The organism is Pseudomonas graminis (assembly GCF_900111735.1).
Taxonomy (GTDB): Bacteria; Pseudomonadota; Gammaproteobacteria; order Pseudomonadales; family Pseudomonadaceae; genus Aquipseudomonas; species Aquipseudomonas graminis.
In genome coordinates this window covers 1-42,079 of the sequence record NZ_FOHW01000043.1, presented here as the reverse complement: position 1 = coordinate 42,079, position 42,079 = coordinate 1, and the positions used below count along the sequence as shown (strand labels likewise).

Here is a 42,079-nt window from a genome sequence, read left to right as displayed (position 1 = left end):
TGAAACACCGCTTTCGCGAGCAAGCTCACTCCTACAACTTCGTGTGCGCGCCCGACATCCGCGTTGCACGCGAATCACCTGTAGGAGCAATCGGAGGTTACGACGGTCGCGAACGCGATGGGTCTGTGACATGACGGTGACTGACACAATGCATTCCCGAGCAAGCACTGCCATTTCCACTGGACGAGCGCGATGCTTTTAGTGGGACCGGCTTTAGCCGGGAAGACTTCAGCCGTCACACCGCAAAGGTGAGGGTGTCGATACCGGCCTCTTCCCGGCTGAAGCCGGTCCTTCAAAACACCGCACGCATCCAATTAGATCGGCTGTTACTCAACTGTGGAGCGGGCTTTTGCCGAATCAGGCGCGATGCAAGGTGGCGAGGAACGCCGCGGCGCTGACGAACAATCCGGCAAAGGTGCGGTTCATCCGGCGTTGCTGCTTGGGGGTTTTGAGGGCGCGGAGCACTTTCGAGGCCAGGCCGGTGTAGCCCGCCATGACGATCAGATCCACGCAGACCATGGTCGCGGCGATGATCAGGTATTGCGGCAGGAGCGGCAGGTGCGTGTCGATGAACTGCGGCAGGATCGCCAGAATGAATACCATCGCCTTGGGGTTGCTGATGTTCACCAGAAAACCGCGAGCCATGAGCACAAGCGGCTTGCCCACCGGGCGAACAGCTGACTCATCTGCCAGATCGCCAGGCAGCGCGCGCCATTGCTTGATACCCAGATAGACCAGATAGGCAACGCCAAACCATTTGATCAGACTGAACGCCAGCGCCGAAGTGGCCAGCACCGCGCCAAGCCCGGCGGCGACCACGGCGATCTGCACGACGAGGGCGACCTGCAGGCCAAGGGCATTCCAATAGCCGCGCCAGAACCCGTATTGCAGACCGCTGGACATCGAGGCAATGGCGCCCGCACCCGGAGACAGACTGATAACCCAGCAAGCGGCGAAAAACGCCAACCATGTTTCGAGCGACATCACGCACCTCAGGTAACGAAATCTTCGCCTAACCTAGTGTTTACGGGCCTTTAAAGGCCAGTCATTTCTGACTGTTGCGGTGACTTGTCAGACAGCTGTTCCGGTCGCCTGCGTCATACGGCTAACGCAGGTGACGCCATCAGGACAACGCTTCCAGCTCGGCCTGCATCGACTCCAGCAATTCCAGTGCTTCCATCCACGCTTCTTCAAGCTCGGATTCACGGGATTTGAGCTTGGCCTGATCGGCCAGCAGGTCGCGCAATTTATCTTTGTTGGCCGCCTCGTAGATGCCGCTGTCGCCCAGAGCCACTTCGATCTTCGCCAGTTTCTCGTGCAACGTGCCGAGCTCTTTTTCAAGCTTGTCGGCTTCGCGCTTGTGCGGCGCGAGTTGCTGGCGCAACGCGGCGGCCTGCTGACGCTGGGCTTTCTTGTCGGTCTTGTCGACATTGACCGGCGTATTGCTGGCCGGTGCATTGCGCAGGCGGTAGTCCACCAGCCAACGCGCATAGTCATCCAGATCGCCATCGAACTCCTGAACCAGGCCATCGGCAACAAGGAGGAATTTGTCAGTCGTGCTCTTGAGCAAATGCCGATCGTGGGAGACCACCAGCACCGCGCCACTGAACTCCTGAAGCGCCATGGTCAAGGCCAGGCGCATTTCCAGATCCAGGTGGTTGGTCGGTTCGTCGAGCAGCAGCAGGTTGGGTTTGTCCCATGCAATCAGGGCCAACGCCAGCCGAGCCTTCTCGCCACCGGAGAAATTCAGCACCGGCTCGTCGAGGCGCGCACCGCGGAAGTCAAAACCGCCCAGGAAATCCCGCAAGGCCTGTTCGCGCTCGGTGGGCGCGATACGCTGAAGGTGCAGCAGCGGACTGGCCTTGGCGTCCAGTGAATCGAGCTGATGCTGGGCGAAGTAGCCGACCACGGTGTTTTCGCCACGCACCATGCGTCCGCTCAACGGCTCGAGCTCGCCCGCCAGGTTTTTGATCAGCGTGGATTTACCGGCGCCGTTCGGGCCCAGCAGGCCGATGCGTGCGCCCGGCGTCAGTTGCAGCTTCACCTTTTGCAGGATGGCTTTGTCGCCATAGCCCAGTCGCGCGTCAGACAGATCCATCAGTGGGCTGGAGATCTTGGTCGATTCGCGGAAGGTGAAGTCGAACGGAGAGTCGACGTGGGCCGCCGACAGCTCTTCCATTCGCTCAAGCGCCTTGATCCGGCTCTGGGCCTGTTTGGCCTTGGTGGCCTGCGCCTTGAAGCGCGTAATGAATTTCTCCATGTGCGCGCGCTGGGCCTGTTGCTTGTCGTAGGCCTGCTGCTGCTGGGCCAGGCGTTCGGCACGGGCGCGTTCGAAAGCGCTGTAGCCGCCGCGATAAAGCGTGATCTTTTTCTGCTCGACATGGGCGACGTGATCGACCACCGCATCCAGAAAATCGCGGTCGTGGGAGATCAGCAGCAGCGTGCCCTGATAGCTCTTGAGCCAGTCTTCAAGCCAGAGAATGGCGTCGAGATCCAAGTGGTTGGTCGGCTCATCGAGCAGCAGCAGGTCCGAAGGACACATCAAAGCCTGCGCTAGGTTGAGACGCATTCGCCAGCCGCCAGAGAAGTCGCTGACCTGGCGCTCCATCTGCTCGTTGGTAAAGCCCAAACCCGCGAGCAGCTTGCGCGCCCGCGCATCGGCGGTATAGCCATCGGCGCTATCGAGCTCCGAATGCAGACGCGCCTGCGCGGCGCCGTCCTGGGCGGCCTCGGCAGCGGCGAGATCATGCTGCACCTGACGCAGGCGCAGATCGCCGTCGAGGACGTAGTCCACCGCCAGACGATCAAGGGTGTCGACCTCCTGTCGCATGTGGGCGATGCGCCAATCGGCGGGCAGCAGGCAATCGCCATTGTCGGGGGTCAACTCACCCCGAAGCAGCGCGAACAGGCTGGATTTACCGGCGCCGTTCGCGCCGATCAGGCCGGCTTTCTGGCCGGCGTGCAGAGTCAGCTCGGCGTCTTCTAGCAGACGTTGCGGACCACGCTGTAAGGTAAGGCTTTGAAGTCTGATCATAATGGCGGCGGAGTCTACCAGCTTCGCCCAAAACAGGTAGATGACGATGCTCTCGGACCTATGGAGTTTCACCCTAGATTTTTATGCTCGCCCAGGCGTCGAGCAGGCGTGCCTGAAGCTGCAAGCCGATGGCGCCAATGTCTGCGCGTTGCTGTGCGGCGTCTGGATGGACCGGCGTGGTGTGCAGTTCGACCCGGAGCGGGCGCGACAAATCGGACAATTGGCCGACCCGTGGCACGAGACGGTGGTGGGGCCATTGAGGGATGTTCGGACACGCTGGAAGGCCGACGCGATAGATGACGAAGAACTGAAGGCATTACGCGACAGGCTGAAAACCCTTGAGCTGGATGCCGAGCGTGAGCTGCTGGTGCGGCTGCAACGGCTGACCAGCGAGTGGCCTGAGCGAAAGGCTGAACCTACAGGAGTGTGGCTGGAAGCGCTGGCGGGTGGTGCTGCTCAAGGCAGTCCCGACGCGTTGCAGATTCTGCTTCGCGCCGGGACCGATATCGCTTAGGACGCGCTGTTGGGCGTCGAATCAGCAACTGGCGCAGGTGACGCTACCGGAGCAGCAGGCGCTGCGGCCGCTGGCTTGGCTGTTGCCGAGACAGCGGGCTTTGTGGCCGGTTTTGCTGCAGTCTTCGCTGCGACTGGCTTGGCAGCAGCAGGCTTGGATGCTGCGGGCTTGGCTGCGATTTTGCTCACAGCAGGCTTGGCGGCGGCACTGGTGGCTGGTTTTGCAGCAGGGGCTTTAGCCGTGGCAGGTTTGACAGCGGCCTTCGCGGCAGCCGGTTTGGCAGCGGTGGTCTTGGCAGCGGGCTTGGCGGCCGATTTCGCGGCAACAGCCGTTTTAGCGGCTGGCTTGCTCGCAGCACTGGCAGCTGGTTTGGCAACAGGTGCCTTGCTCGCAGCTGGCTTGGCGGCCACAGTTTTCGCAGTCACTTTGGCGACGGTTTTTTCTGCGACGGCTTTGACTGCGGTTTTAGCAGCAGGCTTTGCCGGACCCGCCTTGGGTGCAGGTTTTGCCGGTTTTGGAGGCATTTTCACAGGCGGCTTCGCCGCGACAGGCTTGGTGGCAGGTCGAGCCGGGTCTTTTGCAGCGCGATCGTTCAGCGCTTTGCCAACGGCTTCCTTCACGCGGCCAATGCCTTGGGCCAGCTTCAGGCTTTCCTGGGCATCACGCTTGAGGTTGAGGATGTAGCTGCGGGTTTCGGTCTGACGATCTTTCAAAGCGTCGAGCAACGACTCGAGTTCGGCCACGCTGTCCTTGGCCTTGCCTTGCGCCTTGGCTTTACCGGCGGCGGCAGCGTCCTGCAACTTGGTACGCGACTTGTGCAGTTTTTCCTGCGCCTTGCCACGTTGCTTCTCGAGTTTGGCGAGCAGTTTTTCAGCGTCAGCCAATGCTTGAGAGCAGGCATTTTCGAGATGTTCGAGCAGGCTGCCCGACAGCTGTTGAAGCAAATGCAACGGAGTGTTTACTGGCTTCTTGGTGGCCGACATGACTTACCTCCTGGCTGATTTGAGTGCGGCCATACTAGACCTCCGCCAGCACCGCCGCTAGGGCATCTTGACACTACAATCCCCGCTCTGTTGCAGGACGCCGAAAAACCCGGCAATACCCGTCACGCTCGGGCCTCAGCGCTGGCATAATCGCTCACTTCCCAGGCCGGAGAGCATTCATGTCGCGCTACCTGTTTATGTCGTTGTTCCTCTTGGTACCCCTTGCTCACGCGACCGATGCTCCGGCGTCCGATAATACCCACGACCTTTCCTATAGCCTCGGCGCAAGCCTGGGTGAGCGCCTGCGCCAGGAAGCACCCGATCTGCAGTTGCCCGCGCTGCTCGAAGGCCTGCAGTCGGCTTATCAAGGCAAGCCGCTGGCGATCAAGCAGGATCGCATGGAGCAGATTCTCAGCGACCACGATGCCGCCCTCGCCCAAGCTGAAAACTCCGGTCAGACCGAACCGCAGACCGAAGCGGCGCTGAAGGATGAGCGCAAGTTCATGGAGGCCGAGAAGGCCAAACCGGGCGTTCGCCAGCTCGCGGACGGCATCCTGATGACCGAGCTGACGCCGGGCAATGGCCCCAAACCCGACATCAATGGCCGTGTACAAGTGAAGTACGTGGGCCGGCTGCCTGACGGCACGATCTTCGATCAAAGCCAGCAGCCACAATGGTTCCGCCTGGACAGCGTCATTGCCGGGTGGACCACCGCCCTCGCCGACATGCCGGTGGGTGCCAAATGGCGGCTGGTGATCCCTTCGGCTCAAGCGTATGGCGCAGAAGGCGCGGGCGATCTGATCGATCCGTACACGCCACTGGTATTCGAAATTGAGCTGCTCGGAGTGTCACAGTAACGCCGACAGTGGCCGAGGCTGGCGGCGACAGAGCATAAAAAAAGGGTGCCCAGGGCACCCTTTTTTACATCAGCTTTTTACATCAGCGGCCTTCTCAGACCTCTTCCTCGACCTGTTCCTTGTGCGCGTTGTGCAGCACTTCGATCAGGCAGTCTTCCAGTTCAAAGCGCTCGTGCAGCAAGCCGCCCAATTCCTTGAATTTCTCGGCGACGCATTTGCCTTCGTCACAGAGATCGTTGAACGCCAGCAGCTTCTCGGTGATGACGTCGATCCGAGGATAGATCGTGTCAGCCAGGTCAAGGCCCCGCTGATTCTTGAACGCCTTGGCCTCGTTGGTGAGCTGCTCGTAAATTTCGAAATGACCAGCCGACACGTAATCGACCAGCGAGCCGCAGAATTCCTGCAACGGCACGCTTTTTTCGGAAAGCGCTCCCGGCTCTGCACTCAAGGCGTAATAAGCTGTGATCAACTCGTTGCGCGCCAGCAACCAGCGGTCAATCAGCTTGTGAACCCCACCCCAGCGTTCCTGAGCGTTCTGACAACTTTCCAGCATGATGTTCTCTCTTCCCTTCAGGGGCATGCTGCTTCAGGCGCTTTTCGATTCGGCCCGAGACTTGTCGGTACCAGCCAGGAGAAGCGTCGACAGCAGCATTGATCCGATGATGCGTGCGGCCCAGATTATGCCCGCATGACTAGCCCATCAAGGTACGCAGGACAGAAAGTTCATACAAGTGTTTAATCCGGAGTCCCCACATCCACTGATCTGAAGCGGCGGAACTCGATAAAAAGGTAGTACAGCGCAAACAGGCACAAGCCGGAAAATGCCAGAAGGCTCCACTCCGGCAAGCTGATGCCGAACAGCGACCAGTTGATCTCGGAGCACCCTGCACTTCCCGCCAGCACCATCACCATGACTTTTAAGTAGGTTTGCGTTTCCATCAGGTAGTGAAGGTTTTCAATGCACGCCGCCATGTTCTCGGGCGGAGAAGCCTGCAACCAGACCTGACGTGCCGCGACGCTCGCTCCCAAAGCGGAAAACAGTAAAAGCAAGCCCGCGTAGATACGCCAGCCAGCTTTGCCCGGCGCGTGCAGCGCGGCGAGCAAACACACACCCGCAGATACCGCCATGAGCACACGCTGAAGCAGACACATCGGGCATGGCGCTGCATCAACTACAGGGCCGAGATAAACCGTCGCTCCCACAATCGATGCGCAGGCCAGAAACGCCAGAGAGAACAAGGAGCGCGTACGAGCCAGCTGCATGGAAAATCCGTAACAAAAGACGAAGGCGGCTACGGTAGAGGAAAGCGCGAGTCGCTTTCAAGGCGCTCAACGGAGGATATTTCTTTGTTGATGTAGGTAAATCCCGACGCCGTGTTTAAGACGTTATACCGGTAGCCCAAAGATCCTCTCAACAAGCCACACGAAGCACGGAAATGCCCTACACAAATAAAAGACTCAGACACGGAAGAGGCCCGCAATCGGGCCTCTTCACGTTCAAGTCTGACGCCCGGCTAGACGCGTGTCAGTGCTGGCAACGGACGGGCGAGCAAACGCTCATCCAGCAAACCCAGACCTTCCTGAAACAGCTGATTGCTGCGATCAGTCTCGCCCAGCTGCGCAAGCAGACGAGCCAGTTCGGCACACGCTTCAGGGTTGCGCTGCAACCTCAAGCTCGACTCGAGGTAATCACGCGCTTTACCCCACAAGCTGCTTTGCAGGCACAGACGACCCAGCGTCAACAGCAAGCCTGGGTCATCGGTGTGACTTTTCAGCCAGCCCTCGGCAGTCTGCAGTTGTTTGGCAGGATCGGCGCCGCGCACCAGTCCATACAACCGCGCAAGGTGGGTGTTGTAGTCGCGCTTCATGGCCGTGCGCAGGACTTCCTCGGCCTGCACATCGGCGCCCAGCCGACGCAGTTGTTCGGCGTACGCCAACACCAGCGCGGGCTCCTGGCGCTGAGCCGAAGTCAGTTGTTGCCAGGCGCTTTCCAGCGACGGCAGGCCCGTGGCAACGGTATCGCTGCCGGATTCACGGTGGGCCGCCAGCGAGAGATTTTCGCCCCAGGCACGTCTCTCCAGTTCAGCCAGCTCTTGCGCCGGAAGCACCTTGTCTTTTCGCAACTCCGGCATCAGACGAACCAACTCCGCCCACTCACCGCGTTCGCGATACAAGCGTTGCAATTGACGCAATACCTGCGGGTTATGCGGATGGCGCTCCTGCATGGCCTGCAAGGTAACCAGCGCACCGTCGAGATCACCGCGGTCCACCTGCAACTGGGCGTGGCTCAACGCAATGGCGAGCTCCGCATGCGGCTGACGCTCAAGCGCGCGCTCAAGCAGATTGTCGCTTTCCTCGTAACGGCCCTGCTCATTCGCTGCCCGGGCGGCGCCGAGGTAATAGAGCAATGGCTGACGCTCCGCCTCGGCGGCGCGATGCAAGTTGCGTTCAGCGCTGGCCCAGCGCCCTTCGGCGAGGTCCATCTGCCCTTGCTCTATCGCGTTCTGCACGCGACGGCTGCGGTTGCGACGAGACCACGGATTGACGACCCCACCGGAGGTCGTCAGCAACGCAATAACCATCCGCACCAGCCACAGCATGAACAGAACGGCGACGAGTAACGCCAGCGCTGCCCAGATGCTCGATTCGTAGCGGAAGGTGTCGTAGGAAATAAGCACGTAACCCGCATGGCGGGAGATCGCGACGCCTATCAGCGCCGCAGCAACGACCAGCACGAAGAGGATGACGTAAGCGCGCTTCATGGCTGTTTCCCAGGCTGCGCCTCGTCAGTGCGTTTCTCCAGCGCACCGCCAACAGGCGTATGACGCTGTTCGAGGTAGGCCTGAACCGACGCCAGGCTTTGTGTCAGGTCAGGGGTCGCCACGGAAACCGGCTGTTTGCCGAGCTCCTCCAGACGCTGACCGAGCGCTTTGCTCTGCTGGCTATCACGATTGAAGTTGCTGTCCAGAACGCTCTTAGCTTCTGCCATGGCCTTCTCGTAAACCGGGGCCTGGCCGTTGAGCGCCGCCCATTGCGCCTGCTCGATCGCCAGACTCAATGCCAGACGAACCTGGGTCAGGCTCTGGCCTGCCAGCAACGGTCGGATATTTTTGTCAGCGTGAAAATCAATACGCACGAACTGGGAGATCCTGTCCCACCACTTGGCCCAATAGCTGTCCTCGCTGCCATCGGTCAAACCGAACAGCGAATCGCCCTTGTCCACGTATTCAGGCGCCAGCTCATTCAACTGCGCGACTTGCTCACGGACTGCCGCCAGTTGCAGGAACAAACCAGTGCGATCCGGTTGATCGACGCTGCGCAGCGCGGTCAGGCTTTTTGCCAATTGCTCGCGGGCCGCGAACGCACCGGGATCGTCCTGCTCGCGCAGAATCTCGTCAGCGCCCTGCACCAGCGCTGCAGCGCTGTTGATATCTTGCAGCGCTGACAGCCTCAGGCTCGCCAGGCGCAACAGATGCTCGGCCTCGGCGAGACGCCAATCCTTGCGACTGGCACCGAGCACGGTCTCTACACGCTGGCTCAGGCGCTGCTGATCACCCTGTAACTGCGTGACGAGGCGACGGCGATCTTCCAGCTCTTGAGCGGGTGGCAATTGCGCCAGCCGTGCAGCGATTTGCTGCTCGCTCTGCTTGAGGGCTTGAGTCTGAGAGCCGATGTCCTGTAACTGCCCCGACTGCTCCTGATGGCCGGCCTGCATGGCGCGCATTTGCCAGACGCTCCAGCCGCCAACGGCAACGCCCGCTGCGCCCAGCAACAGCGCCAGTATGGCGAGCCCGTTGCTGCGTCGGCGATTCGACGGTTCTTTGTACGCTGGATCCGGCAGCGGCTCAGGTTTGGCCAGTACCGGTTCAACGTCATCTTTTGGCAAGACTGTTTCGCTCACGTGTCCATCCTTTGCATTTTGGGCGTTGCGTAATCCGACTGATCGACCATTACGCCTGTGAGGCAGGCGCGGTGTGTTCGCGCAATGCTGCCAGCAAGGCCGGGGCGCTGGCGCCACGGCAGTCCACTACGATAAGAGCCCCGGCGGCACGCGCCATTTCGGCGACCCGGGGGCTCGGTACAAACAAAGGCATTTGTGCAAGCGCAGGCCAGGCATCACCCGCCAACTCGCGCAGATGCTCGAAACCCTGTCCACTGCTGACCACCAGCCCATTCAAGCGTTCCGCTTTAACCGTGTCGGGCAGCACGAAAGCCGGGTATTGCGGCAGGTGGCGACGATACAGCGGCAGGTAATCGACCACCACACCACGCTCACGCAACCGCTCGGCCAGCAGCTCGCGTCCTTCTTCGCCGCGCATAATCAGCACTTTGGGGTCGTATCCCGAGACGGCTTGTTGAAACTGCGGCAGGTCGAGCAACGCTTCGCTGTCGTCACCCTGCGCGGGGAAGAACACGTGCAGGCCATAGTCATCGAGGATTTGCGCGGTTGCAGCGCCGACGGTGAACCACTTCTGCATCGGCGGCTGCGGCCAGACTTCGTCAAGCATTGCCAGCCCAAGGCGCGCGGCCGGTTTGCTGACGACGATGACGGCGCAGTAGGCCGCTAGGTCGTAAATGATCGAACGGTTGGCTTCTGAAACCGGCAGCGGCTCAATCTCCAGCAAGGGGAGGCTGGCGCTGTAGACGCCGACTTCAGCCAGCGTCTGCGCCAGGGCCCGCGACTCTTCAGCAGGACGCGTGAGCAGCAAACGCCAGGTCTTCACTCGTCGCCTGCCTCGCCGTAGACCGCTTTGAGAATCTTCGCGGCACCTTGAGCCAGCAGCGCTTCTGCCACTTGTACGCCCAACGCTTGAGCGTCCACTTGTGGCGCACGCGCTTCGGCATGCAGCAGCACCGTGCCGGAGGGATCGCCCACCAGACCGCGCAACCAGAGTTGTTCGCCTTCCAGCACGGCATAACAGGCGATCGGCACTTGGCATCCGCCGTTGAGGTGCTTGTTGAGCGCACGCTCAGCGGTAACCCTCACGGCGGTGTCGTCATGGTGCAACGGGGCCAGCAAGGCATGCACTTCGATATCGACGCTGCGGCATTCGATGCCCACCGCGCCCTGCCCGCCAGCCGGCAAGCTGTGGTCGATGCTGATGGGCGCGGTAATGCGCTCTTCGAAACCCAGGCGGATCAGGCCGGCAGCGGCAAGGATGATCGCGTCGTACTCGCCTGCATCCAGCTTGGCGAGACGCGTATTGACGTTGCCGCGCAGAAACCGGATTTGCAGGTCTGGCCGACGCGCCAGCAACTGAGCCTGCCGACGCAGGCTCGACGTGCCCACCACAGCGCCGGCGGGCAGGTCATCGAGACTGGCGTAGGTATTGGAAACGAAGGCGTCGCGGGGGTCTTCGCGTTCGCAGATGCAGAACAGGCCGAGGCCCTGAGGGAAGTCCATCGGGACGTCTTTCATCGAGTGAACGGCGATGTCGGCGTTGTGCTCCATCAGGGCTGTTTCCAGCTCCTTGACGAACAGGCCTTTGCCACCGATTTTCGACAGCGGCGAGTCCAGCAGCTTGTCGCCGCGACTGACCATCGGCACCAGCGTCACGATCAGACCGGGATGAGCCTGCTCCAGACGCGCCTTGACGTATTCGGCTTGCCAGAGGGCCAGAGCGCTTTTGCGGGTGGCGATGCGGATTTCGCGAGAAGACATGAACCGGTCCGTGCTGAGTGAATGCGGCGAATAATAACAGCTCGGCCGGATCGGGCCGAATGGCTGTATTCAATCTGCGCGCATCATGATCTCAATCAACCTGCGTACGCCATGCGACGGCGTGTCGCCCGCATGACGGCATGCTCCTCGCGGCACTCCCTTACAACTGCTGCATCATCTTGCGCACACCGGCAACGTGCCGGCGGCTGACGATCAACGCATCGCCGTTGAGCCCCTTCAGAAACAACTGGAAGTGGCCCAATGGCGTGCGCTGCAGGCGTTCGATGCGCTCCCGGGCGACCAGCGCGTTTCGGTGGATGCGTACGAACCGGTCGCCGAACTCGTCTTCAAGGGCTTTAAGCGGTTCATCCAGCAGCACTTCGCCACCTTCGTGGCGCAGGGTCACGTACTTGTGATCCGCGATGAAGTAGATCACCTCGGCCAGCGGAATCAGCTCAATGCCCTTTCGGGTACGCGCGCTAATGTGGCTGCGCGGGCCGGTACCACTTTCAGCAGCAGGCCGGGTCATCGCCGCCAATTGCACACGATTCGGCCGCTCGGCCTTGCGCAACGCCTCAAGCAAGTGCTCGGGACGAACCGGTTTGACCAGATAACCCACGGCACTGACCTGGAAGGCCTCCAGCGCGAATTCATCGTGGGCCGTGCAGAACACGACGGCTGGCGGGGTGTCGCGCTCGCACAGTTTTGCCGCAACCTGAAGTCCATCCAGGCCGGGCATGCGGATATCCAGCAACACCACGTCAGGCTTCAAATTTTCAATCAGCTGCAATGCTTCTTCGCCATTTGTGGCGCTGGGTTCCAGAACCTTGTAACCCTCGAGCTCACTTACCATACGGCTCAGGCGGTCTCGGGCTAGGGGTTCGTCATCAACGATCAGGACATTCATATAGCTCTGGCTTCCTGCGTGAGTCTCGCACAAGGATAGCGTAGACAGGTGAAGTGACGACCGTCTCGGCGCTCCACGCTCAGACTGGCGAGGGGGCCGAAAAGTGCCGTGATTCGAGCGCCGATGTTTGCCAAGGCCTGCTGAGTGCCGCTTGGGTTTTGCCGTAAGACGACCTCATCGTAAGGATTACTGACGCGCAATATGAATACTCCCCGTTCGTAGTCCGCCTCAACTCTGACCACGCCGCCTTCAACACGGGGCGCGATACCGTAAATCAACGCGTTTTCCAGTAATGGCTGCAAGGTTAGCTGGGGAATTGGCAAGTCGTCAGGAATTGCACTTACGGCCCAGTCCAACTGTAGACGCTCGCCAAGTCGATATTGCTCAATCGATAAATAGCGTTTCGCCAATTCGAGCTCTTCGCGCCATGTTGTCAGGCTGCCGGGCTTGCCCAGACTGGCCCTGAACAGGTCGGACAGATCAAGCACCGCCTGCTCCGCTTTGACCGGGTCGCTGGTCACCAGGCTGGCGATGCTGTTGAGTGTATTAAACAGAAAGTGCGGACGGATACGCGCTTGCAGCGACTCGATCCTGGCCTGAAGCTCGGCCTGCTGTTGCTTGCGCCACTGACTCTGAAGGTAGAAGTAGCGCAGCATCAGCGCGGACATGATCAAGGCGATCAGCGCGTAGCGCAGGTACCGCTCGACAACCCCATCGAACGAGGTCGGGGGATTCACCTGGTAATAGTCAGTCACGGCAGTGCACATCAGCGTCACCGCCACCACCAGCAGACAACCTATGCAGCCGGCCACGCCAGCACGCAGGCGCGCCAGCCAGGGGCGCAAGCCGCACAGTAGCGCGGCGGACAGCAGCACGATCCACTGCACGAAAAGAGAAATCAGCGCCAGCCGCACCCAGTCGAAATCCGGCCGCATGGGTTCGATGAGCACAAGCACGAAGACCAGCAACTCTGCCAGCACTACCAGCATCAGCAACGCCTGGGGCAGACACAGTTCCGGGAGGAAAAACTCTTTACCGGGCGCACTGCTCTGGCCCGGATGTTTGCGCTCGTTCTGCATGGCCGACAGTCTCTTCGCTGATACCGTTGCGGGCAAGCCGTCGGGGATAAATAAACGGCAATGCTGTTATCATCGCCCGCGTCTTTAGAATCGGCCGGCGCCGGTTTTTCATCAGTTTCAGCCACCAGCACAGCAGCGAGCGAATCATGAGCACCGACAAGACCAACCAGTCCTGGGGCGGCCGCTTCAGTGAACCCGTCGACGCCTTCGTCGCACGCTTCACCGCCTCCGTTACCTTCGATCAACGTCTTTATCGCCACGACATCATGGGCTCCATTGCCCACGCCACGATGCTGGCCAAGGTCGGTGTGCTCACCGACGCCGAGCGCGACACCATCATCGACGGGCTGAAGGGCATTCAGGGCGAGATCGAAGCCGGCACGTTCGACTGGCGCGTGGACCTCGAAGACGTACACATGAACATCGAAGCGCGTCTGACCGACCGCATCGGCGTCACCGGTAAAAAATTGCACACCGGGCGCAGCCGGAACGATCAGGTCGCCACCGACATCCGCCTGTGGCTGCGTGACGAAATCGACCTTATTCTGGCTGAGATCACTCGCCTGCAAGCAGGTCTGCTAGGGCTGGCCGAGCGCGAAGCCGAGACCATCATGCCGGGCTTCACTCACCTGCAGACCGCGCAACCGGTGACATTCGGCCACCACATGCTCGCGTGGTTCGAAATGCTCAGCCGCGATTACGAGCGCCTGGTCGATTGCCGCAAACGCACCAACCGCATGCCACTGGGCAGCGCCGCGCTGGCCGGCACCACGTACCCGATCGACCGCGAACTGACCTGCCAGCTGCTGGGTTTCGAAGCAGTAGGCGGTAACTCGCTGGACAGCGTCTCCGATCGCGACTTCGCCATCGAATTCTGCTCCGCCGCGAGCATCGCGATGATGCATTTGTCGCGCTTCTCCGAAGAGCTGGTGCTCTGGACGAGCGCGCAATTTCAGTTCATCGACCTGCCTGATCGCTTCTGCACCGGCAGCTCGATCATGCCGCAAAAGAAAAACCCTGATGTGCCCGAGCTGGTCCGTGGCAAGAGCGGACGTGTGTTTGGCGCGTTGATGGGCCTGTTGACCTTGATGAAGGGCCAGCCGCTGGCCTACAACAAGGACAATCAGGAAGACAAGGAGCCACTGTTCGACGCCGCCGACACCTTGCGCGATTCGCTGCGTGCCTTCGCCGACATGATCCCGGCGATCAAGCCGAAGCACGCCATGATGCGCGAGGCCGCGCTGCGTGGATTCTCCACCGCCACCGACCTCGCCGACTATCTGGTCCGCCGTGGCCTTCCGTTCCGCGACTGCCACGAGATCGTCGGCCACGCGGTGAAGCACGGCGTTGAGACCGGCAAAGACCTGGCCGAGATGACGCTGGACGAGCTGCGTCAGTTCAGCGACCAAATCGAACAGGATGTGTTCGCGGTGCTGACGCTCGAAGGTTCGGTCAATGCCCGCAACCACATCGGCGGCACGGCGCCTGAGCAGGTCAAGGCAGCGGTCGTGCGTGGCCAGCACTTGCTCGCCAGCCGCTGAGCGCATCAAAGGGGTCGCCCCGTGGGGGCGATTCCATCTAATTGGCAAGACATCGAGAACGACATGAGCGACAACATCGAAAACGACGAAGAAGAATTCGCTGAAACGACGCTGATTCAGGCCATTGAAAATCAGATCGAAAGCGATAACCCGCCAGCGGCCAAGGCCACGTTCAACAAGCTGACGCTGGTGGGCTACGAGCGAGAAGAGATTCTGGTGATGATGGCCCATGTGCTTGCGGTAGAGATTGACGGGATCCTGGAAGATGACCGTCCGTTCAATACCGTCTGGTATGAAGCGGCGCTGCGGGCGTTGCCCGACATGCCACCCGGTGTAAAGCTGGCTGAAGACGAGTAAAACCCGCGAAAAATGCCGGTCGCTCACCCGACCTGACGACCGGCCAGATACTTCCTGCAAAATTCCCAGACCTGACTACACTCCAACAGCCTCGCTGCTGCATGGCGACGGGGCCGTCACGCCTGCGATTCTGATCGCGGTGTATCCACTGGAAAAAGTCTGGAGCACCTATGTCGTTTACCCCTGAATTGGTTGCCGAGCTGGAAATCCTGTCGCTGTTCAATCTGAGCAACACCAAAGAGGGACTGAAGGTCCACCACCATTCTGCGGCTCCCACAGCCATCGCTGCCGCCCAACGACTCTTCGACAAAGGCCTCACCACGCAACACGACGGAGGCTACTTGACCAGCCTGGGGCTGGATGCCGCCGACCACGCTCAATCACTGTTGATCATTCTTGCCACAAGCCAGGAAGCTGCCTGACTTCGTCCCTCGCGAAACCTTTGCCTGGACGCATCAAATAAAGGTTTCGCGAATCCTCCATTTCGACGATGCTGCGCCGATAAAATAATGGCGCCATAAAAAAGACGCGCAGCCGAGCCCCACCGGCCTGACGCCAAGCTGTCTTGATTATCGCTATACCCTCACTTCATGCAGTGCCGCCCGACGGCTTCGAGTCGCGATGACGCGTAGTTTCGAAATTCGCCCGGATCTGGATGAGGGCATTGATCGCAAGGTCCTTGCCCAGTTACGCAGCCGCTTCCTGGCCCTGAGCGAGAGTCGACTGGCGCGCGCGTACGAAGGCCTGTCGACACGCCAGAAAAGCGTGCTTTCGCTGCTGCCACTGTTTTTCCATGTCAATCATCCTCTGTTGCCGGGCTATGTGTCGGGGTCGACCCCTGCTGGCGTTTCCCATTACGAGCCTGATGCCCAGGCCCTTGCTGAAGCGCAACGCCTGACGCGATCGTTCTCCTACAAACCACGCCGGGTGAATCCACCGCAGCCGATTCACGGCATCTTCCTGATGGGCAGCCTTGGCACCCTCGCCCAGGCCGACCAGAGCGACATGGACGTGTGGATCTGCCACGACCCGCTACTGTCGGCAGACGAAATCCAGGAACTGCGCAAGAAATGCCAGTCGCTTGAAAGCTGGGCAGCAAGCATGGGCGCCGAGGCGCACTTCTTTCTCGTTGATCCGGAGCGCTTTGTCGTCGGCGAGCGGGATGCACAGCTGAGTGGCGAAGACTGCGGCACGACGCAGCACTATTTGCTGCTCGACGAGTTTTATCGCACCGCCATCTGGCTGGCCGGGCGCACCCCGATGTGGTGGCTGGTGCCGGTCTACGAGGAAACGCGCTACGCCGAATACACCCATACCCTGCTGTCGAAACGCTTTATTCGCGCTGACGAGGTGCTGGACCTCGGCAATATGTCGCACATCCCGCCGGGCGAGTTCATCGGCGCAGGGCTGTGGCAACTGTTCAAAGGTATCGAATCGCCCTACAAATCGGTGCTCAAGCTGCTGCTGACTGAGGTCTATGCCAGCGAACACCCGCAGGTGCAGTGCCTGAGCATGCGCTTCAAGAAAGCGGTGTTTGCCAACCGTGCCGACCTCGACGAGCTGGACCCCTACGTGATGGTCTACCGGCGCATCGAGGAATACTTGCTCGCGAGGGGCGAGCCCGAGCGGCTGGAACTGGTACGCCGCAGTTTGTACCTGAAGGTGAACAAGAAACTCACGGGCGCCACTCGCCACCGCAGCAACGGTTGGCAGCGCCTGCTGCTGGAGCGGCTGGTCAATGAGTGGAACTGGGACGAGCGTCAGTTGGCGCTGCTCGACAGCCGCAGCCAGTGGAAAGTGCGTCAGGTCGCCAGCGAGCGCCGTGCACTGGTCGGCGAGCTCAACTTCAGTTATCGCTTCCTGACCCAATTCGCCCGTGCGCAAAAGGCAGTCAATTCGATCAACAAACGCGACTTGAATGTGCTCGGCCGGCGTTTGTATGCAGCCTTTGAACGCAAAGCCGGCAAAGTGGAGTTTCTCAATCCGGGCATCACGCCGGATCTGGCGGAAGACACGCTGACGCTCGCGCAACTGCCGAACAAGCGCGAGCCCGGCAGGTATCAGTGGTGTCTCTACAACGGCAGCCTGAGTGCCCACGAGCTGGAAACGTTTGCGCCGATCAAGCGCAGTCGCGAGTTGCTGGAACTGCTCACGTGGTGCCATCGCAACAACGTCATCGACAGCAGTACGCGCCTGGCGCTGCATCCTGGCATCAGCGATCTGACCGAGTTCGAACTGTTCAATGTGCAAGGCGCATTACAGCAGAGCATTGCGCTGCCGGCCGGCATGGTCGAGGAAGAGGTGCTGCTCAGCCCAAGCGTGCCCCGTGAGATTCTGCTGCTGGTCAATGTCGGCGTCGATCCGCTCAGGCACCATAAGGACCTGAACATTCTGATGACCACCGAACGAACGGACTCGCTGAGCTATGCCGGGGTACGCGAAAATCTGGTGCTGACCTTCGATCAGATCACGCTTAACAGCTGGAACGAAGTGCTGGTCAGTCGCTTCGACGGCCCCTCTGCGCTGATGGACTGCCTGACAGACTTGCTCAACGGCCCGCCGGAGAACGCCGCGAGGCCTGTCATCCGCGTGCGCTGCTTTTGCCACAACCGCGCGCAGGCCATCGCCCAGCGCGTGGAGGAACTCATCGGCACGGCGCAACTGTTGCTGGACCGGCGCCTGAATCATCGCTATCTCATCCAGGTCGAACAGCGGTATCACGTGCTGAAAATGATCCCCGGCCAGGTCAGTCATGTCACGCTCGAAAACCTGCCGGCGCTCTTTGACTATCTGGGCGCAGAGCTTTCCGCCTACAGCCCGCTTCATCAGGACCCCCAGGCACTGGACGACTCGGACTTGTCGCTGTTTATCCCGCACGGCCAGCCCGAGTGCATTCAGGTGTTTTACCGGATCAACGAACCGAACGCCGACCTGTACGTGCTCGATGAGCGCAATGCGTTGTGGCATCAGCAGGTGCCTTATCACAGTGAATCCAGCCTGCTGGTGCCGCTGCAGCGCTTTTTTCAATCGTTGATGTATCGGCGCGTGACGCTGCTGCCGCTGGACAACCCGCTGGAATCAACGTCGCTGGAGGCTTTGTATTACCGCATAACCCCTGATGGATCAGGGCGCGCCCGCCGCGTTGAGCATCGCCCGACACCAACAGTGCTCAACGACCCATCGTTTTTTGATGTGCAGGCGATCATCGAGGAGGCGTCGCCCGGACAGGTCAGCGTGACGCTGTATTGCGACGGGATGGAGTTTTCCGAGCTGGAGTATGGCGATCAGCTGTTCAGCGTCGTGGCGCGACGGATTCTCGAGCAGCGCCGCGAGCCACAACGTTACCGCTGCTACATCACTGATCTGGACCTGTCCGGGATACTGGGGGACACGCGCGGGCAAACGATCCTGTTCCTGCGCTACAAGGCCAAACTGGAAAAGTCACTGAATGCCGCGATGGATGAGGCTTGATGCCAGTTGCGGCCAGACATCAGGCCCGGCATCGCGACAGGACCGGCTCCCACAGATTCAACTTTTCCAAGAGGGCCGTGACCTACATGTGATCGGAATTTGCACTGCGACGCTGATCCGCCTGCCGCACGATCTCGCGCCGGCGCTCATCGGTCGCCGCCCGCCACTCGCGGATGTCTTCAACGTGGCGATGACACCCCGTGCAGACTTTGTCTTCGTCGAGCCGGCAGATGCTGATGCACGGCGATGGCACAGCCGTGCTGACGTTGCTGAACAGCGGTTTCGGCGGTCTGACCGGCGTTGCGCTAGCAGTCACTGGCGGTTGCCGTCGCTGCCGTCGAGGGCGTCGAAGTCGATGTCTTCCCCGGCCTGCTGTTTAGCCAGACGGTGGAGCATCTCGCTCAACAGCTCTTCGCTCTTGTCGCAGATCCAGTGCTTCGCTTCTTCGTCGTAATCAAAGTGGAAACCACCTGACGCAGCCGCCAGCCATAGCTGACGCAGTGGCTCTTGGCGACTGAAGATGAACTGCGAGTTGTTTTCGAACTTGACGGTCAGCACACCGGCCGAACTCTCAAGGTCCAGATCCAGACCGCTCTCGTCGAAGATGTCCTGGAGCTTTTCCTGGGTGGCATCGACCAGATCGTGAAAACGGGCTTCGGTCAAACTCATTGCATGAACCTCAAAAGTGTCAGCGGATGGCGCAGCGACGCACGATACGGTCGCTCCCCGGCAAATGCAAAGCCTACCCGCCCAAGTGCAGATGTGGGAGTGGCTTCGGCCGGGAAGGCAGTAACGTCCGGCTCCGCCGCAGGCTGCGTCAGAAATCCGCATGCGCTGCACTGTCTAATTGCGCGGCGGCGTCAAACCCCCGCCGGACGGGAACCCCAGCGCATAGGCAATCTGTCGGGTGGTCGGTATACTCGGGCGCAATTAATGCTTATACAAAGGATTTCGCCATGAAGCGCCTGATTTCCTCCCTGGCCGCGCTGCTTGCAGTTGCGTGTCTGGTCTCTGCCTGCGGTCAGAAAGGTCCACTGTATCTGCCCGACGACGACTCGTCCGCCGACGGCACCAGCCAGACCAAGTCGCAATCGCACAAGCATCAGACTTCGACCTACTAGGAATCAGTCATGGACGCCTTCAACTACCGCGACGGTGAGCTGTTCGCGGAAGGAGTGGCGTTGTCTGCCATCGCCGAACGTTTCGGCACGCCGACATACGTCTATTCCCGCGCGCACATCGAGGCGCAGTATCGCGCCTACGCTGATGCCCTGAGCGGCATGCCGCATCTGGTCTGCTTTGCGGTCAAAGCGAACTCCAACCTGGGCGTTCTCAATGTCCTGGCGCGCCTGGGCGCCGGCTTCGACATCGTTTCCCGTGGCGAACTCGAGCGCGTACTGGCAGCGGGCGGACAGGCTGACAAGATCGTCTTCTCCGGCGTCGGCAAGACCCGCGATGACATGCGTCGTGCGCTCGAAGTCGGCGTGCATTGCTTTAACGTCGAATCCACCGACGAACTCGAACGCCTGCAAGTCGTCGCCGCCGAAATAGGCGTGCGCGCTCCGGTGTCGTTGCGCGTCAACCCGGACGTCGATGCCGGCACCCACCCCTACATCTCCACCGGCCTCAAGGAAAACAAATTCGGCATCGCCATCGCGGACGCCGAAGACGTTTACATCCGCGCCGCGCAGCTGCCGAACCTCGACGTTATCGGCGTCGACTGCCACATCGGCTCCCAGCTGACCACGCTCTCGCCTTTCGTTGATGCACTGGATCGCTTGCTCGATCTGGTCGACCGGCTGGGCGACTGCGGCATTCTGCTGAAGCATATCGATCTGGGCGGCGGTCTGGGTGTGCGTTATCGCGACGAAGAGCCGCCACTCGCAGGCGAATACATTGAAGCCGTGCGTGAACGCCTCAATGGCCGCGATCTGGCGCTGATGTTCGAGCCGGGCCGTTTCATCGTCGCGAATGCTGGCGTGCTGCTGACCCGCGTCGAGTACCTCAAGCACACCGAGCACAAAGACTTCGCCATCGTCGATGCCGCCATGAACGACCTCATTCGTCCGGCGCTGTACCAGGCGTGGATGGACGTAACAGCGGTCAAACCCCGCGACGGCGCCAAACGCACTTACGACGTTGTCGGCCCGATTTGCGAAACCGGTGATTTCCTGGCCAAGGAGCGCGAACTCGCACTGGCTGAAGGCGATCTGCTGGCAGTGCATTCGGCCGGTGCCTATGGCTTCGTGATGAGCTCCAACTACAACACCCGCGGACGTACGGCCGAGGTGCTTGTGGATGGTGAGCAAGCCTTCGAAGTGCGTCGCCGTGAAACCGTGACTGAGCTGTTTGCCGGCGAAAGCCTGCTGCCGGAGTAATCCCATGCTGCTGCGTTTTACCAAGATGCATGGCCTGGGCAATGATTTTATGGTGCTGGACCTTGTGAGCCAACACGCGCACATTTTGCCCAAGCACGCCAAGCAATGGGGCGATCGCCATACCGGTATCGGTTTCGATCAGTTGCTGCTGGTCGAGGCGCCGAACAATCCGGACGTGGACTTCCGCTACCGGATTTTCAATTCCGACGGCTCCGAAGTTGAGCAATGCGGCAACGGTGCGCGCTGCTTCGCCCGTTTCGTGCTGGACAAGCGGCTGACCGCCAAGAAGCAGATCCGCGTCGAGACCAAGAGCGGCATCATCGAGCTGGACATCCGCAACGACGGCCAGATCAGCGTGGATATGGGCGCGCCGCGTCTCGTTCCGGCGGACATACCGTTCGATGCGCCAGAGCAGGCCGCCAGTTATTCCCTTGATGTCGATGGCGAGTCCGTCGAGCTTGCGGCCGTGTCCATGGGCAACCCCCACGCCGTGCTGCGCGTCTACGACATCAACAACGCACCTGTGCATGTATTGGGACCGAAGATCGAGAACCATCCGCGCTTTCCGGCCCGCGTGAACGTGGGCTTCCTCCACGTCGTCGATCGTCAGCGCGCGCAACTGCGGGTGTGGGAACGTGGCGCCGGGGAAACCCAGGCCTGCGGCACCGGTGCGTGCGCGGCAGCGGTCGCGGCCATTACTCAGGGCTGGATGGATTCGCCGATGCTGATCGACCTGCCGGGCGGACGTTTGTCCATCGAGTGGGCAGGCCCCGGCCATCCGGTGATGATGACTGGCCCGGCCGTCCGGGTTTACGAAGGCCAAGTACGTCTATGAGCGAGTGTATCCGATGACCGACCAGCCTCAGACTTCAAACGACACGCCCGGCCAGTCCCCTGCCGAGAACGCAGTGCCTGCCCTTGAAGCCGAGGCGGTTGCGGCCTGGCTGCAACAGCACCCTGACTTTTTCGCCGAGCACGACGAACTGCTGGCGATGATGCGCGTCCCGCACCAACGGGGCGACACCGTCTCGCTGGTCGAGCGCCAGCTCAAACTGCTGCGCGAGCGCAACATCGAGATGCGTCACCGGCTTTCGCAACTGATGGACGTGGCCCGAGACAACGACCGACTGTTTGAAAAAACCCGCCGCCTGATTCTCGATCTGATGGACGCGACCAGCCTGGAAGACATTGTCATCTGCGTGGAAGACAGCCTGCGCCAGGAATTTCAGGTGCCCTTCGTCAGCCTTATCCTGTTCAGCGACAACCCGATGACCGTCGGCCGCTGGGTCAGCGCCGCCGACGCGCAGAAAGCCATTGGCGGGCTGATGTCCGGCGGCAAGACCCTGTGTGGCGCACTGCGTGAGCATGAACTTGAGTTTCTGTTCGGCAGCGAGCAAAGCAAGGAAGTGGGCTCAACCGCCCTGGCTGCCCTCAACCACCAAGGCCTGCACGGTGTTCTGGCGATCGGCAGCCGTGATCCCCAGCATTACAAAAGCTCGGTCGGCACGCTGTTTCTCAGTTACATCGCCGACGTGCTCAGCCGCTTGCTGCCACGCTTTACCAATTCGCTGCGGTCGGTTCGCTAGTCATGGAGCGGCAACTGGAGGCTTACTGCACGCACCTGCGCAGTGAGCGCCAAGTGTCGAGCCATACGCTTGAAGCCTATCGCCGTGACCTGAACAAGGTCCTGGGGTTCTGCGAAAAGCAGCACATCGACAGCTGGAAAGCGCTGGATATTCAGGCCATGCGCAGCCTGGTCGCTCGCCTTCACCAGCAAGGTCAGTCGTCGCGCAGCCTGGCCAGATTGCTGTCAGCGGTTCGCGGCTTTTATCACTATCTCAACCGCGAAGGCCTTTGCGATCACGATCCGGCCAATGGCCTGTCACCGCCCAAGGGCGAGCGTCGCTTGCCGAAAACCCTTGATGCCGACCGCGCCCTGCAACTGCTTGAAGGCGGGGTTGAAGACGATTTTCTGGCCCGGCGCGATCAGGCCATCCTGGAGCTGTTCTATTCGTCAGGCCTGCGCCTGTCCGAGTTGACCGGACTGAACTGTGCAGACCTGGATCTGGCGGACGGTCTTGTGCAGGTACTCGGGAAAGGCAGCAAGACCCGCGTTTTACCCGTCGGCAGAAAAGCCCGGGAAGCGCTGGAGGAATGGCTCAAGCAGCGGGCGCTCGCCAATCCGCAGGACGATGCGGTGTTCGTCGGACAGCAAGGCCGCCGCCTGGGGCCGCGCTCGATCCAGCTGCGGGTCAAGGCTGCCGGCGAGCGCGAGCTGGGCCAGAACCTGCACCCGCACATGCTTCGCCATTCATTCGCCAGTCATTTGCTGGAGTCGTCCCAGGACCTGCGCGCCGTGCAAGAGCTGCTGGGCCACGCCGACATCGCCACCACTCAGATCTACACCCACCTGGATTTCCAGCATCTGGCCACGGTGTATGACAGCGCCCATCCACGGGCCAAGCGCAAAGGTAACGCCGATAATGAGCATTAAGCTGATCACCTTCGATCTGGACGACACGCTGTGGGAAACCGCACCTGCGATTGTCAGTGCCGAAGCCAAGCTGCGCGAATGGCTGGCTGCCAACGCGCCAAAGCTCGGTGTGGTTACGGTGGAGCATCTGTGGGAAATCCGCTCGCGACTCATCGGAGAAGACCCGACGTTCAAGCACCGGATCAGTGCGTTACGCCGCACGGTGCTATTTCACGCCCTTGAGGACGCCGGGTATGGTCATGCCGAAGCCCATGAGCTGGCGGACCAGAGCTTTGAAGTTTTCCTTCACGGGCGGCACCAGTTGGACATCTTCCCTGAAGTGGTGCCGACGCTGGAGATCCTGACCAAGTCTTACACGCTGGGTGTGGTGACCAACGGCAATGCCGACGTCCGCCGCCTGGGCCTGGCCGATTATTTCGCCTTCGCGCTGTGCGCCGAGGACCTGGGTATCGGCAAACCAGACCCTGCTCCCTTCGTTGAAGCGCTGAAACGCGGCAATGCCGATGCCAGTCAGGCCGTGCATGTCGGCGACCACCCCGGTGACGACATCGCCGGTGCTCAGCAGGCCGGCATGCGGGCGATCTGGTACAACCCCGGCGGCAAAGTCTGGGAAGCTGAAAAAGCGCCGGATGGCGAGATCAGCAGCCTGACGCAGTTGCCAGAGGTGCTGGCGCGCTGGGCCTGATCACTAAGTCCCGCTTCGTGCACGCCGCTCCTACAACATTGCCCGATGCCAGTACCTGGCAACTAAACCACCCGAATCGCAGGCAATAAAAAACCCGCAGCGACAGCGGGTTTTTCATCAAGCGCAGAGCCAGTCCCTTAGATAGGGCGGCTGCCGTACTTGTTGTCGGGCTTCTTGGGCGGATCGGCGACCACGTTGGCCTCCACTTCCACGACCTTTCCACCGCGTGCGAGGAACTCTTCCATCGCGCGAGCCAGAGCATCACGCTCTTTGTTCTTGGCTTCCACGCTGGGCAATTCGTCAACCGACACGGCGGCCTTGGCCTTGCCTTTGGCCGGAGTCGCAGAGACTTCAGCGCTGTCATCGACCTCCACTGCATCTTCATCGGAAGCCGCTGCAAGCCCCTCACCGTCCTCCCCTTCTTCCAGATCGTCTTCCAGACCTTCTTCGATGTCGTCGTCGCTCATGTTCTACCTCATGACTTGCGAAAGCAGATTAGTTATAGCCCAGCCGGGCTTGATTTCTTGGACAGCCGGAAAAAATTCAACTACCGCGTAATTTTAGCGGTCGTGCCCTCACCCTGAAGCGTGACGAGCACATTACGGGCACCGCCTGCATCGCGGTGCTCGCCCAGATAAATACCTTGCCATGTGCCCAACGCCAGCCGTCCATTTGTAACCGGCAATGTAAGCTGGCAGCCAAGCAGACTGGCTTTGAAGTGCGCAGGCAGATCATCGGGCCCTTCGTCGTCATGCTCGTAGCCGTCGCGCCCCTGAGGCACCAGACGGTTGAAGAAACGCTCGAAATCGCGACGTACCGCCGGGTCAGCGTTCTCGTTGACGGTCAACGAGGCCGAAGTGTGTTGCAACCAGACATGCAACAGGCCGATGCGGCATTCGCGTAAATCGCTTAGCCCCGCGACGATCTCGTCAGTCACCAGATGGAAACCGCGAGGCCTTGCCCGCAACGTGATCAAGGTCTGTTGCCACATACCGTTCTCCGCCCTTCGGCGCGCATTCTAACGCGCTGGAAAAAAAAACAAAGTGCGTAATGAGCGACGATTTTCAGGAGCGCTGAACAAGGGCGTTTATGCCCTCTCAAGCGTACAGAATCGTCAGGTTTGGCCGAACATTGCAGCGGATGTTCCTGGCTGGAACGCCTGCCCCCTGTGCGGACATCCCTATCGACAAACGCCAGACAAAAAAATGCCCGGAGACCCGGGCATTTTTTCATGGGAGGATTACAAGTTGTAACCACGTTCGTTGTGTTGCGCCAGATCCAGGCCGACCGCTTCTTCTTCTTCGGTCACACGCAGGCCCATGACCATGTCGAGCACCTTGAGAATGATGAAGGTCACGATCGCGGTGTAGATGACCGTGAAGCCAACGCCTTTGCACTGAATCCAGACTTGTGCCGCGATGTCGGTCACGGTGCCGAAGCCGCCCAGCGAAGGCGCTGCGAACACACCGGTCAGGATCGCGCCGAGGATACCGCCGATACCGTGAACGCCGAAGGCATCCAGGGAGTCGTCGTAGCCCAGCTTGCGTTTGAGGCTGGTGGCGCAGAAGAAGCAGACCACGCCTGCCGCCAGACCGATGATCAGGCCGCCCATCGGGCCGACCGTGCCGGCAGCTGGAGTCACAGCAACCAGACCGGCAACCACACCCGAGGCGATGCCCAGAGCGCTTGGCTTACCGTGGGTCAGCCATTCGGCGAACATCCAGCCCAGCGCTGCAGCAGCGGTAGCGATCTGGGTGACCAGCATGGCCATACCGGCGGTGCCGTTGGCCGCAGCCGCGGAACCTGCGTTGAAGCCGAACCAGCCGACCCAGAGCATGGCCGCGCCTATCAGGGTGTAACCCAGATTGTGCGGAGCCATTGGGGTGGTCGGGAAACCTTTACGCTTGCCGAGCACCAGGCACGCTACCAGGCCAGCCACACCGGCGTTGATGTGAACGACGGTGCCGCCCGCGAAGTCGAGAACGCCCCAGTCCCACAACAGACCACCGACGCCGCTCCAGACCATGTGCGCAATTGGCGCATAAACCAGAGTGAACCAGATCGCCATGAAGATCAGCATCGCGGAGAACTTCATGCGTTCTGCGAAAGCGCCGACAATCAGCGCCGGGGTGATGATGGCGAAGGTCATCTGGAAGGTCACGAAGACCGCTTCCGGGAACAGTGCCGCAGGACCGGTAATACTCGCTGGGGTAATGCCTGCCAGGAATGCCTTCGACAGACCGCCGACGAAGGAGTTGAAGTTGACGACGTTGGCTTCCATACCGGTGGTGTCGAACGCCATGCTGTAGCCGTAAACGACCCACAGGATGCTGATCAGGCCGGTAATGGCGAAGCACTGCATCATCACGGAAAGAATGTTTTTCGAGCGGACCATGCCGCCGTAGAACAGCGCCAGACCGGGGATGGTCATGAACAGCACCAGCGCGGTGGAGGTCAGCATCCAAGCGGTATCGCCGGAATTGAGTACAGGGGCTGCCACTTCGTCTGCCGCCATGGCCAAGCCAGGGGTTACGAGGGACAACAGGGCTCCTAGCCCTGCGAATTGACGCAGAGTCATATTGTTTTCTCCTGGGGCGTTGGGGTTTGGCGGCTTAGATTGCGTCGGTATCGGTTTCGCCGGTACGGATGCGGATGGCCTGTTCCAGATTGACCACGAAGATCTTTCCGTCACCGATCTTGCCGGTGTTGGCCGCTTTGGTTATCGCTTCGATAACGCGGTCCAGATCCTTGTCGTCGATCGCAACATCGATCTTCACCTTGGGGAGGAAGTCGACTACATACTCCGCACCGCGATAGAGCTCGGTGTGGCCTTTCTGACGTCCGAAACCTTTGACTTCAGTGACTGTGATGCCCTGCACGCCGATTTCGGACAGCGACTCGCGTACGTCGTCCAGCTTGAACGGCTTGATGATGGCAGTGACTAGCTTCATGAAACTTTCTCCCGAATTGGTGGACTTGCCCCAGGAAAACAAACCCGACTCAAGTCTAAGCGCAGTGTCTGGCTTTGTAACGCGTCGTGTCCGCAAGAGACCTGACCAGCTCCAGAAAACCGCTTCTGACGAAACATTCCCCGCTCCGCCTGCCGCACTGCATTCGTCACAGCGACTGCATCAGTGCATGGGTTACAAGCCACTAAGCAGAAAGCTTGCCATCTCATCGAGATGCATGAATTTCGGCAGTTCGACCGTTAATTCACGCCTTAGCGTAGTCATCGATTGTCATCACCGCACAACAACGGTGCGCCCGCGCCCGAGGCCATGCGCGAAAACCGTGCAGAGCGTTGCGTGCGGCGGAGGGTCGAAAGCTGCGTGCTACACTCGCGCCCTCTGATTCTGGAGTTTCATCATGCTCGCCCCCAAAGCTTTTCTCGACGCCCTGAGCGGCCACGCTTCCCGCCTGTTCAACGGCGAAACCCCGGTTCCACGCAGCGAATTCGAAACCCAGTTCAAGGCGCTGCTGCAAAGCGGCTTCAGCAAGCTGGACCTGGTCAGCCGGGAAGAATTCGACAGCCAGATGATCGTCCTCGCCCGCACCCGCGCCCGACTTGAGGCACTGGAAGTGAAAATGGCGGAGATGGAAGCGCAGTTGGCGCCGCAGCCGAAAGCGTCAGGGGATGAGCCGCAGCGTTGAGCTTCAGAACCTGAATGTGCTCAGGCGCAGTGCGCAATGCGCTGAACCTGGGCTTTGATCGCCTCACCTGGCTCGATCCCTGCTTTGCGCAGGTCGTAGGTGAGTTGCAAGTTCAGTCAGAACTCCGGGGTGGTCTCGAAGCACGCTGCCAGCCGTAGCGCCATGTCGGCACTGTATATGAAGGCTTTGTTCAGCCAGCCACTGGCGGGCAGCGTTGAACAGCGTGGCGAACATAGTAATTATCGAATTCGCCAGCTTCGACGAACTGAAAACCATGACGAGTGTAGAACCGATTTGAAGCGCTTTCCTTCAGAGCCCCAACGTATAACGTCAGTGCCGCCGCATCTGTTTCCGTAAAGATCTGACGAAGAACAATCGAACCTATTCCTGATCCTTGCGCGTCTGGCTTGATGTAGAGGTGATCGAGCAACAAACCGTCAACGCGCGGTTTGACCACGACAAAACCCACCCGCTTTCCGGCAACCAAAACGTGGCGGGTAAATTCGGGGGAAAAGCCTTCGCGAAAACGCTCTCGGGCGCGCACGGGATCGAAGCGTCCAATCCGCTCAAGGCTCTCACGCATGGCGTCGATCCGGATGGCAACAAGCGCCTCGAAGTCACAGGCTCGGGCCCCGGCGAAGGTCACCTTAGTGGCCAACGGTTCGAGAAACTCCTCGCTTGGAATTTCCCCTGGATGCACGGGCCCCTCTCCATTACTGGTCATCACTCCTCCCTCCTTCCATTCATACACATGCCGTAGAACATGCATGGGGGCACGCGTTGGAGCAATGACTATCCTTAAGCTCGCCGCAGGAAGCGGTGCTGCCTTCAAGGAAAGACATGTCCCTCGCGATCGTTCTGAGCCGTGCCCAAGTTGGCGTTGAAGCGCCTGCCGTGACCGTCGAAACCCATCTCGCCAACGGGCTGCCCAGCCTGACGCTGGTGGGTCTGCCGGAAGGTGCGGTGAAGGAAAGCAAGGATCGGGTGCGCAGTGCGATCCTTAACTGTCGGCTGGAATTTCCTGCGCGACGTATCACCTTGAATCTGGCGCCTGCCGATTTACCCAAGGACGGCGGACGCTTCGATCTTGCCATCGCGCTTGGCTTGCTCGCCGCCAGCGCGCAGGTGCCGACGCTTGCGCTGGAGGGCATTGAGTGCCTGGGGGAACTGGCGTTGTCCGGTGCGATTCGGCCTGTGCAGGGCGTGCTCCCGGCGGCGCTCGCTGCGCGGGAAGCGGGACACACGCTGATCGTGCCGGCGGTGAATGCCGAGGAAGCGTGTCTGGCGTCAGGCCTGAAGGTAATCGCGGTCAGTCATCTGCTGGAGCTGGTGTCGCACCTGAACGGCCATACGGTCATCCCGCCCTATAAATCCAATGGCCTGATTCTGCAGACCCAGCCTTATCCCGACTTGAGTGAGGTGCAAGGCCAGACTGCCGCCAAACGCGCTCTATTGGTAGCCGCGGCCGGTGCCCATAACCTTCTTTTTAGTGGTCCTCCCGGCACTGGCAAGACGCTGCTTGCGAGCCGCTTGCCAGGGCTGTTGCCACCGCTGGACGAACTCGAAGCGTTGGAAGTGGCGGCGATTCAGTCGGTTGCCAGTCACGCGCCGCTGACCAGTTGGCCCCAGCGCCCCTTCCGCCAGCCCCATCACTCGGCATCGGGCCCTGCCTTGGTCGGCGGTGGCAGTCGCCCGCAGCCTGGCGAAATCACCCTCGCGCACCACGGCGTGCTGTTTCTGGACGAGCTTCCGGAATTTGATCGGCGTGTGCTGGAGGTCCTGCGCGAGCCCCTCGAATCGGGCCACATCGTGATTTCCCGCGCGCGGGATCGGGTGCGCTTTCCGGCGCGCTTTCAACTGGTCGCGGCGATGAACCCCTGCCCGTGCGGGTATCACGGCGAGCCGACCGGGCGCTGCCGCTGCTCAACCGATCAGATTCAGCGTTACCGCAACAAGCTGTCCGGACCGTTGCTCGACCGTATTGACCTGCACCTGACGGTCGCCCGCGAAACCACGTCTTTAGCGGCAACGCCCGATTGCAAGGGCGAAAGCGCCAGCGCAGCGGAGGTGGTATCCGAAGCCCGACAGCGCCAACAACGACGCCAAGGTTGCGCCAACGCGTTTCTGGATCTGCCCGCGCTGCGCCAACACTGCGCATTGCTGCCGGAAGACGAAGCCTGGCTCGAAAACGCCTGCGAGCGCCTGAACCTGTCCCTGCGCGCCGCCCACCGCCTGCTGAAAGTGGCGCGCACGCTGGCCGATCTGGAGAAGGTGGACGCAATCGCCCGATACCACATTGCTGAGGCTTTGCAGTATCGGCCGTCGACGAACTGAAGATCTTCGTTGCGCGTATCTCAAATGAGATACATAGTGATCTTTTTCAGGAGTAGTCCTCATGACAACCCAAACTTCAATGCTTCATGTGAGGATTGATCAGTCACTTAAAAACCAGGCATCGGAGACCCTGGCCAACTTCGGCCTCACCATTTCCGATGCTGTGCGTATTTTGCTCACTCGGGTAGTCCGCGAAGGCGGTTTACCCGCTGGCCTTGGCGTACACCCGGACGCTTACGATCAATGGTTCAGGGCCAAGGTGCGTGAAGCCATGGACGACTCGGGGCCGACGCACTCGCACGAGGATGTCATGGCTGCCGCCACCGAATTACTTGATAGGAAGCGCGGTGCTGACAATTGAATGGAGCAAGTATGCCAGGGACGATTTGCTGGCGATGCTTGAATACGTCGCCGGCCATGACGCCAAAGCAGCGTGGCGCTTGAAGGAGGAGATCGATGTTCGCATCGGCCACCTCCCTCGCCATCCAAGGCTTTATAAAGCCGGGCGGGAAGCAGGAACCAGGGAGATCGTAGTGGCTCCGAACTACTTGGTGGTGTATGCCGAAACCCCTACAACCCTTCTCATTCTTCGCGTTTTACATGCTGCACAACAGTGGCCCCCGAAGGGCTGAGACCTGGTGTCCAGTTCGGTGCGCCCTCAAGCACCACTAGTACTGCGCCTCACCGAAACCGATCCACTTCTTTCTGCAAGTCAGACGCTACCGAGTTCAGCTCTTGAGCCGTAATCGCCAGGTTGGAAACGACTTCGCGTTGCTCGCTGTTCGCCAGGGCGATGCTTTGCAGGTTGGCGCTGAGCAGCGTTGCGGTGTTGCTCTGCTCTTGGGTCGCGGTGGTGATCGACGTGAATTGCTCGCCGGCCGAGCGGCTCTGTTCGTCGATCTGGGCCAGCGCTGCCGCGACTTTGGCGTTGCGCGACAGGCCTTCCTGCATCAGCGCGTTGCCTTGCTGCATAGTGTTGATGGCATTGCTGGTCTCTTGCTGGATGCTGCTGATCATGCCGGAAATTTCATCGGTGGCCTGGCGCGTACGGGATGCCAGACTGCGGACTTCATCTGCTACCACCGCAAAACCTCGGCCTTGCTCCCCGGCGCGTGCGGCTTCGATCGCTGCGTTGAGCGCCAGGAGGTTGGTCTGCTCGGCGATCGAGGTGATGACGCTGACGATCCCGCCGATCTCTTGCGAGCGCTGGCCCAAGGTATCGATCACCGTCGCAGTGCTGCTCAGCGAGCCTGCGATTTGCTCCAGCGAGGCCGACGCCTCCTCCATCGACGTACGGCCGATGCGCGTCTGCTGGGCATTACCCTGCGCCATGCGCTGTGTGGTGCCCATGTTGTCGGCGATGGTCAGGGCCGTGGCGCTGAACTCCTCCACTGCACCAGCCATACTGGTGATTTCGCCGGATTGCTGCTCCATCCCGTCATAAGCGCCGCCCGACAAGCCGGAAAGTGCGTTCGCACGGCTACTCACTTCCAGCGCGGCCGTGCGGATGTGGGACACCATGGTTTCCAGCGCCTGGCCCATCTTGTTGAAACTGCCTGCCAACTGACCAATTTCATCATGGCTGGAAATGTTCAGACGCACGCTCAGATCACCTGCGCCGAGGGCTTCTGCCTGACTGACCAACGCCGACAGCGGCCGCAGCTTGCTGCGCAACAGCCAGATCGCGGCGCCGACAGCAATCAGCATTGCCAGCAGGCTGCCGATAGCCAGTTGCGTGCCGACGCTCCAGGTCACTGCGCTGATTTCATCCTTGGGCATCGTCGCCAGAACCGTCCACGGGCCGCCGGCAAACTTCTCGCCGACGGTGTAGAAATCTTCACCGGCGTCCTGCCAGAAACGGCCAACGCTCGGCGTCTTGGCGAACTCGGCCAGCGTGGTGCTCGCCTGATCCAGGTCCTTCACGCCCGCAGGCGGCACCAGCCATTTGTTCTGCTCATCGAGCAGGGCCAGCGAGCCGGTGGAACCGATGCGGAAGTTCTTCAGGTTGTCGAACTGCGCCTTCTGCGCGTCGGTGTAGTCGAAGCCGACGAACAGCACGGCGATGACCTTGCCGCTGGCGTCACGCACCGGGCTGTACTGCGTCATGTACAGACGATCGAACAACAGCGCGCGACCGACGTATCCCTGACCGGCGAGCAGCTTGTCGTAGGCGGGATGTTTGTGATCCAGCGAAGTACCGAGGGCGCGCGAGCCGTCCTGTTTGCTCAGCGAAGTGCTGACGCGCACGAAGTCGTCGCCGCTGCGCACAAAGACCGTCGCCACGCCGGCCGTCATTTTCTTGAAATCATCGACTTCCGTGAAGTCGTTGTTCAATGCCGTACCGTTGAGCAGTAACGCAGGGGTCTGCACGCCTGCAACCGCGATCTGTTGATCGGCCTGGACGCTCAAACCGCCCGAAAAGCGCTTTTCAAACAGACCGCTTAAACGCTGGGTGCTGTCACGCAGGGTGCTGTGGAACGTGTTCAACTGGTCGGCCAGCAACCGGGCTTCGCTGCTCATGTGCTCTTCGCGAATGACCAGGTTAGCCGAGTCCAGTGAGCGCAAGGCGAACAGCGTGCTGCCGCTGATGACGACGGCCAGAATAACGGCCAGGGCGATGCCGAGTTGCGAAGCAATTCGGGCACGAGGCTGAGGCATTGGGGCTCCTTGCCGAACGACTGGGCCGCCCTGGATTTCAGGACACCATTCGGACGAACTCTAATAGAGGGAATCGATAAACCGATTGAGGTGAACCGGCTTTGCAATACACCTTCGGCCTACAAACGAAATACTTTAGTCCTACGCCGCTTCAGGACGGAATTAATTCCCTTTTTGGCGGTCATGAGGCCGCTTTCGGCCGGGGAGCACTCCAAGACTTACTCCAGAATAGTGACGTCCGGTAATGCCATTGCCTGCACTTCGCCCTGCAAAAAGTCACTCAGTCGCCGCATCCGCTCGCCGCCCGGACGAGTCTTGGGCCAGACGAGGTAGTAGTTCTCACCGCTGACCACTGCCGTGCGCCACGGCAGGCTGAGTCGGCCCTGGGCGACGTCCTCCGCCACCATCAACAGATCGCCCATGGAAACACCGTAACCCCGGGCCGCCGCGATCATGCCCAGCTCCAGCGTGTCGAAGACCTGCCCGCCCTTGAGCGAGACCCGATCAGACAAGTCCATGCGCTCGAGCCATCGGCGCCAGTCGCGACGGTCGGGCGTGGGGTGCAGCAGTTCGGCGCCGGCCAGCCGTTCCGCGTCCCACGGCGCGTCATCCAGCAGCGTCGGGGCGCCCACGGGAATCAGCCATTCCGGGAACAGGTAAGTCGCCTCCCACTCCGGCGGGAAATGCCCATGGCTGAGCAACACCGCGCAATCGAACGGCTCCTGGGTGAAGTCGACGCTGTCGATGTCCATCCACGCGCTGGTGAGTTGCACCTCGTTGCCCACCTGCAGATGGCGAAAACGACTCAGCCGCGCCAGCAGCCAGCGCATGGTCAGGGTCGATGGGGCCTTCATGCGCAAGATGCCCTCCTCCGCCATCAACGCGCTGCACGCTCGTTCCAGGGCTGAAAAGCCTTCCCGCACGCCCGGCAGCAATTCGCGGGCGGCTTCGGTGAGCTGCAGATTGCGACCGTTGCGGCGGAACAGGCGGCAGGCGAAGTGCTCTTCCAGGGTGCGGATATGCCGACTCACGGCACTCTGGGTGATCGATAGTTCTTCAGCGGCGCGCGTGAACGAGCTGTGTCGCGCAGCGGCTTCAAACGCGCGCAGAGCATACAGAGGCGGGAGGGTGCGAGACATCGGCGTGGATTCCTCAGGCAGTCAGGCGACTCCGGTCACTCTACTGCAGAAACACCAGGATGAGTTTTACTCATGCGAGTTATCGGATTTATCCCTTTGTGCATCCCTGCCTGAATCCCCACAATGGCCAGCCTGCCAACACCCGCAAACCCGAGCGCAAAGACCATGCACCAGCACGCCTTCAAAGAACTGTGGATCATCCTGCGTCTTGCCGGGCCGCTGATTGCTTCGCAGATGGCGCACATGCTGATGGTGTTCACCGACACCGTGATGATGGGCAAGCTGGGCCCGGAATCCCTCGCCGGGGGCGGGCTGGGCGCCGCGAGCTACAACTTCGTGTCGTTCTTTTGCGTGGGTGTCATGGCAGCGGTCGGTACATTGGTGGCGATCCGCAAAGGCGCGAATGATCATGCCGGTGTGACTCGCCTGACCCAGGCTGGTTTGTGGCTGGCGTGGGGCATGGCGCTGATTGCCGCGCTGATTCTGTGGAACCTCGAGCCGATCCTGCTGCAGTTTGGTCAAGATGAAGCCAACGTTCACATGGCCAGTGAGTTTCTGATCACGCTGCCATTGGCGCTGCCCGGCCTGCTGAGTTTCATGGCGTTGCGCGGATTCACCAGCGCGCTGGGGCGTGCTACACCCGTGATGGTGATTAGCCTGGTCGGGGTGGCACTGAACTTCGGGCTCAACTATGCGTTTATCAACGGGCTGTTCGGCCTGCCGCACTGGGGCCTGATGGGCATTGGCTTGGTCACGGCCATTGTCACCAACGCCATGGCCCTGGCCCTCGCCCTGCACATTCGTTATCACAGCGCCTATGCGGCGTATCCCCTTCACAAAGAACTGCTGAAACTCTCGCGCAGCTGCCTGAAAGAGCTGTGGCGTCTGGGCCTGCCCATCGGTGGCACGTATGCGGTGGAAGTCGGGCTGTTCACCTTCGCGGCGTTCTGCATGGGCGCCATGGGCAGCACCCAGATGGCCGCGCACCAGATCGCCCTGCAGTCGGTGTCGATGGCGTTCATGGTTCCTGTCGGGATTTCCTACGCGGTGACCATGCGCATCGGCTTGCATTACGGCGCCGGAAACCTGCTGCTGGCGCGCACCGCCGGACGCATGGGGATTGGCTTCGGCGGGCTGCTGATGCTGTCGTTCGGCATTCTGTTCTGGGTGGCGCCCCACGCCGTGATCGGTTTGTTCGTGGACGTCAACGATGCGAAATACCAGGGTGTGGTCGAGCTGGCGGTGAAGCTGCTGGCGATCGCAGCCTGGTTCGAGATTCTCGACGGCACGCAGACCATCGCCATGGGCGCCATTCGGGGATTCAAGGACGCCAAGACCACATTCCTGATCGGACTCGCGAGCTATTGGGTCGTCGGCGCGCCGTTGGCATGGGGCCTGGGGTTTCTCGCGAACCAGGGCGCAGTCGGCGTGTGGTGGGGATTGGCGATCGGCCTGCTCTGCTCAGCGGTTGCACTGACGTGGGCATTCGAGCGCAAGACCGCGCGGCTGCTGCGCAAAGAAGCGACGGGCGTTGTTGTGATGGGATAGGCCTCTGCAATCTGTAGGAGGGCGTACTCACAATTCAGGGCGGACGCAGATCCACTGTAGGAGCAATCGGAGGTTACGACGGTCGCGAAGGCGATGGGTCTGGAACATCCGTGTTGCCTGACCCACCGCGTTCGCGGGCAAGCGCGCTCCTACAGAATCTGTCCGAGGCGTGTCGAAAAATTGCGCCGCCCCTCACTGGCTCTGCAGCGCAGTCCCTTTGCTCTGATCCATCGCGAGATAATTCATCAGCTCCGGCAATGCCAGCGGGTGGCTGATGAGAAACCCTTGAGCCTGATCGCAGTTGAAACTGCGCAGCAATGCCAGTTGCTCAGGGGTTTCGACGCCTTCGGCCACCACTTCGAGGCTGAGGTTGTGGGCCAGGTTGATCATGGCGTGGACCAGCTTGCGGTTTTCCTCGCGCTGCTCCATTTCACCGACAAAGCTCTTGTCGATCTTCAACAGCGTGATCGGCAGGCTGTTGAGGTGCACGAAGGATGAAAAGCCCGTGCCGAAATCGTCCAGCGAGAAACGCACACCCAGCCGGCCCAGCGCGTCCATGGTCTGCTTGACCAGGTCACTGCGGCGCATGACGGCTGTTTCAGTGAGTTCGAACTCCAGCCATTGCGCGTCAATACCGCGATCGGCGATCAAGCGGCTGAGCGTCGCCAGCAACTGGTTATCCTGGAATTGACGGAATGAAAGGTTGATTGCCATGTGCAGCGGCGGCACGCCCTTCTCCCGCAGGGCCTGCATGTCGCGCAGCGCACGGGCAATGACCCAGTATCCCAGCGGGACAATCAGCCCGCTTTGCTCGGCCAGCGGCACAAACTCGCTCGGCGGTAGCAAGCCGCGCTCAGCGTGGCGCCAGCGCACCAATGCCTCCAGCCCCAGAATGTGCCCGGTGTTCAGGCATAGGCGCGGCTGGTAATGCAGCTCCAGCTCGTCGCGACGCAAGGCCCGGCGTAGCTCACTTTCCAGGTCGGCGAGACTGCGGGCATTGCGGTTGATGCGTTCGTTGAAGACGTGAAAGGTACAGCCCTGCGTGCCCTTGGCCTGCTGCATGGCGATGTGCGCGTGCCACATCAGTGGATCGGCGCCGCCGTTGAGACGGGCATATGCGATGCCCAGGCTGCAACCGATCAACAGGCTTTCGCCATCGATCCAATACGGTTCGGACAAGGCTTCGGTGATGCGCTCGGCAATGGACTCCGCGCGCTCAGGTGCCCGTCGAGTGTCGATCAGGAGGGCGAATTCGTCGCTGCCCAATCGCGCCAGTTGATCGCACGCCTCCAGTTGACCTTTCAGCCGGGCGACCACTTGCAGAATCAGTCGATCGCCCGCCTGATGACCCAGCGCGTCGTTGGCGCGCCGGAAGTTGTCCAGATCCAGATGCCCAAGCGCCAGGCCACGACCATCGAACTCGGCCAGCCGGGCGGCCAACAGCGTCTGAAAGCCCTGTCGATTGGCGATGCCGGTGAGAGGATCCTGCTCGGCGAGGCGATTGAGCGTGGTTTCCAGCACGCCCCGTTCGCGCACATGACGCAGACAACGGCGCAAGGCCTGCGGGGTAAGGACGTCTCGCACCAGCCAATCACTGACGCCGACAGGCTCTTCGTCCGGTTCTGTCTCGAAAAGCAATACGGTGGGCCAGCGGCATTGGCCGGCGGCGGGCTGAAGGGCTTCAGTGGTGAAAAGGATTCCGGGGACGGCGAGGTCTGTTTGATCGCCAGCGGCAGCCCAGCTGGGCGCGCAGTCAAGGACGGCGGCGTCTCCGATCGGTGCCAGGCACTCGCGCAACGATGCCGGCCATTCGGGCGAGTCCGCCAGAATCAGCAAGCGCAAGGGTTCGACAGGCGTAGACAAGCTAACTCCCCACACAAACGTAAAGACCTTGGCGCACCCCCGAATGAGGGTCGTCAAACGCGAGAATCATCCGCAATACGCAAATGTAACAAAACGGCGAAATATAGATAGCGCGGCGCATCACAGTGTCGGACGGTGGCTGCACAATCCGCTGACCCTGTTAAAATGCCCGCCCTTTTCAAAGCGACCCCATTTTTCCCCATGTCCCGACTCAATCCCCGGCAACAGGAAGCCGTGAACTACGTCGGCGGCCCTCTTTTGGTGCTCGCCGGCGCTGGCTCCGGCAAGACCAGCGTGATCACACGCAAGATTGCCCACCTCATCCAGAACTGCGGCATCCGTGCCCAGTACATCGTCGCCATGACCTTTACCAACAAGGCAGCGCGGGAGATGAAAGAGCGCGTGGGGACCCTTCTGCGCAGCGGCGAAGGGCGCGGCCTGACGGTTTCGACGTTCCACAACCTGGGCCTGAACATCATCCGCAAGGAACACGCCCGGTTGGGCTACAAGCCCGGGTTCTCGATCTTCGATGAGACGGACGTCAAGGCGCTGATGACGGACATCATGCAGAAGGAATACTCGGGCGACGACGGCGTCGACGAGATCAAGAACATGATCGGCGCCTGGAAAAACGAACTGATTCTGCCGCCCGAGGCCCTCGCCAATTCGCGCAACCCAAAGGAGCAGACCGCCGCCATCGTCTACAGCCATTATCAGCGCACGCTGAAGGCATACAACGCGGTGGATTTCGACGACCTCATTCTGCTGCCGGTGAAGCTGTTCGAAGAGCACGCCGACATTCTGGAAAAGTGGCAGCACAAGGTGCGCTACCTGCTCGTCGACGAATACCAGGACACCAACGCCAGCCAGTATCTGCTGGTGAAGATGCTCATCGGCACGCGCTGCCAGTTCACCGTTGTGGGTGACGACGATCAGTCGATCTACGCCTGGCGCGGCGCACGGCCGGAAAACCTGATGCTGCTCAAGGACGATTACCCGTCATTGAAAGTGGTGATGCTGGAGCAGAACTATCGCTCCACCAGCCGTATTTTGCGCTGCGCCAACGTGCTGATCGCCAACAACCCCCACGCGTTCGAGAAGCAACTCTGGAGCGAGATGGGTCACGGCGATGAAATCCGTGTGATTCGCTGCAAGAACGAAGACGCCGAAGCCGAGCGCGTGGCCATCGAAATCCTCAGCCTGCACCTGCGCACCGACCGGCCGTACAGCGATTTCGCGATCCTCTATCGCGGTAACTATCAGGCCAAGCTGATCGAGCTGAAGCTGCAGCACCACCAGATTCCGTATCGGCTGTCCGGGGGCAACAGCTTCTTCGGACGCCAGGAAGTGAAAGACCTGATGGCGTACTTCCGCCTGCTGGTGAACCCCGACGACGACAACGCCTTCTTGCGCGTGATCAACGTCCCGCGCCGGGAAATCGGCTCCACCACCCTTGAAAAGCTGGGCAACTACTCGACCGAGCGCAAGGTGTCGATGTACGCCGCCACCGACGAGATTGGCCTGGGTGAACATCTGGACGCCCGCTTCACCGACCGCCTCAGACGCTTCAAGCACTGGATGGACGGCGTGCGCCAGCAATGCGCGACGCAAGACCCGATTGCCGCTTTGCGCAGCATGGTCATGGACATCGATTACGAAAACTGGATTCGTCAGAACAGTTCCAGCGACAAAGCCGCCGACTACCGCATGGGCAACGTGTGGTTCCTGATCGAGGCGCTGAAAAACACGCTGGAGAAGGACGAAGAAGGCGGCATGACGATCGAGGAAGCCATCGGCAAACTGGTCCTGCGCGACATGCTCGAACGTCAGCAGGAAGAGGAAGACGGCGCCGAAGGCGTGCAGATGATGACGCTGCACGCCTCCAAGGGCCTGGAGTTTCCGTACGTGTTCATCATGGGCATGGAAGAGGAAATCCTCCCGCACCGCTCTAGCATCGAGGCCGATACCATCGAAGAAGAACGTCGCCTGGCCTACGTGGGCATCACCCGCGCGCGGCAGACGCTGGCGTTCACCTTCGCCGCCAAACGCAAACAGTACGGCGAAATCATTGATTGCCTGCCGAGCCGGTTCCTCGACGAACTGCCACCGGACGATCTCGCCTGGGAAGGCAACGATGACACGCCCGTTGAAGTCAAAGCCGTACGCGGCAACACAGCCTTGGCGGACATACGCGCCATGCTGAAAAGATAACGTTCATTTCGCGCACATCGCGCTCTGAGGACCACACACGTGGAAGCACTGCACAAGAAAATTCGCGACGAAGGCATCGTGCTTTCCGATCAGGTATTGAAGGTCGACGCGTTTCTCAACCATCAGATCGACCCGGTGTTGATGCAGCAGATCGGCGACGAATTCGCCACGCTGTTTGCCGACTCGGGCATCACAAAAATCGTCACCATTGAGGCGTCGGGTATCGCCCCTGCGGTCATGACCGGTTTGAAGATGGGCGTTCCGGTGATCTTCGCGCGCAAGCATCAGTCGCTGACCCTCACTGAAAACATGTTTTCCGCGTCGGTTTACTCGTTCACCAAGCAGACCGAAAGCACCATCGCCATTTCGACCCGTCACCTGAACAGCAGTGATCGGGTGCTGATCATCGACGACTTCCTGGCCAACGGTAAGGCGTCCCAGGCGCTGATCTCGATCATCAAGCAAGCAGGCGCAACCGTCGCCGGCCTGGGTATCGTGATCGAGAAGTCGTTCCAGGGCGGCCGCGCCGAGCTGGACGGTCAGGGCTATCGTGTAGAGTCACTGGCGCGCGTGCAGTCGTTGAAAGATGGCGTTGTGACGTTCGTTTGATACCCAAGGCCTGCATTTGACACGCCGCACGTCCTGTAGGAGCGCGCTTTCCCGCGAAGACGCCGTAACCGTCGACCTCCGCATCACAGACACACCGCAGCATTCCTGCATCGGCAACAAAGGAGAGCACCATGATCATTGGCGAAAAACTGAGCGTAGAGGCGTTCTTCGATCCGCAGACCTCGACCATCAGTTACCTGGTCATTGACCGCTCTACGCTTCAAGCCGCGCTGATCGACAGCGTGCTGGATTACGACCCGAAATCCGGGCGCACCAGCACGCAGTCCGCAGACAAGCTGATCGGCAGGGTCCGCGAGCTGGGCGTTTCGGTGCAGTGGATTCTGGAAACACACGTCCACGCCGATCACGTTTCGGCAGCGGCCTACCTGAAAGAACAACTCGGCGGCACCGTCGCGATCGGCAGCCACATCACTCGCGTGCAGAAAGTCTTCGGCACGCTGTTCAACGCCAAAGGCGACTTTGCCCGCGATGGCAGCCAGTTCGACCGGCTGCTGGAAGATGACACGCACTTTCAGATTGGCACGCTGCAGGCCAGAGCCATGCACACCCCCGGCCATACACCGGCGTGCATGACGTACGTGATTGAAGCGGGTGACGAGGCCGTCGCGTTTGTCGGCGATACGCTGTTCATGCCCGACTACGGCACCGCCCGTTGCGACTTCCCCGGTGCCGATGCGCGCACGCTGTATCGCTCGGTTGGCCGAATCCTCAGCCTGCCGCCGCAGACGCGTCTGTTCATGTGCCATGACTACCTGCCGAACGGCCGTGAGCTGATGTTCATGACCACCGTCGCCGAGCAACGCGCCAGCAATATCCACGTGCGCGAAGGCATCGACGAAGACGCTTTCGTCGAGATGCGCGAGAAGCGTGATGCCACCCTCGACATGCCCATGCTGATCCTGCCTTCAGTGCAGATCAACATGCGTGGCGGCAATCTGCCGGAGGCGGAAGACAACGGCGTGCGCTACCTGAAGGTTCCGATCAACGCGCTGTAAATTCTGCCAGGCGCGCCGATCCAGCGCGCTCGCACCCAGAACCCATCCGGAAAGACCCACGGGACTTGCTCACTTAACATGAATGAACACGAACTGATCGGAGCCGGCCTCGGTACGATCATCGGCGCGGTGTTGGGACTGACAGGCGCGGGTGGCGGCATTCTTGCTGTGCCGCTGCTGGTTTTCGGGCTGGGCCTGACGATGATTGAAGCTGCGCCGGTGGGCCTTCTGGCAGTCGGGTTGGCTTCGGCGGTCGGTGCAGCGCTGGGGCTGCGCCAGGGCATCGTCCGTTACCGCGCCGCCATTTTCATTGCGATCATTGGCATCGCATTGTCGCCGGTAGGCCTGTGGCTAGCGCATCAACTGCCCAATGCACCACTGGCGGTGGGGTTCGCGCTGATTCTGTTTTATGTGTGCGGGCGGATCTACCGCAAAGCCGCTCACGAGCTGCGTCACGGCAAGCCGCCGGATCGTGGGGCATTCAGGCCTTGCGTGGTCAATCCGCTGGTGGGTCGCCTCCGATGGACCCTGCCGTGCGCCCGCTCACTGGCGGCAACCGGTGCACTGGCCGGGCTGCTATCGGGTTTGCTCGGTGTGGGCGGTGGTTTTGTCATCGTGCCGGCATTGACCCGTTACACCGACCTTGAGATGAAGAGCATCGTCGCCACGTCGCTGGCGGTGATCGCACTGGTCTCCACCGGCAGCGTGATAACCGCCAGCCTCAGCGGCGCGATGCACTGGTCAGTGGGGTTGCCGTTCGCCGCCGGAGCCATCGCCGGGCTAATGGCCGGCAGGCAGGTCAGCCGTTACCTCGCCGGCCCGAGATTGCAGCAGTTGTTCGCCGTTAGCGGTTTTTTGGCCGCCGTGCTGCTGGTGATCAAAACCCTCGGCTGAGCGGGTGCAGCACGAAGGCGGTGGGTCTGTCGCATCAGTGTTGCCTGACCCAATGCATTCGCGGGCAAGCGCGCTCCTACAGTTTGTGGCGTAGCCCATATCTGCGTCGGACGCAAATCCACTGTAGGAGCAATCGGAGGTTACGACGGTCGCGAACGCGGTGGGTCTGTGACATCGATGTCGGCTGACACACC

The 42,079-nt window shown here is 60.8% G+C and carries 42 protein-coding genes and 1 pseudogene; 21 read left to right on the top strand and 22 right to left on the bottom strand.

Annotation, left to right across the window (positions count from 1 at the left end; all coding sequences use genetic code 11):
- Positions 1-357: 357 nt before the first annotated feature.
- Both BMY98_RS23065 and BMY98_RS23060 read right to left on the bottom strand, forming a co-directional pair.
- Complete coding sequence (locus BMY98_RS23065) at positions 358-984, bottom strand: LysE family transporter (RefSeq protein ID WP_074892691.1); 627 nt, start codon at positions 982-984, stop codon at positions 358-360.
- Positions 985-1,123: 139 nt separating this feature from the next.
- Positions 1,124-3,034 carry an ATP-binding cassette domain-containing protein gene (locus BMY98_RS23060; RefSeq protein WP_074892690.1) on the bottom strand — a complete coding sequence of 637 codons (1,911 nt, stop codon included), beginning with the start codon at positions 3,032-3,034 and terminating at the stop codon, positions 1,124-1,126.
- 46 nt (positions 3,035-3,080) lie between these two features.
- Here BMY98_RS23060 and BMY98_RS23055 point away from each other — a divergent pair, with 46 nt between their 5' ends.
- Complete coding sequence (locus BMY98_RS23055; protein WP_074892689.1) at positions 3,081-3,548, top strand: TIGR02444 family protein; 468 nt, start codon at positions 3,081-3,083, stop codon at positions 3,546-3,548.
- Here BMY98_RS23055 and BMY98_RS23050 read toward each other — a convergent pair.
- Positions 3,545-4,531, bottom strand: coding sequence for an AlgP family protein (locus BMY98_RS23050; RefSeq protein ID WP_074892688.1), 987 nt, complete (start codon positions 4,529-4,531; stop codon positions 3,545-3,547). The genes BMY98_RS23055 and BMY98_RS23050 overlap by 4 nt on opposite strands.
- A gap of 179 nt (positions 4,532-4,710) precedes the next feature.
- On the opposite strand from BMY98_RS23050, the gene BMY98_RS23045 reads away from it, so the two are divergent.
- Positions 4,711-5,388, top strand: coding sequence for an FKBP-type peptidyl-prolyl cis-trans isomerase (locus BMY98_RS23045; RefSeq protein ID WP_074892687.1), 678 nt, complete (start codon positions 4,711-4,713; stop codon positions 5,386-5,388).
- Positions 5,389-5,482: 94 nt separating this feature from the next.
- On the opposite strand, the gene BMY98_RS23040 is transcribed toward BMY98_RS23045, so the two are convergent.
- From BMY98_RS23040 to BMY98_RS23005, 8 genes are all read right to left on the bottom strand, one after another.
- A complete protein-coding gene (locus BMY98_RS23040; protein ID WP_074892686.1) occupies positions 5,483-5,941 on the bottom strand; it encodes an Rsd/AlgQ family anti-sigma factor in 459 nt (152 codons plus the stop codon).
- 182 nt (positions 5,942-6,123) lie between these two features.
- The gene (locus BMY98_RS23035; RefSeq protein ID WP_074892685.1) at positions 6,124-6,651 is read right to left on the bottom strand and encodes a disulfide bond formation protein B; all 528 of its coding nucleotides are present in this window, start codon (positions 6,649-6,651) and stop codon (positions 6,124-6,126) included.
- Positions 6,652-6,902: 251 nt separating this feature from the next.
- A complete protein-coding gene (locus BMY98_RS23030) occupies positions 6,903-8,150 on the bottom strand; it encodes a heme biosynthesis protein HemY (RefSeq protein ID WP_074892684.1) in 1,248 nt (415 codons plus the stop codon).
- Positions 8,147-9,289 (bottom strand): uroporphyrinogen-III C-methyltransferase, encoded by a 1,143-nt coding sequence (locus tag BMY98_RS23025; RefSeq protein ID WP_083398870.1) that lies wholly within the window; start codon positions 9,287-9,289, stop codon positions 8,147-8,149. Before BMY98_RS23025 ends, BMY98_RS23030 begins: the two co-directional genes overlap by 4 nt.
- A gap of 49 nt (positions 9,290-9,338) precedes the next feature.
- Positions 9,339-10,112, bottom strand: coding sequence for a uroporphyrinogen-III synthase (locus tag BMY98_RS23020; protein ID WP_074892683.1), 774 nt, complete (start codon positions 10,110-10,112; stop codon positions 9,339-9,341).
- Positions 10,109-11,050: a hydroxymethylbilane synthase gene (gene hemC, locus BMY98_RS23015; RefSeq protein ID WP_074892682.1), complete on the bottom strand. Its 942-nt coding sequence runs from the start codon at positions 11,048-11,050 to the stop codon at positions 10,109-10,111. The genes BMY98_RS23020 and hemC overlap by 4 nt, the downstream gene beginning before the upstream one ends.
- A gap of 160 nt (positions 11,051-11,210) precedes the next feature.
- Entirely contained in the window at positions 11,211-11,957 is a 747-nt protein-coding gene (locus BMY98_RS23010) for a LytR/AlgR family response regulator transcription factor (RefSeq protein ID WP_074892681.1), read from the bottom strand.
- Positions 11,954-13,036: a sensor histidine kinase gene (locus BMY98_RS23005; RefSeq protein WP_074892680.1), complete on the bottom strand. Its 1,083-nt coding sequence runs from the start codon at positions 13,034-13,036 to the stop codon at positions 11,954-11,956. The genes BMY98_RS23010 and BMY98_RS23005 overlap by 4 nt, the downstream gene beginning before the upstream one ends.
- Positions 13,037-13,182: 146 nt before the next feature.
- Here BMY98_RS23005 and argH point away from each other — a divergent pair, with 146 nt between their 5' ends.
- The 4 genes from argH to BMY98_RS22985 all read left to right on the top strand — a co-directional run bounded on the left by argH (position 13,183) and on the right by BMY98_RS22985 (position 18,405).
- Positions 13,183-14,577, top strand: coding sequence for an argininosuccinate lyase (gene argH / locus BMY98_RS23000; protein ID WP_074892679.1), 1,395 nt, complete (start codon positions 13,183-13,185; stop codon positions 14,575-14,577).
- Between the two features lie 63 nt (positions 14,578-14,640).
- Entirely contained in the window at positions 14,641-14,934 is a 294-nt protein-coding gene (locus BMY98_RS22995) for a hypothetical protein (RefSeq protein ID WP_074892678.1), read from the top strand.
- A 170-nt stretch (positions 14,935-15,104) separates the two neighbouring features.
- On the top strand, positions 15,105-15,356 hold the full coding sequence (locus BMY98_RS22990; RefSeq protein WP_074892677.1) for a TIGR02647 family protein: 252 nt from the start codon (positions 15,105-15,107) through the stop codon (positions 15,354-15,356).
- Between the two features lie 199 nt (positions 15,357-15,555).
- Positions 15,556-18,405, top strand: a complete 2,850-nt coding sequence (locus BMY98_RS22985) for a class I adenylate cyclase (protein WP_074892676.1) — start codon at positions 15,556-15,558, stop codon at positions 18,403-18,405.
- A gap of 82 nt (positions 18,406-18,487) precedes the next feature.
- Here BMY98_RS22985 and BMY98_RS22980 read toward each other — a convergent pair whose 3' ends face one another.
- Both BMY98_RS22980 and cyaY read right to left on the bottom strand, forming a co-directional pair.
- Positions 18,488-18,721 carry a DUF1289 domain-containing protein gene (locus BMY98_RS22980; RefSeq protein WP_074892675.1) on the bottom strand — a complete coding sequence of 78 codons (234 nt, stop codon included), beginning with the start codon at positions 18,719-18,721 and terminating at the stop codon, positions 18,488-18,490.
- Positions 18,718-19,074 carry an iron donor protein CyaY gene (cyaY, locus tag BMY98_RS22975; RefSeq protein ID WP_074892674.1) on the bottom strand — a complete coding sequence of 119 codons (357 nt, stop codon included), beginning with the start codon at positions 19,072-19,074 and terminating at the stop codon, positions 18,718-18,720. Before cyaY ends, BMY98_RS22980 begins: the two co-directional genes overlap by 4 nt.
- A gap of 287 nt (positions 19,075-19,361) precedes the next feature.
- Between cyaY and lptM the strand changes: the two genes are divergently transcribed.
- From lptM to BMY98_RS22945, 6 genes are read left to right on the top strand one after another with little or no spacing between them, the layout of a single operon-like run.
- Positions 19,362-19,526, top strand: coding sequence for an LPS translocon maturation chaperone LptM (gene lptM / locus BMY98_RS22970; protein ID WP_074892673.1), 165 nt, complete (start codon positions 19,362-19,364; stop codon positions 19,524-19,526).
- Positions 19,527-19,535: 9 nt separating this feature from the next.
- Positions 19,536-20,783, top strand: coding sequence for a diaminopimelate decarboxylase (gene lysA, locus BMY98_RS22965; RefSeq protein WP_074892672.1), 1,248 nt, complete (start codon positions 19,536-19,538; stop codon positions 20,781-20,783).
- Between the two features lie 4 nt (positions 20,784-20,787).
- Positions 20,788-21,618 (top strand): diaminopimelate epimerase, encoded by an 831-nt coding sequence (dapF, locus tag BMY98_RS22960; protein ID WP_074892671.1) that lies wholly within the window; start codon positions 20,788-20,790, stop codon positions 21,616-21,618.
- 13 nt (positions 21,619-21,631) lie between these two features.
- Positions 21,632-22,369, top strand: a complete 738-nt coding sequence (locus BMY98_RS22955) for a DUF484 family protein (protein WP_074892670.1) — start codon at positions 21,632-21,634, stop codon at positions 22,367-22,369.
- Positions 22,370-22,371: 2 nt separating this feature from the next.
- Positions 22,372-23,277: a tyrosine recombinase XerC gene (gene xerC / locus BMY98_RS22950; protein WP_074892669.1), complete on the top strand. Its 906-nt coding sequence runs from the start codon at positions 22,372-22,374 to the stop codon at positions 23,275-23,277.
- Positions 23,267-23,962, top strand: a complete 696-nt coding sequence (locus BMY98_RS22945) for an HAD family hydrolase (RefSeq protein WP_074892668.1) — start codon at positions 23,267-23,269, stop codon at positions 23,960-23,962. Before xerC ends, BMY98_RS22945 begins: the two co-directional genes overlap by 11 nt.
- Positions 23,963-24,099: 137 nt before the next feature.
- Here the strand turns inward: BMY98_RS22945 and sutA are convergent, their stop codons facing one another.
- The 4 genes from sutA to glnK all read right to left on the bottom strand — a co-directional run bounded on the left by sutA (position 24,100) and on the right by glnK (position 26,913).
- Positions 24,100-24,429: a transcriptional regulator SutA gene (sutA, locus tag BMY98_RS22940; protein WP_074892667.1), complete on the bottom strand. Its 330-nt coding sequence runs from the start codon at positions 24,427-24,429 to the stop codon at positions 24,100-24,102.
- Between the two features lie 80 nt (positions 24,430-24,509).
- Positions 24,510-24,953: a secondary thiamine-phosphate synthase enzyme YjbQ gene (locus tag BMY98_RS22935; protein ID WP_074892666.1), complete on the bottom strand. Its 444-nt coding sequence runs from the start codon at positions 24,951-24,953 to the stop codon at positions 24,510-24,512.
- A gap of 249 nt (positions 24,954-25,202) precedes the next feature.
- A complete protein-coding gene (locus tag BMY98_RS22930) occupies positions 25,203-26,540 on the bottom strand; it encodes an ammonium transporter (protein WP_065987505.1) in 1,338 nt (445 codons plus the stop codon).
- A 34-nt stretch (positions 26,541-26,574) separates the two neighbouring features.
- Positions 26,575-26,913 (bottom strand): P-II family nitrogen regulator, encoded by a 339-nt coding sequence (gene glnK, locus BMY98_RS22925; protein WP_002555808.1) that lies wholly within the window; start codon positions 26,911-26,913, stop codon positions 26,575-26,577.
- A gap of 415 nt (positions 26,914-27,328) precedes the next feature.
- Here glnK and BMY98_RS22920 point away from each other — a divergent pair, with 415 nt between their 5' ends.
- Positions 27,329-27,613 carry an accessory factor UbiK family protein gene (locus BMY98_RS22920; protein ID WP_074892665.1) on the top strand — a complete coding sequence of 95 codons (285 nt, stop codon included), beginning with the start codon at positions 27,329-27,331 and terminating at the stop codon, positions 27,611-27,613.
- Between the two features lie 20 nt (positions 27,614-27,633).
- On the opposite strand, the pseudogene BMY98_RS22915 reads toward BMY98_RS22920, so the two are convergent.
- Positions 27,634-27,786: pseudogene (locus BMY98_RS22915) on the bottom strand (helix-turn-helix domain-containing protein); the annotation flags it as partial.
- A gap of 17 nt (positions 27,787-27,803) precedes the next feature.
- Entirely contained in the window at positions 27,804-28,337 is a 534-nt protein-coding gene (locus BMY98_RS22910) for a GNAT family N-acetyltransferase (RefSeq protein WP_083398869.1), read from the bottom strand.
- 116 nt (positions 28,338-28,453) lie between these two features.
- On the opposite strand from BMY98_RS22910, the gene BMY98_RS22905 reads away from it, so the two are divergent.
- From BMY98_RS22905 to BMY98_RS22895, 3 genes are all read left to right on the top strand, one after another.
- Positions 28,454-29,947, top strand: coding sequence for a YifB family Mg chelatase-like AAA ATPase (locus tag BMY98_RS22905; RefSeq protein WP_074892664.1), 1,494 nt, complete (start codon positions 28,454-28,456; stop codon positions 29,945-29,947).
- A 61-nt stretch (positions 29,948-30,008) separates the two neighbouring features.
- Complete coding sequence (locus tag BMY98_RS22900) at positions 30,009-30,308, top strand: type II toxin-antitoxin system RelB/DinJ family antitoxin (RefSeq protein ID WP_074892663.1); 300 nt, start codon at positions 30,009-30,011, stop codon at positions 30,306-30,308.
- Positions 30,295-30,579 (top strand): type II toxin-antitoxin system RelE/ParE family toxin, encoded by a 285-nt coding sequence (locus BMY98_RS22895; protein WP_139214563.1) that lies wholly within the window; start codon positions 30,295-30,297, stop codon positions 30,577-30,579. Before BMY98_RS22900 ends, BMY98_RS22895 begins: the two co-directional genes overlap by 14 nt.
- Positions 30,580-30,628: 49 nt before the next feature.
- Here the strand turns inward: BMY98_RS22895 and BMY98_RS22890 are convergent, their stop codons facing one another.
- Entirely contained in the window at positions 30,629-32,605 is a 1,977-nt protein-coding gene (locus BMY98_RS22890) for a methyl-accepting chemotaxis protein (protein WP_074892661.1), read from the bottom strand.
- A 218-nt stretch (positions 32,606-32,823) separates the two neighbouring features.
- The gene (locus BMY98_RS22885) at positions 32,824-33,744 is read right to left on the bottom strand and encodes a LysR substrate-binding domain-containing protein (protein ID WP_074892660.1); all 921 of its coding nucleotides are present in this window, start codon (positions 33,742-33,744) and stop codon (positions 32,824-32,826) included.
- A gap of 165 nt (positions 33,745-33,909) precedes the next feature.
- Here BMY98_RS22885 and BMY98_RS22880 point away from each other — a divergent pair, with 165 nt between their 5' ends.
- Positions 33,910-35,292, top strand: coding sequence for a NorM family multidrug efflux MATE transporter (locus BMY98_RS22880; protein WP_074892692.1), 1,383 nt, complete (start codon positions 33,910-33,912; stop codon positions 35,290-35,292).
- 192 nt (positions 35,293-35,484) lie between these two features.
- Here the strand turns inward: BMY98_RS22880 and BMY98_RS22875 are convergent, their stop codons facing one another.
- On the bottom strand, positions 35,485-37,155 hold the full coding sequence (locus BMY98_RS22875) for a putative bifunctional diguanylate cyclase/phosphodiesterase (protein WP_074892659.1): 1,671 nt from the start codon (positions 37,153-37,155) through the stop codon (positions 35,485-35,487).
- A 201-nt stretch (positions 37,156-37,356) separates the two neighbouring features.
- Here BMY98_RS22875 and rep point away from each other — a divergent pair, with 201 nt between their 5' ends.
- The 4 genes from rep to BMY98_RS22855 all read left to right on the top strand — a co-directional run bounded on the left by rep (position 37,357) and on the right by BMY98_RS22855 (position 41,885).
- Positions 37,357-39,366 carry a DNA helicase Rep gene (rep, locus tag BMY98_RS22870; RefSeq protein ID WP_074892658.1) on the top strand — a complete coding sequence of 670 codons (2,010 nt, stop codon included), beginning with the start codon at positions 37,357-37,359 and terminating at the stop codon, positions 39,364-39,366.
- A 39-nt stretch (positions 39,367-39,405) separates the two neighbouring features.
- Positions 39,406-39,975: a xanthine phosphoribosyltransferase gene (locus tag BMY98_RS22865; protein ID WP_074892657.1), complete on the top strand. Its 570-nt coding sequence runs from the start codon at positions 39,406-39,408 to the stop codon at positions 39,973-39,975.
- A 131-nt stretch (positions 39,976-40,106) separates the two neighbouring features.
- The gene (locus BMY98_RS22860) at positions 40,107-40,991 is read left to right on the top strand and encodes an MBL fold metallo-hydrolase (RefSeq protein WP_074892656.1); all 885 of its coding nucleotides are present in this window, start codon (positions 40,107-40,109) and stop codon (positions 40,989-40,991) included.
- A 78-nt stretch (positions 40,992-41,069) separates the two neighbouring features.
- The gene (locus BMY98_RS22855) at positions 41,070-41,885 is read left to right on the top strand and encodes a sulfite exporter TauE/SafE family protein (RefSeq protein WP_074892655.1); all 816 of its coding nucleotides are present in this window, start codon (positions 41,070-41,072) and stop codon (positions 41,883-41,885) included.
- The last annotated feature ends 194 nt before the right edge of the window (positions 41,886-42,079 follow it).

Excerpts from the sequence above, each read along its gene's own strand:
- BMY98_RS23065 (WP_074892691.1), bottom strand. The coding sequence starts at position 984 with ATGTCGCTCGAAACATGGTTGGCGTTTTTCGCCGCTTGCTGGGTTATC.
- BMY98_RS23060 (WP_074892690.1), bottom strand. The coding sequence starts at position 3,034 with ATGATCAGACTTCAAAGCCTTACCTTACAGCGTGGTCCGCAACGTCTG.
- BMY98_RS23055 (WP_074892689.1), top strand. The coding sequence starts at position 3,081 with ATGCTCTCGGACCTATGGAGTTTCACCCTAGATTTTTATGCTCGCCCA.
- BMY98_RS23050 (WP_074892688.1), bottom strand. The coding sequence starts at position 4,531 with ATGTCGGCCACCAAGAAGCCAGTAAACACTCCGTTGCATTTGCTTCAA.
- BMY98_RS23045 (WP_074892687.1), top strand. The coding sequence starts at position 4,711 with ATGTCGCGCTACCTGTTTATGTCGTTGTTCCTCTTGGTACCCCTTGCT.
- BMY98_RS23040 (WP_074892686.1), bottom strand. The coding sequence starts at position 5,941 with ATGCTGGAAAGTTGTCAGAACGCTCAGGAACGCTGGGGTGGGGTTCAC.
- BMY98_RS23035 (WP_074892685.1), bottom strand. The coding sequence starts at position 6,651 with ATGCAGCTGGCTCGTACGCGCTCCTTGTTCTCTCTGGCGTTTCTGGCC.
- BMY98_RS23030 (WP_074892684.1), bottom strand. The coding sequence starts at position 8,150 with ATGAAGCGCGCTTACGTCATCCTCTTCGTGCTGGTCGTTGCTGCGGCG.
- hemC (WP_074892682.1), bottom strand. The coding sequence starts at position 11,050 with ATGTCTTCTCGCGAAATCCGCATCGCCACCCGCAAAAGCGCTCTGGCC.
- BMY98_RS23010 (WP_074892681.1), bottom strand. The coding sequence starts at position 11,957 with ATGAATGTCCTGATCGTTGATGACGAACCCCTAGCCCGAGACCGCCTG.
- BMY98_RS23005 (WP_074892680.1), bottom strand. The coding sequence starts at position 13,036 with ATGCAGAACGAGCGCAAACATCCGGGCCAGAGCAGTGCGCCCGGTAAA.
- argH (WP_074892679.1), top strand. The coding sequence starts at position 13,183 with ATGAGCACCGACAAGACCAACCAGTCCTGGGGCGGCCGCTTCAGTGAA.
- BMY98_RS22995 (WP_074892678.1), top strand. The coding sequence starts at position 14,641 with ATGAGCGACAACATCGAAAACGACGAAGAAGAATTCGCTGAAACGACG.
- BMY98_RS22990 (WP_074892677.1), top strand. The coding sequence starts at position 15,105 with ATGTCGTTTACCCCTGAATTGGTTGCCGAGCTGGAAATCCTGTCGCTG.
- BMY98_RS22985 (WP_074892676.1), top strand. The coding sequence starts at position 15,556 with ATGACGCGTAGTTTCGAAATTCGCCCGGATCTGGATGAGGGCATTGAT.
- cyaY (WP_074892674.1), bottom strand. The coding sequence starts at position 19,074 with ATGAGTTTGACCGAAGCCCGTTTTCACGATCTGGTCGATGCCACCCAG.
- lptM (WP_074892673.1), top strand. The coding sequence starts at position 19,362 with ATGAAGCGCCTGATTTCCTCCCTGGCCGCGCTGCTTGCAGTTGCGTGT.
- lysA (WP_074892672.1), top strand. The coding sequence starts at position 19,536 with ATGGACGCCTTCAACTACCGCGACGGTGAGCTGTTCGCGGAAGGAGTG.
- dapF (WP_074892671.1), top strand. The coding sequence starts at position 20,788 with ATGCTGCTGCGTTTTACCAAGATGCATGGCCTGGGCAATGATTTTATG.
- BMY98_RS22955 (WP_074892670.1), top strand. The coding sequence starts at position 21,632 with ATGACCGACCAGCCTCAGACTTCAAACGACACGCCCGGCCAGTCCCCT.
- xerC (WP_074892669.1), top strand. The coding sequence starts at position 22,372 with ATGGAGCGGCAACTGGAGGCTTACTGCACGCACCTGCGCAGTGAGCGC.
- BMY98_RS22945 (WP_074892668.1), top strand. The coding sequence starts at position 23,267 with ATGAGCATTAAGCTGATCACCTTCGATCTGGACGACACGCTGTGGGAA.
- sutA (WP_074892667.1), bottom strand. The coding sequence starts at position 24,429 with ATGAGCGACGACGACATCGAAGAAGGTCTGGAAGACGATCTGGAAGAA.
- BMY98_RS22935 (WP_074892666.1), bottom strand. The coding sequence starts at position 24,953 with ATGTGGCAACAGACCTTGATCACGTTGCGGGCAAGGCCTCGCGGTTTC.
- BMY98_RS22930 (WP_065987505.1), bottom strand. The coding sequence starts at position 26,540 with ATGACTCTGCGTCAATTCGCAGGGCTAGGAGCCCTGTTGTCCCTCGTA.
- glnK (WP_002555808.1), bottom strand. The coding sequence starts at position 26,913 with ATGAAGCTAGTCACTGCCATCATCAAGCCGTTCAAGCTGGACGACGTA.
- BMY98_RS22920 (WP_074892665.1), top strand. The coding sequence starts at position 27,329 with ATGCTCGCCCCCAAAGCTTTTCTCGACGCCCTGAGCGGCCACGCTTCC.
- BMY98_RS22910 (WP_083398869.1), bottom strand. The coding sequence starts at position 28,337 with ATGACCAGTAATGGAGAGGGGCCCGTGCATCCAGGGGAAATTCCAAGC.
- BMY98_RS22905 (WP_074892664.1), top strand. The coding sequence starts at position 28,454 with ATGTCCCTCGCGATCGTTCTGAGCCGTGCCCAAGTTGGCGTTGAAGCG.
- BMY98_RS22900 (WP_074892663.1), top strand. The coding sequence starts at position 30,009 with ATGACAACCCAAACTTCAATGCTTCATGTGAGGATTGATCAGTCACTT.
- BMY98_RS22890 (WP_074892661.1), bottom strand. The coding sequence starts at position 32,605 with ATGCCTCAGCCTCGTGCCCGAATTGCTTCGCAACTCGGCATCGCCCTG.
- BMY98_RS22885 (WP_074892660.1), bottom strand. The coding sequence starts at position 33,744 with ATGTCTCGCACCCTCCCGCCTCTGTATGCTCTGCGCGCGTTTGAAGCC.
- BMY98_RS22880 (WP_074892692.1), top strand. The coding sequence starts at position 33,910 with ATGCACCAGCACGCCTTCAAAGAACTGTGGATCATCCTGCGTCTTGCC.
- rep (WP_074892658.1), top strand. The coding sequence starts at position 37,357 with ATGTCCCGACTCAATCCCCGGCAACAGGAAGCCGTGAACTACGTCGGC.
- BMY98_RS22860 (WP_074892656.1), top strand. The coding sequence starts at position 40,107 with ATGATCATTGGCGAAAAACTGAGCGTAGAGGCGTTCTTCGATCCGCAG.
- BMY98_RS22855 (WP_074892655.1), top strand. The coding sequence starts at position 41,070 with ATGAATGAACACGAACTGATCGGAGCCGGCCTCGGTACGATCATCGGC.